General features: G+C 39.8%; 61 protein-coding genes and 12 tRNA genes (2 of these 73 running past the window's edge). 27 read left to right on the top strand and 46 right to left on the bottom strand.

Features of this window, described 5'->3' with window-relative positions; genetic code table 11:
* Nucleotides 1-547, top strand: partial view of an SDR family NAD(P)-dependent oxidoreductase gene (locus OM33_RS08985; protein WP_038641005.1) — the 3' portion only. The gene continues 179 nt to the left of window position 1, outside the view; only the last 547 of its 726 coding nucleotides appear in the window; its start codon lies beyond the left edge, outside the window; its stop codon occupies nt 545-547.
* Nucleotides 528-1,388: an amidohydrolase family protein gene (locus tag OM33_RS08980; RefSeq protein WP_038641003.1), complete on the top strand. Its 861-nt coding sequence runs from the start codon at nt 528-530 to the stop codon at nt 1,386-1,388. Before OM33_RS08985 ends, OM33_RS08980 begins: the two co-directional genes overlap by 20 nt.
* A 10-nt stretch (nt 1,389-1,398) precedes the next feature.
* Here OM33_RS08980 and OM33_RS08975 read toward each other — a convergent pair whose 3' ends face one another.
* The 19 genes from OM33_RS08975 to OM33_RS08880 all read right to left on the bottom strand — a co-directional run bounded on the left by OM33_RS08975 (nt 1,399) and on the right by OM33_RS08880 (nt 16,801).
* Nucleotides 1,399-2,355, bottom strand: coding sequence for a phosphotransferase (locus OM33_RS08975; RefSeq protein ID WP_038641001.1), 957 nt, complete (start codon nt 2,353-2,355; stop codon nt 1,399-1,401).
* 101 nt (nt 2,356-2,456) lie between these two features.
* Entirely contained in the window at nt 2,457-5,060 is a 2,604-nt protein-coding gene (locus tag OM33_RS08970; RefSeq protein WP_038640999.1) for an ExeM/NucH family extracellular endonuclease, read from the bottom strand.
* 685 nt (nt 5,061-5,745) lie between these two features.
* Nucleotides 5,746-5,835: transfer RNA gene (locus OM33_RS08960), tRNA-Ser, on the bottom strand.
* A gap of 105 nt (nt 5,836-5,940) precedes the next feature.
* Nucleotides 5,941-6,999 carry a quinolinate synthase NadA gene (nadA, locus tag OM33_RS08955; protein ID WP_038640995.1) on the bottom strand — a complete coding sequence of 353 codons (1,059 nt, stop codon included), beginning with the start codon at nt 6,997-6,999 and terminating at the stop codon, nt 5,941-5,943.
* Between the two features lie 123 nt (nt 7,000-7,122).
* A tRNA-Lys gene (locus OM33_RS08950) sits at nt 7,123-7,198 on the bottom strand.
* A 164-nt stretch (nt 7,199-7,362) separates the two neighbouring features.
* Nucleotides 7,363-7,438, bottom strand: a tRNA-Lys gene (locus tag OM33_RS08945).
* Between the two features lie 22 nt (nt 7,439-7,460).
* Nucleotides 7,461-7,536: transfer RNA gene (locus tag OM33_RS08940), tRNA-Lys, on the bottom strand.
* Between the two features lie 23 nt (nt 7,537-7,559).
* Nucleotides 7,560-7,635 (bottom strand) — tRNA-Lys (locus OM33_RS08935).
* 43 nt (nt 7,636-7,678) lie between these two features.
* Nucleotides 7,679-7,754 (bottom strand) — tRNA-Lys (locus OM33_RS08930).
* 209 nt (nt 7,755-7,963) lie between these two features.
* Nucleotides 7,964-8,725 carry a tol-pal system protein YbgF gene (gene ybgF / locus OM33_RS08925; protein ID WP_038643204.1) on the bottom strand — a complete coding sequence of 254 codons (762 nt, stop codon included), beginning with the start codon at nt 8,723-8,725 and terminating at the stop codon, nt 7,964-7,966.
* A 16-nt stretch (nt 8,726-8,741) separates the two neighbouring features.
* Complete coding sequence (gene pal / locus OM33_RS08920; protein ID WP_038640993.1) at nt 8,742-9,269, bottom strand: peptidoglycan-associated lipoprotein Pal; 528 nt, start codon at nt 9,267-9,269, stop codon at nt 8,742-8,744.
* 38 nt (nt 9,270-9,307) lie between these two features.
* Entirely contained in the window at nt 9,308-10,663 is a 1,356-nt protein-coding gene (gene tolB / locus OM33_RS08915; protein WP_038640991.1) for a Tol-Pal system beta propeller repeat protein TolB, read from the bottom strand.
* 8 nt (nt 10,664-10,671) lie between these two features.
* On the bottom strand, nt 10,672-11,559 hold the full coding sequence (gene tolA, locus OM33_RS08910; protein WP_038640989.1) for a cell envelope integrity protein TolA: 888 nt from the start codon (nt 11,557-11,559) through the stop codon (nt 10,672-10,674).
* Between the two features lie 2 nt (nt 11,560-11,561).
* The gene (gene tolR / locus OM33_RS08905; protein ID WP_038640987.1) at nt 11,562-11,987 is read right to left on the bottom strand and encodes a protein TolR; all 426 of its coding nucleotides are present in this window, start codon (nt 11,985-11,987) and stop codon (nt 11,562-11,564) included.
* Nucleotides 11,987-12,673, bottom strand: a complete 687-nt coding sequence (gene tolQ, locus OM33_RS08900; protein ID WP_038640985.1) for a protein TolQ — start codon at nt 12,671-12,673, stop codon at nt 11,987-11,989. Before tolQ ends, tolR begins: the two co-directional genes overlap by 1 nt.
* 778 nt (nt 12,674-13,451) lie before the next feature.
* Nucleotides 13,452-14,456, bottom strand: a complete 1,005-nt coding sequence (gene ruvB, locus OM33_RS08895) for a Holliday junction branch migration DNA helicase RuvB (RefSeq protein WP_038640983.1) — start codon at nt 14,454-14,456, stop codon at nt 13,452-13,454.
* A gap of 1 nt (nt 14,457) precedes the next feature.
* A complete protein-coding gene (gene ruvA, locus OM33_RS08890) occupies nt 14,458-15,075 on the bottom strand; it encodes a Holliday junction branch migration protein RuvA (protein ID WP_038640981.1) in 618 nt (205 codons plus the stop codon).
* A complete protein-coding gene (gene ruvC / locus OM33_RS08885) occupies nt 15,072-15,596 on the bottom strand; it encodes a crossover junction endodeoxyribonuclease RuvC (RefSeq protein ID WP_038640979.1) in 525 nt (174 codons plus the stop codon). The genes ruvA and ruvC overlap by 4 nt, the downstream gene beginning before the upstream one ends.
* Nucleotides 15,597-15,688: 92 nt before the next feature.
* Entirely contained in the window at nt 15,689-16,801 is a 1,113-nt protein-coding gene (locus OM33_RS08880; RefSeq protein WP_038640977.1) for a DUF418 domain-containing protein, read from the bottom strand.
* 157 nt (nt 16,802-16,958) lie between these two features.
* On the opposite strand from OM33_RS08880, the gene OM33_RS08875 reads away from it, so the two are divergent.
* Together OM33_RS08875 and OM33_RS08870 are read left to right on the top strand one after the other, a co-directional pair.
* Nucleotides 16,959-17,744, top strand: coding sequence for a type 2 periplasmic-binding domain-containing protein (locus OM33_RS08875; protein WP_038640975.1), 786 nt, complete (start codon nt 16,959-16,961; stop codon nt 17,742-17,744).
* Between the two features lie 111 nt (nt 17,745-17,855).
* The gene (locus OM33_RS08870; RefSeq protein ID WP_038640973.1) at nt 17,856-19,703 is read left to right on the top strand and encodes a methyl-accepting chemotaxis protein; all 1,848 of its coding nucleotides are present in this window, start codon (nt 17,856-17,858) and stop codon (nt 19,701-19,703) included.
* 67 nt (nt 19,704-19,770) lie between these two features.
* Here the strand turns inward: OM33_RS08870 and aspS are convergent, their stop codons facing one another.
* A complete protein-coding gene (gene aspS / locus OM33_RS08865) occupies nt 19,771-21,540 on the bottom strand; it encodes an aspartate--tRNA ligase (protein WP_038640971.1) in 1,770 nt (589 codons plus the stop codon).
* Nucleotides 21,541-21,714: 174 nt separating this feature from the next.
* Here aspS and OM33_RS08860 point away from each other — a divergent pair, with 174 nt between their 5' ends.
* Complete coding sequence (locus OM33_RS08860; protein ID WP_038640969.1) at nt 21,715-22,563, top strand: DUF72 domain-containing protein; 849 nt, start codon at nt 21,715-21,717, stop codon at nt 22,561-22,563.
* Nucleotides 22,564-22,629: 66 nt separating this feature from the next.
* Here the strand turns inward: OM33_RS08860 and OM33_RS08855 are convergent, their stop codons facing one another.
* Nucleotides 22,630-23,295 (bottom strand): M15 family metallopeptidase, encoded by a 666-nt coding sequence (locus tag OM33_RS08855; RefSeq protein WP_081991038.1) that lies wholly within the window; start codon nt 23,293-23,295, stop codon nt 22,630-22,632.
* Between OM33_RS08855 and OM33_RS08850 the strand changes: the two genes are divergently transcribed.
* Nucleotides 23,286-23,819 (top strand): M48 metallopeptidase family protein, encoded by a 534-nt coding sequence (locus OM33_RS08850; RefSeq protein WP_407681037.1) that lies wholly within the window; start codon nt 23,286-23,288, stop codon nt 23,817-23,819. The two genes, OM33_RS08855 and OM33_RS08850, sit on opposite strands and share 10 nt — an antisense overlap.
* A gap of 80 nt (nt 23,820-23,899) precedes the next feature.
* On the opposite strand, the gene OM33_RS08845 is transcribed toward OM33_RS08850, so the two are convergent.
* Entirely contained in the window at nt 23,900-24,592 is a 693-nt protein-coding gene (locus OM33_RS08845; RefSeq protein WP_038640967.1) for a DUF3334 family protein, read from the bottom strand.
* Nucleotides 24,593-24,775: 183 nt separating this feature from the next.
* Between OM33_RS08845 and cmoA the strand changes: the two genes are divergently transcribed.
* The 5 genes from cmoA (at nt 24,776) to OM33_RS08820 (ending at nt 29,051) form a co-directional block, all read left to right on the top strand.
* Nucleotides 24,776-25,498, top strand: a complete 723-nt coding sequence (cmoA, locus tag OM33_RS08840; RefSeq protein WP_038640965.1) for a carboxy-S-adenosyl-L-methionine synthase CmoA — start codon at nt 24,776-24,778, stop codon at nt 25,496-25,498.
* Between the two features lie 11 nt (nt 25,499-25,509).
* Nucleotides 25,510-26,478, top strand: a complete 969-nt coding sequence (gene cmoB / locus OM33_RS08835; RefSeq protein WP_038640963.1) for a tRNA 5-methoxyuridine(34)/uridine 5-oxyacetic acid(34) synthase CmoB — start codon at nt 25,510-25,512, stop codon at nt 26,476-26,478.
* A 191-nt stretch (nt 26,479-26,669) separates the two neighbouring features.
* Nucleotides 26,670-27,710 (top strand): phosphoribosylformylglycinamidine cyclo-ligase, encoded by a 1,041-nt coding sequence (purM, locus tag OM33_RS08830; protein ID WP_038640961.1) that lies wholly within the window; start codon nt 26,670-26,672, stop codon nt 27,708-27,710.
* Nucleotides 27,710-28,348 (top strand): phosphoribosylglycinamide formyltransferase, encoded by a 639-nt coding sequence (gene purN, locus OM33_RS08825; protein ID WP_038640959.1) that lies wholly within the window; start codon nt 27,710-27,712, stop codon nt 28,346-28,348. Before purM ends, purN begins: the two co-directional genes overlap by 1 nt.
* On the top strand, nt 28,299-29,051 hold the full coding sequence (locus OM33_RS08820) for a DUF3108 domain-containing protein (RefSeq protein WP_199922434.1): 753 nt from the start codon (nt 28,299-28,301) through the stop codon (nt 29,049-29,051). The genes purN and OM33_RS08820 overlap by 50 nt, the downstream gene beginning before the upstream one ends.
* Before the next feature lie 63 nt (nt 29,052-29,114).
* On the opposite strand, the gene OM33_RS08815 is transcribed toward OM33_RS08820, so the two are convergent.
* The 3 genes from OM33_RS08815 to OM33_RS08805 form a co-directional block, all read right to left on the bottom strand.
* Nucleotides 29,115-29,879 (bottom strand): class II glutamine amidotransferase, encoded by a 765-nt coding sequence (locus tag OM33_RS08815; protein ID WP_038640957.1) that lies wholly within the window; start codon nt 29,877-29,879, stop codon nt 29,115-29,117.
* A 75-nt stretch (nt 29,880-29,954) separates the two neighbouring features.
* Nucleotides 29,955-30,425: a DUF4124 domain-containing protein gene (locus OM33_RS22030; RefSeq protein ID WP_052140953.1), complete on the bottom strand. Its 471-nt coding sequence runs from the start codon at nt 30,423-30,425 to the stop codon at nt 29,955-29,957.
* Nucleotides 30,412-30,837, bottom strand: coding sequence for a hypothetical protein (locus OM33_RS08805; protein ID WP_038640955.1), 426 nt, complete (start codon nt 30,835-30,837; stop codon nt 30,412-30,414). The genes OM33_RS22030 and OM33_RS08805 overlap by 14 nt, the downstream gene beginning before the upstream one ends.
* 217 nt (nt 30,838-31,054) lie before the next feature.
* Here OM33_RS08805 and fadE point away from each other — a divergent pair, with 217 nt between their 5' ends.
* Nucleotides 31,055-33,505 (top strand): acyl-CoA dehydrogenase FadE, encoded by a 2,451-nt coding sequence (gene fadE / locus OM33_RS08800; RefSeq protein WP_038640954.1) that lies wholly within the window; start codon nt 31,055-31,057, stop codon nt 33,503-33,505.
* 96 nt (nt 33,506-33,601) lie between these two features.
* Nucleotides 33,602-34,762: a hypothetical protein gene (locus tag OM33_RS08795; protein ID WP_038640952.1), complete on the top strand. Its 1,161-nt coding sequence runs from the start codon at nt 33,602-33,604 to the stop codon at nt 34,760-34,762.
* 13 nt (nt 34,763-34,775) lie between these two features.
* On the opposite strand, the gene OM33_RS08790 is transcribed toward OM33_RS08795, so the two are convergent.
* Together OM33_RS08790 and OM33_RS08785 are read right to left on the bottom strand one after the other, a co-directional pair.
* Nucleotides 34,776-35,849 carry a DUF6136 family protein gene (locus OM33_RS08790; RefSeq protein WP_038640950.1) on the bottom strand — a complete coding sequence of 358 codons (1,074 nt, stop codon included), beginning with the start codon at nt 35,847-35,849 and terminating at the stop codon, nt 34,776-34,778.
* A complete protein-coding gene (locus tag OM33_RS08785) occupies nt 35,842-36,432 on the bottom strand; it encodes an ABC transporter ATP-binding protein (protein ID WP_234402689.1) in 591 nt (196 codons plus the stop codon). The genes OM33_RS08790 and OM33_RS08785 overlap by 8 nt, the downstream gene beginning before the upstream one ends.
* 119 nt (nt 36,433-36,551) lie before the next feature.
* Between OM33_RS08785 and OM33_RS22960 the strand changes: the two genes are divergently transcribed.
* Nucleotides 36,552-37,079: a prepilin-type N-terminal cleavage/methylation domain-containing protein gene (locus tag OM33_RS22960; protein WP_052140952.1), complete on the top strand. Its 528-nt coding sequence runs from the start codon at nt 36,552-36,554 to the stop codon at nt 37,077-37,079.
* Between the two features lie 34 nt (nt 37,080-37,113).
* On the opposite strand, the gene OM33_RS08775 is transcribed toward OM33_RS22960, so the two are convergent.
* The 9 genes from OM33_RS08775 to dnaQ form a co-directional block, all read right to left on the bottom strand.
* Nucleotides 37,114-37,380, bottom strand: coding sequence for a hypothetical protein (locus OM33_RS08775; RefSeq protein WP_038640939.1), 267 nt, complete (start codon nt 37,378-37,380; stop codon nt 37,114-37,116).
* A gap of 254 nt (nt 37,381-37,634) precedes the next feature.
* A tRNA-Asp gene (locus OM33_RS08770) sits at nt 37,635-37,711 on the bottom strand.
* Between the two features lie 22 nt (nt 37,712-37,733).
* Nucleotides 37,734-37,810 (bottom strand) — tRNA-Asp (locus OM33_RS08765).
* Between the two features lie 28 nt (nt 37,811-37,838).
* A tRNA-Asp gene (locus tag OM33_RS08760) sits at nt 37,839-37,915 on the bottom strand.
* 35 nt (nt 37,916-37,950) lie between these two features.
* Nucleotides 37,951-38,027: transfer RNA gene (locus OM33_RS08755), tRNA-Asp, on the bottom strand.
* Nucleotides 38,028-38,058: 31 nt separating this feature from the next.
* A tRNA-Asp gene (locus OM33_RS08750) sits at nt 38,059-38,135 on the bottom strand.
* Between the two features lie 23 nt (nt 38,136-38,158).
* Nucleotides 38,159-38,235: transfer RNA gene (locus OM33_RS08745), tRNA-Asp, on the bottom strand.
* A 123-nt stretch (nt 38,236-38,358) separates the two neighbouring features.
* Nucleotides 38,359-39,699, bottom strand: a complete 1,341-nt coding sequence (locus OM33_RS08740; protein ID WP_038640938.1) for a TIGR03503 family protein — start codon at nt 39,697-39,699, stop codon at nt 38,359-38,361.
* Complete coding sequence (dnaQ, locus tag OM33_RS08735; RefSeq protein ID WP_038640936.1) at nt 39,699-40,415, bottom strand: DNA polymerase III subunit epsilon; 717 nt, start codon at nt 40,413-40,415, stop codon at nt 39,699-39,701. Before dnaQ ends, OM33_RS08740 begins: the two co-directional genes overlap by 1 nt.
* A 62-nt stretch (nt 40,416-40,477) precedes the next feature.
* Between dnaQ and rnhA the strand changes: the two genes are divergently transcribed.
* Nucleotides 40,478-40,948 carry a ribonuclease HI gene (gene rnhA, locus OM33_RS08730; RefSeq protein WP_038640935.1) on the top strand — a complete coding sequence of 157 codons (471 nt, stop codon included), beginning with the start codon at nt 40,478-40,480 and terminating at the stop codon, nt 40,946-40,948.
* Between the two features lie 62 nt (nt 40,949-41,010).
* A complete protein-coding gene (locus OM33_RS08725; RefSeq protein ID WP_038640934.1) occupies nt 41,011-41,865 on the top strand; it encodes an MBL fold metallo-hydrolase in 855 nt (284 codons plus the stop codon).
* Here OM33_RS08725 and OM33_RS08720 read toward each other — a convergent pair.
* Complete coding sequence (locus OM33_RS08720) at nt 41,858-42,628, bottom strand: class I SAM-dependent methyltransferase (RefSeq protein ID WP_038640932.1); 771 nt, start codon at nt 42,626-42,628, stop codon at nt 41,858-41,860. The two genes, OM33_RS08725 and OM33_RS08720, sit on opposite strands and share 8 nt — an antisense overlap.
* A 60-nt stretch (nt 42,629-42,688) precedes the next feature.
* On the opposite strand from OM33_RS08720, the gene gloB reads away from it, so the two are divergent.
* Nucleotides 42,689-43,453, top strand: a complete 765-nt coding sequence (gloB, locus tag OM33_RS08715) for a hydroxyacylglutathione hydrolase (protein ID WP_038640930.1) — start codon at nt 42,689-42,691, stop codon at nt 43,451-43,453.
* 99 nt (nt 43,454-43,552) lie between these two features.
* Complete coding sequence (locus OM33_RS08710; protein ID WP_038640928.1) at nt 43,553-45,118, top strand: lytic transglycosylase; 1,566 nt, start codon at nt 43,553-43,555, stop codon at nt 45,116-45,118.
* A 70-nt stretch (nt 45,119-45,188) separates the two neighbouring features.
* Here OM33_RS08710 and queE read toward each other — a convergent pair whose 3' ends face one another.
* Nucleotides 45,189-45,854, bottom strand: coding sequence for a 7-carboxy-7-deazaguanine synthase QueE (queE, locus tag OM33_RS08705; protein ID WP_038640926.1), 666 nt, complete (start codon nt 45,852-45,854; stop codon nt 45,189-45,191).
* A gap of 98 nt (nt 45,855-45,952) precedes the next feature.
* Between queE and queC the strand changes: the two genes are divergently transcribed.
* A complete protein-coding gene (gene queC / locus OM33_RS08700; RefSeq protein ID WP_038640924.1) occupies nt 45,953-46,615 on the top strand; it encodes a 7-cyano-7-deazaguanine synthase QueC in 663 nt (220 codons plus the stop codon).
* Between the two features lie 129 nt (nt 46,616-46,744).
* Complete coding sequence (locus OM33_RS08695; RefSeq protein ID WP_038640921.1) at nt 46,745-48,166, top strand: YfcC family protein; 1,422 nt, start codon at nt 46,745-46,747, stop codon at nt 48,164-48,166.
* Nucleotides 48,167-48,240: 74 nt separating this feature from the next.
* On the opposite strand, the gene OM33_RS08690 is transcribed toward OM33_RS08695, so the two are convergent.
* Nucleotides 48,241-49,938: an amidohydrolase gene (locus OM33_RS08690; RefSeq protein ID WP_038640919.1), complete on the bottom strand. Its 1,698-nt coding sequence runs from the start codon at nt 49,936-49,938 to the stop codon at nt 48,241-48,243.
* A 127-nt stretch (nt 49,939-50,065) separates the two neighbouring features.
* Between OM33_RS08690 and OM33_RS08685 the strand changes: the two genes are divergently transcribed.
* A complete protein-coding gene (locus OM33_RS08685) occupies nt 50,066-50,737 on the top strand; it encodes a response regulator transcription factor (protein WP_038640918.1) in 672 nt (223 codons plus the stop codon).
* Nucleotides 50,724-51,881 carry a hypothetical protein gene (locus tag OM33_RS08680; RefSeq protein WP_038640916.1) on the top strand — a complete coding sequence of 386 codons (1,158 nt, stop codon included), beginning with the start codon at nt 50,724-50,726 and terminating at the stop codon, nt 51,879-51,881. The genes OM33_RS08685 and OM33_RS08680 overlap by 14 nt, the downstream gene beginning before the upstream one ends.
* A 130-nt stretch (nt 51,882-52,011) precedes the next feature.
* On the opposite strand, the gene OM33_RS08675 is transcribed toward OM33_RS08680, so the two are convergent.
* Complete coding sequence (locus tag OM33_RS08675; protein WP_038640915.1) at nt 52,012-52,281, bottom strand: hypothetical protein; 270 nt, start codon at nt 52,279-52,281, stop codon at nt 52,012-52,014.
* 114 nt (nt 52,282-52,395) lie between these two features.
* On the opposite strand from OM33_RS08675, the gene OM33_RS08670 reads away from it, so the two are divergent.
* Nucleotides 52,396-52,803 carry a helix-turn-helix domain-containing protein gene (locus tag OM33_RS08670; RefSeq protein ID WP_038640913.1) on the top strand — a complete coding sequence of 136 codons (408 nt, stop codon included), beginning with the start codon at nt 52,396-52,398 and terminating at the stop codon, nt 52,801-52,803.
* Between the two features lie 3 nt (nt 52,804-52,806).
* On the opposite strand, the gene OM33_RS08665 is transcribed toward OM33_RS08670, so the two are convergent.
* From OM33_RS08665 to OM33_RS22545, 4 genes are all read right to left on the bottom strand, one after another.
* Nucleotides 52,807-53,169 (bottom strand): hypothetical protein, encoded by a 363-nt coding sequence (locus OM33_RS08665; protein WP_038640912.1) that lies wholly within the window; start codon nt 53,167-53,169, stop codon nt 52,807-52,809.
* Nucleotides 53,153-53,746: a hypothetical protein gene (locus OM33_RS08660; RefSeq protein ID WP_038640910.1), complete on the bottom strand. Its 594-nt coding sequence runs from the start codon at nt 53,744-53,746 to the stop codon at nt 53,153-53,155. Before OM33_RS08660 ends, OM33_RS08665 begins: the two co-directional genes overlap by 17 nt.
* Before the next feature lie 91 nt (nt 53,747-53,837).
* Nucleotides 53,838-53,972 (bottom strand): hypothetical protein, encoded by a 135-nt coding sequence (locus tag OM33_RS22920; RefSeq protein WP_267884425.1) that lies wholly within the window; start codon nt 53,970-53,972, stop codon nt 53,838-53,840.
* Between the two features lie 132 nt (nt 53,973-54,104).
* Nucleotides 54,105-54,275, bottom strand: a complete 171-nt coding sequence (locus OM33_RS22545) for a hypothetical protein (protein WP_199922433.1) — start codon at nt 54,273-54,275, stop codon at nt 54,105-54,107.
* Between the two features lie 235 nt (nt 54,276-54,510).
* On the opposite strand from OM33_RS22545, the gene OM33_RS08655 reads away from it, so the two are divergent.
* On the top strand, nt 54,511-54,912 hold the full coding sequence (locus tag OM33_RS08655; RefSeq protein WP_038640908.1) for a LexA family protein: 402 nt from the start codon (nt 54,511-54,513) through the stop codon (nt 54,910-54,912).
* Nucleotide 54,913: 1 nt separating this feature from the next.
* Here the strand turns inward: OM33_RS08655 and OM33_RS08650 are convergent, their stop codons facing one another.
* Entirely contained in the window at nt 54,914-55,135 is a 222-nt protein-coding gene (locus OM33_RS08650) for a hypothetical protein (protein ID WP_038640906.1), read from the bottom strand.
* A 68-nt stretch (nt 55,136-55,203) separates the two neighbouring features.
* Between OM33_RS08650 and OM33_RS08645 the strand changes: the two genes are divergently transcribed.
* Entirely contained in the window at nt 55,204-55,575 is a 372-nt protein-coding gene (locus tag OM33_RS08645; RefSeq protein ID WP_052140951.1) for a hypothetical protein, read from the top strand.
* 1 nt (nt 55,576) lies between these two features.
* Here the strand turns inward: OM33_RS08645 and OM33_RS22540 are convergent, their stop codons facing one another.
* A complete protein-coding gene (locus OM33_RS22540) occupies nt 55,577-55,723 on the bottom strand; it encodes a hypothetical protein (protein ID WP_199922432.1) in 147 nt (48 codons plus the stop codon).
* 372 nt (nt 55,724-56,095) lie between these two features.
* Between OM33_RS22540 and OM33_RS08640 the strand changes: the two genes are divergently transcribed.
* Both OM33_RS08640 and OM33_RS08635 read left to right on the top strand, forming a co-directional pair.
* Complete coding sequence (locus OM33_RS08640) at nt 56,096-56,530, top strand: ribonuclease H-like domain-containing protein (protein WP_038640904.1); 435 nt, start codon at nt 56,096-56,098, stop codon at nt 56,528-56,530.
* A gap of 123 nt (nt 56,531-56,653) precedes the next feature.
* On the top strand, nt 56,654-56,820 hold the start of the coding sequence (locus OM33_RS08635; protein WP_038640902.1) for a hypothetical protein. Its footprint extends 235 nt past the window's final position; 167 of the gene's 402 nt are visible here — the first part of the coding sequence; it begins with the start codon at nt 56,654-56,656; its stop codon lies off the right edge, out of view.

Below are 56,820 nucleotides of genomic sequence, written 5' to 3'. Positions count from 1 at the left end.
TGGTCAGAAACACGGTCAAATTGATATCCTTGTTTCGAATGCTGGACGCCATCTTTCTGCGAATATCGAAAATACCACAGAACAAATGTTTGATGAGCTGTTTGCGCTTAACGTAAAAGGCGCATATAGCCTTATCAAACATGCATTGCCGTTTATGAAAATGCACGGTGGTGCAATTGTACTTGTCGCGTCTGATCAAGCATTAATAGGTAAGAAAAATTCCTTTGCATATAACTTGTCAAAGGCATCGCTCGCCTCAATAGCGCGCACTACGGCACTCGATTATGCTGCACACAACATCCGTGCAAACGCAGTGTGTCCTGGTACCATTGAAACACCTCTTTATCATTATGCAATAGACAACTATTGCGAAAAAAGCGGCGCCGATAAAGCTGAAATTCACGCTGAAGAAGAAGCTTTACAACCATTGAATCGCTTAGGAAAAGCAACAGAGGTTGCTGACTTCATCGGCTTTTTGGTCAGTGATAAAGCCAGCTTTATTACCGGAAGTTTACAGGTTATTGACGGTGGCTACACAGCACAATAGCACGATTTACGACCCGCACCTTCATCTATTTTATTTAGATGAAGGTGATTACTTTTGGCTCAAAAATGCCCTTCCCCCATGGCCGAAAATCGCCATGCTGCAAAAAAGCTTTTCAGAAGAAGAGCTAGACTTAAATAATGAGTTTGTTCTCTCTCAGTTTACACATATTGAAGCTGGGTTTAATAACCAACAAGCAGAAAAAGAAATCGCCTTTCTTGAGCGTAAGATTGGTAAAAAGCACAGTGCAATAGGCTATTACCAGATTGACGTTGAGCCCTCTTTATTCAAGCAACAAATAAATACGTTATTGAGTTATTCAACATTTGTGGGCATTCGCGATATTACGGAAGGAAGTGATGCCGCTCGATTACATTCTGAAAATGTAAATCAAAATTTTGCCTTTTTAGCTCATAATAAACTGATTTTTGAAGCCCAATTTGAAATAAGTGAACTACAACATACAACACGTATATATGAACTTGCTAAAGCACAGCCTAATCTAGACATTGTGCTTAATCACGCAGGACTTGTCACTCCATACAATTATTCAAATTGGTTACGAGCGTTAAAGCAGCTTTCGCAATTACCGAATGTTTATATCAAGTATTCTGGCTTTGAGATGCAAGAAATCAATCTCAGTGACACCTTCCGCAATAAGGTATTTGACGCTATATTTGCTAACTTTTCGCAAGAACGTATCTTATTTGGCAGTAATTTCCCTGTCTGTTTAATGGCATCGAGTTATCTCGCACTTTGGCAACACTATAGAGCCCTTTGTCAAAACGACTCTATTTGGCAAAAGCTTGCATGTGATAATGCAAAAGCACTCTATTCAAACTAACCATTACTTTTTATTTTACTAGTTGCACTGCTTGCTGCACTTGATACCAAGCGTAATCATGAAGTTTCCAGTGACCAGGTGACCAGCCATTTAAAAATCGGGCAAAGTCAGCCCACGCTATTGGGTAAAGTGCTAGCCACTGGTTAATCACTTCCTCAGCTAAGTTGATAGAATACCTTTCACAGTTACTTAAAAATGCAGCCTCATAATGTGCAAGTAATTCTTTTTCATAAGCGAAACACTGATCACTCGTGAACGCACTACTGATAAGTAACATCACATCTACGATACCTACTCCACGACCAACATATTGAAAATCATAACCTGCAATATCAGTAGCGGATTGCATAAAGTTAGCAAGCTTAGCATCGCCATGAATCAGGGTCTGAAACACACAATCTTGTAACTTACAATCAAGTGCTCTTGCGTGTTTTTTCAATTCAGTATGCGACATCGCTGTAAGCTCATCCGGTCGCGTTGCAAGATGCCAATAGCTGCCTTGAGGCCATAATCCTTCACAAGCGGTATTTAAATGCTGAGCATGAAAATCTGCCAACCATACCAATATTTTTTTCACCGTAACAATATCAGGTTCAACAATATCGTAATATCCCGCAGCAGCTAAATCCTCCAATAACAAATATTGTGTGTTTTCACCTTCAATAAATCCCAAGTAAGCTGGTGTCTTTGCGTTAGCTTTTTTAGCGAATTCGCGATAAAACGCCTGCTCCACGCGATATGATTGAAGCTTGCGTGCTGATGCGAAATGACTGCTCCAACCTTTAGGGTGATTGATGTGGTTAGGTTCACAAATTGATTTAACAACGACCGGCTTGTAGCAACCGTTAAACTCAATACGATGTAAACTACCAAAGCCACTCCAAACGGTTTTAAACGTGTCTACATTTGCAATCGTTCTTTTACCCAAAATATCGCAGATTTTCTTTTGTATTGGCTGGTTTAGCATGTTTAACCTAATAGAATTTTATCTTAACTAGCTTACCATATTCACTTTCAGAGCAAAAAAAAGAGCAGTCACTGACTGCTCTTAGATTAAACAAATAACCATTAGAAGTTCTGTTTTGTTGCTTTGTAGCTTAATGTAACATCATAATAGAAAAATGTTCCCTTTAAGCCAATATGCCAATCTCCTGCTTCAGGTTTTTCTATCATACAACTTTCGTTACTACCCCATATATAAGGTCGACAATCATAATTTCGTTTCGTTGGTTTCTTATCATGTCTTACGTATAAGTCTGCTTCTCCGTAACCTTCGATAGACACCTCTAAAGTATCAAAACCTTCTGGAAGCTCGATCATTTGTCTATTCCACCAGAACCAACCTGATAAGTTTTCAAACTTGCCTTCAATGATTGTTGGTTCAGGGCGTGTATCAAAATCAATTACAATTGGGTCATGATCTGATGCACGATAAGGCGTATCAGCATACAAACTGGTTAAGTGCTTTTCAGACTTGTATTCCATATTGTAATCAAGTGATACAGGTTCATCGGCATTGATATGCCAATCCTGAATTCCTACAACCTTGTCATACATACTGCTTGAAGCAAATGCATGATCTAAACTACCAATGCGACCTTGATATACATATGAATAATCACGTGTATGGCCAAAGCGTTGCTTCTTAATGTTTACAAAACCATTATTAACAAATGCGTAGATTGGATCTTCTTCGCCATAGGCATTCATATCACCAAGAATAACCATATCTTCATCGGCTACTGTGGTTGGGTTCGTAGCTAACCATTCATTCAGTTTATTTACTGCATTAACACGCGTTTGGTTCCAACAGCCTTGACCATCTTTTTGGTCTGCATCTAGCCCTTCAGCACTTCGACAGCTACCCTTTGAGCGTAAGTGAGTAATAACTACCGAGAACGTTTCTTTGGTTAGCTTATCAGTGAACGTTTGCATTACAGGTGGACGGTTACCATAGTCAAACGGTTCAGCTTCTGTAAACGCCGCTGTACCAACTTCTTCAACCTTATTACTGCGATAAATAATCGCTGACATAATTGCATCGCCACCAACTTGTTCAGTAGCCAAATTTACAAACGCATAGGTATCATTTGCTTGAGCTGCATTCAGTGATGCCACTAAATCCGCAATTGCACTCAACTCAGAAAAACCATCGTTTTCCATTTCAAGTAAACCAATTACATCTGCATCTAGCGCAAGAATCGCGTTTACTGTTTTGGCCTTTTGACGCTCAAACTCTTCTGCAGTGTCAGCGCCGCGCGGTGTAGGGAATCCAGCGCCTTGACCATCACCATTAAAGTAATTTAAGACGTTAAAGCTTGCGATACGCACATAACTGTTTTCAACACTTTCTGGTGCTTCTGTACGCAGATTTTCTTGTATAAAGTTTGGTGTTGTCGTTGGGTGAATGCGGAATTGGCTATAGCCATAGCCCATTACACCAGTCAGGCCTGTTACCTTATCACCAAGACGAAGCGTGTTGTATGCGTCAAGCTCTGGCGTTGGATATGGAATTACTTCTGGATTTTGAGCACTTGAGCCATCATCAAGAGTAATTGATTTAAGTTTGTTTTTTGCTTCAACTGCGTTTGCAGCATCGCCAGGCAATGCAACTTGCGTGCTTTGGAATAAACGCTCTGTGCCAAGCTTTAATTCGCCATAACGTGATAGACCGTAAGTGTCATTCACAACTAATTCATTTGTTACGCTTACAAGCATACCTTCATACGCTTCTAAGCCATTCTCTGCAGGAAGAGAAACCTCAACAGGTGCAAAGCTTTCAGTACCACACACTTTAAGATCATTGACATAATTAAGCTGGGTCTGACCGTATTTTTCTTCTACTTTCGCACGTAATTTAACAACATCGCCTTCAGTTACGGTTTGTTTATTGTAATAAACAAAAATACCTTCTGAAGTCATAACATCATTGTCTTGATCAAATGACTCTTCTTGTATAAAGAAACCTTTTAACTGGCTGTCACCCTGTAATGATGATGTTACAACAGCTTGTACTTCAACCGTTTCGCCATTCAGTGGACTCGCATCTCCAGTACCTTGAATAGCACTGATAAGTGTTGCATCACCACCACATTCAACAGGATCTGGCTGTTCTGTTTGCTGGTTGTGACTACCTACATTTGAAAAATCATCTTTTGGCAATGCCATCCACTCAAGTTCACCATCAAACTCAGCAAATGCATCAGTACGACCTGATTTAACTGATTCTAAACGAACCAAAGATCGATCTTGTGTACGCACATCACCACTCACCCAAGCTGAACCTGGATCAACGCCGATTTGCCCTAAGCTATCTACAACAATATCACTGTTTGTTAATGTGACCGCATCGTCACCATTAAACCAACTACCATCCGTATCAAACTGTGCTTTTGATTTTAACTCTTCTGCTGAACGCGAGTGTGCTACAACATAAGTGGTATTAGGTGCTAGTTCACCAGAGAGCGTAATTGTACGACCAATTTCCGTTTTACCATTAAAGTAAAAGTTAAGTGCGTAAGTTGATAAATCAACAGCTGTATCACCCGTGTTATAAATCTCAACGGCTTTGTTGTAGCTACCGCCTTCAACATACTCTGAAATAATCACGCTTGCATTTGCACTTGCTGTCGCTAGAGCTATCGCACTCGCCAAAAGTGTTTTTCTCAACATTTTCTTGTTCCCGATTTTGAATTACCCGACTAAGGAGCATCGTATGCTAGGCATATAAAGTGACAAATCAATTACAAATTAGCCTTTATTTACAGTGATTTACGATTTATTTAACATTTTTGAAACATTTGAAATTAGAAGGACGAATGTCCGGTGTTTTTGCTACTTTTAGGAATATATTGGCTAAAATTGATTTCATTTTGGAATTAGTTGAGCAGGTTTTTAATTACTTTCGGACATATGACCTTGTTACAGTCATGTTCGCAATCCGTAGCATTCAAAACGAAAATAACGGCGTTATTTGGTGTTGCAAAAACACGTTCACGCTCGCTTTTGGGTTTACATAACCATTACTGCACAATAAAAGAAACGAATGATGTATAAAAATAACTAACGATGCGAATAAGAAACCTGCTCTCACAATGAAAATGAGGCGTAAAATGATAAGTTCGGACATAAAAAACACCTGAGAATAAATTCAAGCGTTTTCTTTAAATCTAGAATGGTAGAGAAGGAGAGATAAACTTAAATACATCCCTGTATTTAAACGCTTCGTGGCGCCTTCGCGGTTCAAATTATTCCCGATAATCTGTCGAACCAGAATTGAGAGTCTCACTCTCCTTACAAAATGCGGGCATAAAAAAACGCCTGAGCATAAACTCAAGCGTTTTCTTTAAATCTAGAATGGCGGAGAGAGAGGGATTCGAACCCTCGATAGGGGTTAACCTATACACGAGTTCCAGTCGTGCGCCTTCAGCCACTCAGCCATCTCTCCGCATACATTACACTTGGTAATGTGGGGCGTATCTTATGCAATGCCTTGATTGTAAGCAAGTACTTTTTAGAGCCCTCTAATTGAGCGCCTAAAATTCACCCAGATTTAAGTGTTGTTCGCTGTTGTCAACTTTAATGATGCTGAAAAATCAAGCATACGGTTAAGCGAACGTAATGCGCCTTCGCGTAATTCCATATCAACAAATACTTCTTTGCCACTTGCATCAAGTAGGGCTTCTTCAATTGCTTTAAGGCCATTCATTGCCATCCAAGGGCAGTGCGCACAGCTTCGGCAAGTAGCGCCTTCACCTTGTGTTGGAGCTTCAAAGAATTCTTTTTCAGGACAAAGCTGCTGCATTTTGTAGAAAATACCGCGATCGGTTGCAACGATAAACTTCTGGTTGTCCATCTCTTGCGCTGCTTTAATAAGCTGGCTAGTTGACCCCACTGCATCAGCAAGGTCAACAATTTCTGCTGGTGACTCTGGATGCACAAGCACTGCCGCATCTGGATGCAGCGCTTTCATATCTTTCAGTGCTTTGGTTTTAAACTCATCATGTACGATACAAGCGCCATTCCACATGATCATATCTGCGCCAGTTTGCTTTTGAATATACGAACCTAAGTGCTTATCTGGGCCCCAAATGATCTTGTCGCCCTGCTCATCAAGGTGTTCGACAATTTCAAGTGCACAGCTTGAGGTAACAATCCAATCTGCGCGGGCTTTAACTGCCGTTGAAGTATTAGCATAAACGACCACTTTACGATCTGGATGTTGATCACAAAACGCAGAAAATTCATCAATCGGGCAGCCCACATCCAATGAACAAGTCGCTTCAAGGGTTGGCATAACCACCGTTTTCTCAGGCGTTAAGATTTTAGCCGTCTCACCCATAAAGCGCACACCTGCAACCACGATAGTTTTTGCTGGGTGTTTACTACCAAAACGAGCCATTTCTAACGAGTCTGCAACACAACCGCCTGTTTCTTCAGCCAGAGCTTGAATTTCAGGATCGGTATAATAATGTGCAACTAATACTGCATCTTTTTCTTTTAAAAGTGATTTAATACGTTCTTTATAAGCCAACTTTTCATCATCTGACAAAGGGGCTGGCTTGGGAGGAAATATATAATCCTCAGGCATAATTTGTTCTGCTAAGCTCATTTCTCTCGACCGTGAAATGCTATGGGAAATTGCCGCGCATTATACTGAAAATGGCAGATGAATGACAGTTTTGTGATTGATTTTTAACGCTATGAAAAAGAGATAAAAAGAGGTGTTTATGAATGGTGGGTCATGATGGACTCGAACCATCGACCAATGGATTAAAAGTCCACTGCTCTACCAACTGAGCTAATGACCCGCTCTTAGTGTAAGTGCCATTAATACGTCCTGTAGGGATATTCCGGCTCGTCGTCCTGACTCGCGTTTAACTAACTGCGAAACTTCGTTTCGGTTTAGTTTCACCCAACTGAGCTAATGACCCGCTCATAGATGCAAAAAGCATAAGAAAGAAGGTTCTTTGAATGGTGGGTCATGATGGACTCGAACCATCGACCAATGGATTAAAAGTCCACTGCTCTACCAACTGAGCTAATGACCCGCTCAAAGAGAAGGCTTAGAAGTGGTGGGTCATGATGGACTCGAACCATCGACCAATGGATTAAAAGTCCACTGCTCTACCAACTGAGCTAATGACCCGCTCTAAGCAAGTGCATTTCGAATGGTGGGTCATGATGGACTCGAACCATCGACCAATGGATTAAAAGTCCACTGCTCTACCAACTGAGCTAATGACCCGCTCAATTCCCATAGGGAAGTACTCGAAGTGCAAAAATCTGAATGGTGGGTCATGATGGACTCGAACCATCGACCAATGGATTAAAAGTCCACTGCTCTACCAACTGAGCTAATGACCCAATCAGATTTTTAACGCAGCGTTTTTGTCTTTCGTAACAAGCGGCTGCGGGCGCTTATAATACTTATTTAAAAAATGAGTGCAACCTAAAATTACGGTTTTTTTAAGTTTTATGACTCAGTTGGCTAATTTTATACCAACATTTAAAGATTAGCCTAAAAAGTGATTATCTTTTCACTTTTCGTTTACAAAAATCGAAACTAGCGAGTCCTAATTAAGGCTCGCTAATTTTTCAACCGCTAATTTCGCTGGGGTTGAATCTGGGTATTGTGCAACCAAATCATTTAAGATTTTTTTCGCACGAGTAGTTTCACCTTCTTTTATATACGCATTTGCAAGTTTCAACATTGCATCTGAACGTTTATTAGAGTCTGGAAAACCATTCACTAAGCTTTCAAAATGACCAAGCGCCCCTTTGCTATCATTCTTAATAGTGAGTAATTGGCCAAGCCAATAATGCGCGTTCGGTACGTATACTGATTCAGGGTAATTTTCTAAAAATGCCTTGAACTCAGGAATTGCGTCATCGTAGCGCTTGTCTTGCATAATTAACTGTACAGCACGATCATACGCATCGTTCTCGTTGAGGCTGCTACTCATTGTGCCTGAAGCACCATCAGAAACAACGTCATTAACAGGTGTAGTAGCTGCAAGGCTGCTTGAAACACGTGTTTCGATTTCTTGGTACAACTCACGCTGGCGTTGCAGCACTTTCTCTAGTTGATATCCCTGCTCTTCAGTGATACCTCGTAACTGACTCACTTCATCTTGCAAAGATTCTAACTGCTGTTGCAATTGTAAAAACTGCATATTTCGATTTGCAACCATACGTTCTAAGGTTTGCAGACGTGTTTCAAATGCCGTTGAAGACATACTTGAACTTGCACCAACCTCAGAAACAGGAGCGGGAGCAGCCAGTAACTGACTGCTCCCGCTAAGAAACATGGCTGCCAAAATAACTTTCGGCTTAATCATATTATCTTCTATATTAGTATACTAAAACTGCGCGACGGTTTTTCGCGAAAGCTTCTTCAGTACGCGTTTTAACCATTGGCTTTTCTTCACCGTAGCTAACCACTGAAATTTGGCTTTCTGCTACGCCTAAGCTCTGTAGGTATTTAGATACAGCTTCACCACGGCGCTCACCTAGTGCAATGTTGTACTCAGGTGTACCGCGCTCATCAGCATGACCTTCAACCAATACTTTAACGCTTGGATTTTTAACTAGGAAATCAGCATGTGCTTGAAGCAGCTCAACATAGTCGCTACGTACTGTTGATTTATCAAAGTCGAAGTAAATGATTTGCTCTTGACGAAGCGCTTCATATTTTTCAGCTAGAATTTCTTCTGGTGTTTTTTCTTTAACAACAGTTTCAACTTGTACTGTTTCTTCTTGACCTTGGTTGCTTTGATTCGCAGATGTATCTTCTTCAACTGTTGAAGAAGAGCTACAAGCAGCTAACGTCATTACAGGCACTGCAATGAGTAGGCTTTTTAGTAGTTTGTTAAGTTGCATCGAGTTGATTCCTTTTTTAAAAGTCTAACCTGTAATCTTTACAAAAATGGCGACCACGCAGGCGCCTTAACCTCGCCATCCGCGACTGGAAGGCGAGCTTTAAACCGTCCATCCATTGAAACCAATGCGAGGACCTGTTTATTATTATGTAACGTACTATAGATGATCATTGAGCCATTTGGCGCAATGCTTGGTGATTCGTCCAAACGAGTACGCGTTAGCACGCTAAAGTCACCTGATTTTAAATCTTTTTTAGCAATATGGTATCGACCTAATGTGCGATTTACCATGACTAAATTATTACCATCAGGTGTGATTGAACCCGCAAGATTCATATCACCATCAAAAGTAAGTCTTCTTTTCTTACCAGTTGCTAAATTTACGCTATAAATCTGAGCATTACCAGCCCTTTCCGACGTAAAAATAATTTCTTTACCATTTGGGTGCCAGCTCGGCTCAGTATCGATACTACGGTGTCTGGTAATACGACGTGGTTTCTTCGTTTTTAGATCTAAAACATAGATTTCTGTCGCACCGTTTTTATCTTTTGATAACACCATGGCTAGCTTGCTGCCATCAGGTGAAAACCTTGGCGCACCATTAATACCCTTGTAGGTTGTTAAACGCTCACGCTTACCGGTGTAAATATCTTGAATATAAATTTGGCTTTGACGATTTTCGAAAGTTACATAAGCCAACTTTGTACCGTCTGGTGACCAGGTTGGTGACATAAGCGGTTCTTTTGAACGTAATAATGTTTGTTCGTTATAGCCGTCATAATCCGCAATCACTAGCTGATAAGGACGGTCTTCATTTTCACGAACAATTACGTACGCAATTTTTGTTAAAAATGCGCCACGTTCACCTGTTAACGCTTCGTATACCACATCACTAATTCGGTGACCATAACGACGAAAACTATCACTGCCAATCACCGTTTGACGTGCGTCTAAAATATGATCTTCAGAACTTACTAATCGACCTTGGCTTAAAATTTTTGTATCGCCACCCGTGATTTGGCCTCTGATAACATCAATTAGTTGATAGCTTACTAAATAGCGGGCGCCCATCTGTTCTGTAATGGTCCCCACTAAAATTGCTTCAACACCTTCAGACACCCATGCACTGTAATCAACTTCGGTATCATTACTTGGTAATTGAGGCATGCTGCTAGCCGCAACAGGATTAAAACGACCACTGCGTTTTAAATCGGCTGCAATTACATTTGTGATCTCTGTTGGTGCTTCACCCGTGCCGTTGTATTTAAATGGTACAATTCCTATTGGGCGTGCAGAGTCGACACCTTCGGTAATTACAATTTCAAGAGCGGCGTTAGCAGCTGTACTTATTAAAAGTACAACTAGCAAAGCCCATTTTTGTAATGCGCTAATCATGTTACCCCTTAAATATCAGGTTGAATGGTTAAGTTAATATTTTTAAGCTTATCAAACACAGCTTTATCTTTGGATACTGGCAATGTATCTGCACGACGCACAGCGCGAATAGCCGCGTCACACACTTGTCTATCACCGTTAAGTGCTTCAACTTGTGTTACAAATCCATTAAACGCTAGTCGTAAATTAAGTCGGCATTGTTTGCCTTTCATACTGTCTTCCAACAATAAATTTTGCTGAATTTTCGCAATAATTAGCGCAGTATATTTTTCAACTTCAGATAGCACTTGAGCTTGTTTTGCACGACTTCGTGCTGCGGCCTCCGCAGCCAATTGTTCTTGCATTAGCTTTTCAGCAAGGGCTTTTTGTCTTGCAGCTTCAGCATCGGCTTTACGTTTAGCTTCCGCTTTTTTCAAACGCTCCTCTTCGGCCTTTCGCTTTTTCGCTAATTCTTCCGCTTTTTTCTTTGCTTCAGCCGCTTTTTTCTGCTCGGCTTGTTGCTTCTTTTTAGCTTCGCGAGCAGCTGCTTCTGCTTTTTTCTTTTCTTTCTCTTTGCGAATACGCTCTCTTTCTAGTTTCGCTATGCGTCTCGCTTCTTCTTCGCGTTTCTTTTTCGCATTTGCTGCACGGCGCTCTAAATCACGAATACGTTTTGCCTCAGCTGCTTTCTTATCTGCTTCTTGTTTTTTCAGTTCCTTAATGCGTTTTTCTACAGCTTTACTTTCAACCGAAACCGCTTCAACTGATTTTTGCTCAGCTTTTGTTGGTGCATTAAGAATCACTTCCATCACTTGAGGTTTGGATGGTTTGAAAAAGCCGCCGACAACAAATGCCACAATGATAGCTAAGTGCAGCGCCGCAGATTTGATAAGAGCCGAATTAAAATCGTTCTTCATAATTACTGCTCAAACGACTCCGTCATCAGGCCTACAGACGGTACGCCTGCTTTTTTAAGAAATCCCATAAGGCTCAATACTTCTTGGTAACTAACCTTACCATCCCCTTTCAACAGCACGGGTGTTTTTGGGTCTTTGTCTAAAGCCAGTTTAATTTGCGCAGCAATGTCGATTGCTTCCATTGATTTTTCAGGATCGATACCAATGCTCACATAATAATTGCCGTCAGCATCAATAGAGACAACAATTGGTGGCGTCTCTGTTGCTTCTACCAATTCCGACTCTTCCATCTTTGGTAAATCGACTTGAACGCCTTGGGTGATCACGGCTGCTGTAGCCATAAAGATAATTAGAAGCACCAGCATCACATCAATGTAGGGCACTACATTAATTTCAGCGACCGGACGACGCTTTTTTCGTTGATACATTATTTTGCGTCCACATTAGCCACAGCTTGGCGATGAAGAATATTAGAAAACTCTTCCATAAAATTACCGTAAGAAGATTCTACTTTTTCTACCGTGTGTGAAAAACGGTTATATGCAATCACAGCTGGAATCGCTGCGAATAGGCCCATTGCGGTTGCAATAAGTGCTTCAGCAATACCAGGGGCGACCATCTGTAATGTTGCTTGTTTAACTGAACCAAGTGCAATGAACGCCGTCATAATACCCCATACTGTTCCAAATAAACCAATATATGGGCTAATTGATCCGACAGTTGCTAAAAAGGATAAACTCGACTCCAATTTTTCAATTTCGCGTGACAGTGTTACACGCATTGCACGGTGAGTACCGTCTAAAATAGAACCCGGTGATGCGTGGTTATTTTTAGCTAGGCGTGCATATTCTTTGAAACCAGCTGTAAACATAGCATCTAGCCCATCTAATTCATTGCGAGCAGATAATTCTGCATACAGTTTGCTTAAATCAACACCTGACCAAAATTTATCTTCAAATTTCTTCGCATTCATTTTGGCAGCTGTAAGCGCTTTACGGCGTTGCATGATCATAGCCCATGAAAATACCGACATTAATACTAACGTCAGCATCACCAGTTGCACCACAAAACTAGCTTTTAGTATTAAGTCAAAAATTGAAATTTCGGTGGCCACTGCTCACTCCTGAAATAGTTGATAGTCAAGGGTTAGTTCGCTTGATGTAATGAAAGTTCCCTTACAGCATTAGATTTAGTTTAACCATACTAATAGCCGCATACAATGGCTATGCGTGAAGAATTACATTAACTGAACAAAAAAAGTGCAACGCAGATGTTAACCTCACAAAGATGCCCATTTATGCGATAAAAAACATAGATAAAACAGGCTTTATTCATACTTTGTGAATAAATACGCAAAATTACAAAGAAAACCCATTTGAAAACAAATAAACTTATCGTGCAATTATTAAGCTTTTATATTTTTTCCATTAAAAACATAATTATAAAGAACTAAAAAGAGAAAAAGAGTGATAATGGCAACAACAATAAACCAATTAGCATTAGTTTTTTTTATGTGAAAAAATAATTTTTCTAGTTTGAGTGTATTGTCATATCTGCGTAATATACACCCTGTAAACACGAGGACACACACCACACTGGTGTTAACCCTAGTTTCATATACACAGTGATTGCTGATTTGTCATTGTGTAGCATTGTTAAAATGCGTTCCCTGGATTACTTCCTTCAACTTGTTGTTTGCCCGCTCCCTAGCGGGCTTTTTTTTGCCTAAAATTCAAGATTTCAAACAAAAGTCCAAGAAATAATAAAAAAGGTCGCAAAGCGACCTTAAACAACAATTAGTAAACGAAGTAAGCAACAATTAAGTTTTTTAGCTTATTCCCAGAGCCCTTTGGCATATAAATACCCAATCGAGATCAAAACAAATAACGCTTCTACTCTTTTATAGGGAACCCAAAGTGCTTGTAAGCAAACTCTTGAGCTATGCGTCCGCGCGGGGTGCGCTGAATAAATCCCTGTTGTATTAAATAAGGCTCAATCACATCTTCAATGGTTTCGCGCTCTTCACCGATTGCCGCTGCAATATTATCAAGGCCAACTGGGCCACCCATAAATTTTTCAATAAGACAAAGTAAATATTTTCTATCCATATAATCAAAGCCGCTTTTGTCCACATCGACCATGTCGAGTGCACTGCCAGCAACAGCGGCAGTGACCACACCATCGGCTTTCACTTCTGCATAATCACGAACACGGCGTAATAATCGGTTAGCAATTCGCGGCGTGCCACGGGCTCGACGTGCAACTTCAATGGCACCTTCTTCATCCATTTCAAGCGATAAAAAATCTGCCGAGCGCATTACAATGTTAGATAGGTCTTCAACTGAATAAAATTCTAAGCGTTGAACTATTCCGAATCGATCACGAAGTGGTGAAGTAAGTGATCCCGCACGAGTCGTTGCGCCAACCAAAGTAAATGGGGGTAAATCTAACTTTATCGAACGCGCTGCAGGCCCTTCACCTATCATGATATCCAGTTGATAATCCTCCATTGCAGGATAGAGGATTTCTTCCACATGAGGACTTAAACGATGGATTTCATCAATAAAAAGTACATCGTTTTCTTCTAAATTGGTTAACATTGCAGCTAAATCACCTGCTTTTTCAAGCACCGGTCCAGATGTCGTTTTGATGTTGACATCAAGTTCGTTTGCTACAATATTTGCCAGCGTGGTTTTACCTAAACCAGGCGGCCCAAAAATAAGCAAATGGTCAAGCGCCTCTTCTCGCGAACGCGCCGCTTCAATAAAAATTTCCATTTGCTCTTTAACATGAGGCTGACCACGATAATCTGAAAGCAATTTAGGACGTATGGCTCTATCGATAACATCTTCATTGCCTTTCTTATCGGGTTCAATCAATCTATCCGCTTCAATCATCTTACATCATTGCCTTAAGTGCTTCTTTGATGAGCACTTCACTTGAATGCCCTTGGCCTTTAATTGCTTTTACGGCTTTTTCAGCTTGGTTCGCTTTATAACCAAGCGCCATTAAAGCAGCGATTGCATCATCCTGGGCATTGCCTTTCACTGTTGGATCTTCCTGCATTTCTAAAATGGCATCATCTGTATATGGTGTAAACAGATCCATTCCCCAGTCTTTTAAGCGATCTTTCATTTCAAGCACTAAACGCTCTGCCGTTTTTTTGCCAACGCCCGGTAATTTAACCAAGCTCGTTGCATCTTCATTGTGCACACACGCAACGAACTGCTCAGCCGACATACCCGAAAGAATTGCTAACCCTAATTTCGGTCCAACACCATTTGCTTTTAATAATTCACGAAACAACGCGCGTTCTGTTTTATTATTAAAGCCAAATAATAGCTGTGCGTCTTCTCGCACTACAAAGTGTGTATAAATAACTGCTTCTTCACCTTCTTTAGGTAATTTATAAAAGCATGTCATCGGCATATTCACTTCATAACCCACACCACTTACTTCAATTAGAATCTCTGGGGGTTGTTTTTCAACTAAGATACCGCGTAATCGCCCTATCATCGTCTTAATCGTCCTCTCACTGTTTTACTTGCTTGACCTGACAGTTTTATTAAATGTTGTTGGGAATGCCCATGACAAATGGCAATTGCCAAGGCATCAGCCGCATCTGCTTGTGGTGTGCCTGGTAATTTTAGAAAATTCTTCACCATATGCTGTACTTGTGACTTATCCGCGCCACCTGTGCCCACAACAGCTTGTTTTACTTGTCGCGCAGAATATTCAAATACATCTAACGATTGTAATGAGGCTGCAACCATAGCTGCACCACGTGCTTGACCAAGTTTAAGCGCTGAATCCGGGTTTCTCGCCATAAAGACTTGTTCTATGGCAAAGCTATCAGGTTGATATTGCTCAATTAGCTGAGTTACACCTTGGAAGATAATTTTTAGGCGTTCAGCCATAGGTTTTTCGCCCATTTTGATACAGCCGCTGCCTAAATACTCAAACTTCATACCTTGTTGTTTGATTAAGCCATACCCCGTAAAACGGGACCCGGGGTCGATGCCAAGTATAATTGCCAATGCGCACCTGCAAGGTTCTTTTTATAATTGTCATATAATGACCAATAACTGTATGGATTACCAGTGCTAAATGGTAAATTCCACTTATCTGTTCATTTAATGACTGATTGCAATGACTTGTTATAAGCTTTTCGCCAAAGCCATTCTACAGGCCCAACACTAAAAAGTTTTAAATAGATACCCGCTAAAGCCAGCTGAACTAACGAAAATGATATGCACAAATACAAATAATCAATGCGTGTTGCTTCATTGACAAAATCAATATTGCTGTATCTGAAAAAGATTGCAAACACTATGGATTGCAGCAGATAAAGAGAAAATGCCATGCGCCCTACGGGAGCAAACAAAGCTTTAAGAACTGACACTTTCTTAGCTAGTTTAATAATGATGTGGATATATAAAAGCGCACAAAATAATGCAGATAAAGTCGCTAGCGCCATATTAAGCTCTGCAAGCGCTGGCCAATTTACTCGAATGACTGCGTCAGCAGTTGAAATAACCAATGTGACCACGACCACACTCGTTAATTGAAATTGCGATAAGCCATTGGTGAAAAAGTCTGAGCGATACAAATACACACCGAATAACACAATCCCAGCAGTGACCCAAACGAAACAAACCAGGCTAAATACCAACATAATAACAGTAAAAATGATTTGTTGAATGAGTTGATTACCATATCCTGCTTGCCACTCGGCTAGTATTGCAAGATACTCTTCACTACCCCGATAGATTGGCTCACTTGGGATTAGTGAGAGTAGTATTAACACTACAAACCCAATTGCAAAATACGTTTTCGCTTTTTTTAGAATAATCGCCTGGTGATTGCCTAATTCTTTATAAACCAAAAAACCTGCTAAAGCGTAATTTATTAAAATGTCACCAGAAAAGATAAATACGCTGTGTGCAACACCAAAAATCAGTAGCCATTTCAAACGCGCATTAAGCAGGGGTAATGCATTATTTTGTCCGTGTTTATCGTACAAAATCGCAAGCCCCACACCAAATAACACACAAAACAAAGTGCGAAATCGTCCATCAATGAAAAAAGCATTAATTACTTCAATAACTAAGTCGCTCATTGGGGCTTCAATTAAGGGGCTGTATCCAATCTCAAATACTGCATGATAATAAATATTCATATATAGAATACCCAAAACCGATATTCCTCTCAAAAGATCAAGCACATCAAGACGTTGTGTCATAAAAATACATTCCGATAAATCTTAAATATTTTTGTAAGCAAACTATTTACATCACGATTGTATTTTATCGTAAATGATTAAGTGATAAGCGGCTTTAAAGGATGATAAATCAACAATTAGACTATAATTAGTTAATCGAAATTATAAATGCTGTTGTATGTCTAAAACACTAATACTATTTTGCTTCTCTATTTTTTCAGCACTTTCAAACCCGATAGAATTGAAGATTTCGACTCGCAATGAATCAAACATACGTTATTTCGAACAACTGCTAGAAAGATCTATCCATTCGATTGACCAGCAAGTAGACATTACTTACATCGGTGCACTTAACTATCAACGCCAAATAAGCTATTTCGAAGCCAATAAAGTTAATGTCATTTGGCGTATGCGCTCAAAGGAGCGCGACCAAAAATATCGTCGCATCGACGTTCCGTTAACACAAGGGAAGATCGCCCAACGATTGTTACTTGTTAATATTAACAATCAAAGCAAATTTAATAACGTAAAACATTTGCAAGATTTTATCGATTCAAAGAGCACCGGTGTATTTGGTGAAAACTGGTATGATGTTGATGTATGGCGCCACAATAAACTGCCCTACATCGAGCTCTCTGGCGATATGAGTAAAATATATCAGATGCTGCACCATGGTAATCGTGGGTTCGACTACTTTTCGCGAAGCATTATCGAGATAGAAAATGAATTACAGGCACATCCCTATTTAGCCATCGAACAAAATCTTATTTTTTCATTCGATACGGATATGTATTTTTACATTCAAAAAGACAATGATGCGCTTTATCAATTATTAACAAACGCACTTAAAAGCGCAGAAAAACAAGGCATTATAGAAGATTTACTGTTTGAGTTTTATGGTGACTTAGAAAATAAGTACGGATTGGCACAACGTACTCACATCCCTCTTTCCATACCAAATTAAAAAACAATAAAAAATTATGACACTTTTATGGCAGAAAATTAACTTCTTGCCTAGCCTTATTTACGAGATATAAATCGGAACAAATTATCTATTACTGAATAAGGAGTATTCATGTCTATCAAACGATCCTTCATTTCTTTATCTGTTCTAATTATTTTTGCAATGGCCATTATGGCCAGCTTAATTTGGTATTCCACAAATCAAATGGCCGAACTTGGTAGCAAACTTGCCCTCAGTAAGGAGCTTAGTAATAACATGTTAATGCTAAGACGACATGAAAAGGATTTTTTGTTAAGAAAAGACGAAAAATATATCGACAAATTTAATCAGCGTATTTCACTCATTAAACAAAACATCAATCAATTACGTAGCACACTGTCATCAATCCCAACCTTTGAAAACCAACTTGTCGACACCTACGCACTTATTGAACAATATGAAACTCAATTTTTAACGCTAGTATCTTTAGATAAACGCATTGGGTTGTCTAAAGATCAGGGATTGCGGCATGCATTTAACCAAGCCGAAATAAGGCTAAAAGAAGCAGTATTAAACACGGGCGATACGGCTGCAATCAGTTCAATGGTCAGACTGGTATTACTGGAAAATGATTTTCAATCATCACTCGATATTGCTGTAAAAAATCAAGCACAAGAAAAACTTAGCACAGTTAAAACCTATTTAACTAATCATACAACTGCATCAAGTGCCACTCTGACCAACTTCGAAAGTGCCGCAGCAAACCTTGCTGACGCATTAAAACAGCGCGGGTTGTCTGAGGATGAGGGGTTACGAGGTTCGCTGCGCAGCAGTATTCATCAAGTAGAGTCAACGTTAAACCAATTAACCACAGGCATCAATGGTGAGATATCAAACACCTTAACGGTAAGCAAAAAACAAGGTGCTTTTGTATCGGGTGCAATTACCGTTATCATTTCTTTGATTTTGTTGTGGCAAACATACCGCATTATCCATCGCTTACATAATGCCAATGAGAAAATGGCTGATATTAGCCATGGTAACGGTGATTTAACGCAACATATCGAACTAGATGGCAAAGATGAACTCTCAGATTTCACTGATAGTATTAATGAATTTATCGATACAACTGCGGATATTGTGCGAGAAATAAAACACAAAGGCGAAGCTGTAGAACAAGGCGCCCATCATTCTGCCGAATTGAGCTTACGCTCACAATCTGCCATTGAAGACCAAAAAAATAACACGCTAGCAGTAAAACAAGCCGTATCTGAACTTGTAAAAGCAGTTGAACTCATAGCACAAAGTAGCGTTGAAGTTGAAGCAAGTGTCGAACAAGCTGAACAAAATATGCGTGAAGGTACTGATGTTATGAGTCAAACGCATCAAAATATGGCAGTGCTAAAGTCACAAGTCGAGTCCACCAGCGGCATTATGAATGAATTAACCTTATCGAGCCGTGATATCGAAAGTGTCACCAGTGTTATAAGTGATATAACCGAACAAACTAATTTGCTCGCGCTTAATGCTGCAATTGAAGCTGCTAGAGCGGGTGAAACTGGTAGAGGTTTTGCTGTGGTTGCTGATGAAGTGCGAACCTTAGCGAAACGTACACAACAGTCAACGGTTGAAATTGGAAAAATGATAAAGACCTTGCAAGATCTCGTCATACGTTCCGAGCAAGCCATGGAAAAAAGCTTAAACCTAACCAGCGAAATGGATACCTCCCTTGATACAGCTCGATTAAGTATGGACCGCAATAAACAATCGCTCGATGCGATTCGTGATCGAGTCATTCAAATAGCAGGTGCAACGCAGGAACAAATGTACACCGTAAAAGAAGTTGAAAGTGCCACTGAAAATATTTCCGTTTCGGCAGAGCAACTTTTTATAGATTCCTGTGAAAACAGTGAAAATTGCCACGCTCTTGAAGTAGATGCGCAAAACATGAAACAGGATGTGGCGCGATTTACAGTCTAGTTTTCCTCGTTCCAAGCAAACAAAAAAGGCGCACGTTAACGTGCGCCTTTTTTATATTTGAATATCTTTACTCGTCAGCAGACTCAACCACAGATACACCTAGTTCAACCAGTGCATCAGGGTTTGCAACGCTTGGCGCATTTGTTAATAAACATGATGCCTGCGTTGTTTTCGGGAACGCAATGACATCACGGATATTTTCAGTGCCACATAACAACATTACTAAACGGTCTAAACCAAATGCTAAACCTGCATGTGGTGGTGTACCGTACTTAAGCGCATCAAGTAAGAAACCAAACTTATCTTCTTGTTCTTGTGCTTCAATGCCTAAAATACGGAATGCTGCTTGTTGCATTTCATTGTTATGAATACGAACAGAACCACCACCTACTTCGTAGCCATTAAGTACCATATCGTACGCATCAGAAATTGCCGCTGCCGGATTAGCTTCTAACTCCGCAGCTGAAATGTCTTTTGGTGCAGTGAATGGGTGGTGAACTGCGTGCAGTGTACCTTCGTCGTCTTCTTCAAACATTGGGAAATCAACAACCCAAAGTGGCGCCCACTTGTCTAAGTCTGTTATTTCTAGGTCTAAACCAATTTTCAGACGAAGTGCACCCATCGCTTCGTTTACAACGTTACGTTTATCAGCACCAAATAGAATGATGTCGCCCGTTTGCGCATTAGTACGCTCAAGTAATTGGTTAATCACGTCTTCAGTTAGGAATTTAGCAATGGGTGATTGCACACCTTCAACGCCCGCATCACGGTCGTTAACTTTCATCCACGCTAAACCTTTAGCACCGTAAATACCGATAAACTTAGTGTAATCATCAAGTTGCTTACGCGATAATGCTGCGCCACCTGGTACAGTTAGTACCGCAACGCGACCTTTTTCATCATTTGCAGGACCTGAGAATACTTTAAACTCAACGTCTTTAACTAAATCAGCAACGTCAACTAATTCCATTGGGTTACGTAAGTCAGGTTTATCAGAACCAAAACGACGCATCGCATCTGCATAAGACATCGTTGGGAAAGTACCTAAATCAACGTTTAATAGCTCTTTCCACATATCATGAATTAGCTTTTCTGTCATTGCACGCACTTCATCAGAGCTCATAAATGACGTTTCTAAATCGATTTGAGTGAATTCAGGTTGACGATCAGCACGTAAATCTTCATCACGGAAACACTTAACGATCTGATAATAACGGTCAAAACCCGACATCATTAACAACTGTTTGAACAGCTGCGGCGACTGAGGTAATGCGTAAAAACTACCATTGTGAACACGGCTTGGTACTAAATAATCACGTGCACCTTCAGGAGTTGCTTTAGTTAGTACTGGCGTTTCAATATCTAAGAAACCATTGTCGTCTAGGAAACGACGAACAAACGATGACGCTTTTGCACGTAACTTAATACGCTCACTCATTTCAACACGGCGAAGATCTAAATAACGATACTTCAAACGCATTTCTTCTGAGTTCTGCTGGTTAAAATCTAGTGGCAATGGCTCAGAGCGGTTAATAATCTCTAATCCTTTACCTAAAATTTCCACTTCACCCGTTGCCATATCTTTGTTGATTTGGCTTTCTGGGCGTGCACGCACAATACCCGTTACTTTCACGCAGAATTCATTACGTAATTGGTTTGCAGTGTCCATTAAGCCTTCAACTTCAGGATCAAATACCACTTGCACAACACCTTCACGGTCGCGTAAGTCGATAAAGATTAAGCCACCTAGGTCACGGCGTTTATTGATCCAACCACACAGTTCGACCGTTTGTTCTACGTTTGATTTATTTACTTGTCCGCAATATATAGAGCGCATATCTATCCTGTCCGTAAAAGACTTATCAAATATTCGAGCGCTAAAATGCCCTCGAAATAGTCATCACTAAAAAAATAAACGACAATTATACTTAAGCGCTTTAAAAATGCGAGTGTAGAGAGTAAATTCCGTGTTTGATATGCTATAAAAATTCACTCGCAATAAAGAAATGAAATGCTGTACTTAGGTTGCCCACAATGGTCCAGTAATCACTGGAAAGGACGTGTTTTTACAACACACTGTAAAAACAGTGACATGCTCGCGCAATACAGCCAAATTTTTAATACGGTTGAAGGCAATACCAGCTTTTATGCTGACCCAAGCCCTGCAGCTATCAATAACTGGTATAACAGTACAGACGATGATTTTCGCTTTACCTTTAAAATACCCAAACGCATCTCGCATCAAATGGCCTTAGAGGGCGTAAACGGTGAAATAAAAGCATGGCTTAATTTATTTGAACCGCTATTACCAAAAATAGGGTCAATTATGTTACAACTGCCTAAATCATGCTCACCCGAATTTGTACCACGTATTGCTTCATTTTTTGAATTGTGGCCAAAATCAATCCCGCTTTCTATAGAAGTGCGGCATTTAGGTTTTTTCCAAAAAGACGATACCGAAAAGCATTTTAACCAGTTACTTATGCGCCATAACGTCGACCGCATTATTATGGATACCCGTGCATTGTTTTCAGAGCCCGCTACGACTGATGCGATTATTGATGCGCAACAAAAGAAACCACGAGTCCCAGTGAATGTGATTGCCACAGGGCAACGGCCAATTATCCGATTTGTTGGCTGTTCTAACTTAACCGATAATTCGGCGTTTTATGCACCTTGGATAAACAAAATTAAAAAGTGGCAAAGTGAAGGTAAAACACCTTATTTATTCTTCCATACCGCAGATAACCATGATTCAGCACATTTAGCGCGACAATTTTGTTTAGAAAGTAAGTTTGATCATGCTGTTACTTTACCCTTTCCTGCTGAGAAAGAAGCGAAGCAAGCTGACTTATTTTAGTGGACTAAATGCGTTTGAATTAACCCAACGATGATTCTGCTTATATACATTGCATAATGGCTAAGATTACTTAATCGGTATATCAAAATAGCTATTTTTATGAGGCTCATCTATTAAAGTAAAATGCCACCACTCCTCTGTAAGTGGTTTAAAGCCATGCAATGCCATTACTTTTGCAAGTAACATACGGTTAGCTCTAACTTGTGAGGATAAATAAGGACTTTTTGCAGCAGAAAGTGGAGAAAAATAATCCCACGGTGTGCCCATGTCTAACGGTTCATGACCATCTTTTTCTATTAATGTAAGGTCAACTGTGCTCGCGCGCGAATGCCCTGATTTTGCAGCAATATAGCCTTTATTAAATAACTCACTTTTTGCTACTTGAGGGTAATAAAACGCTTTCATTTTCGTATCATTAAGGTCTTTGGCCCATGCCACAAAATGGTCAACCGCTTGCTGTGGACGATAACAATCAAATACTTTGATGCTTAAGCCGAATTTTAAAAAGTCAGATTGCGCTGCAATTAAAGCTTTTGCGGCCTTTTCCGTGAGTAAACATTTAGCACTTTGATAGCCATTAACTTTTGTACCAACAAAATTGTTATCCGTGAAATAACGTATTTCCGTTACAATACCGCTGTTGTATTCTGAAATATCCACCAGTTTTGGGTTAGCACGCAGTGAGCAGCAGTAACTTAACAATAAAAGATTAGTGAGAAAATATGGCTTCATCGAAAAATCCTGTTGATTTTATGAACTACTTTAACGCTTACCCAGAACAAATAAAAGCGCAAGTTGAAGCCCTGATAAACTCCGGTAAGTTGGCGCGCTATTTTGAAAAAAAATATCCTGTTGCACATCCCTTCAAATCAGAAAAAGCCTTGTATGATTATGCCAATGGATTGAAACAACAGTTTTTAAAAAATGCACCAAAGTTGGACTCTGTAAAATACGAAAAACAAAAAGATCTAGTGTTCAACGCTCTTGGAACGCATACCTTTAAACGCCATGCGCATGGCAAAAAATTAAAGGCGCAACATCATATTGCCATTGCGAATCAACTAAAATACGCACCTGAGGAAATTTTAAAAACGTTAGTAGTGCACGAACTGGCGCATTTTAAAGAAAAAGAACACAACAAAAGCTTTTACAATTTGTGCTGTCATATTCAGCCAGATTACTTTCAAGGTGAGCTAGATCTTAGGTTGTTTATGGTGTTGTGTGAGCAAGCTGAGAATTTTTATCTCACGAAATAGAATATGGGTTAAATAATATTTGCTTTTCCAAACAAAAAAGGCCTCAACAAGAGGCCTTTTTAGAATCGATTTTTAGCGATTTATAAACCAAGTTCAGCCATAAAGTCATCATCGATATCATCATTAGCAGACGACTTTACATCAGACTTCTTCGCAGCTTTCGTTGGTTTTGCTTTTTCATTGGCAATAATATCATCCGGATCAACGGCTTCCGCAATATCAAAATCATGTAATTTGATAAATTCAGTTTTATCCATTGCCAACTCTAAGTAGAAAATACTTTGATTTTCAGTTGTAAATGTTACACGTCTAGCCTGCGGTCTATCCATGGTAGTATCAACTGAAATTTGAACTTGTTTGTTGATTGCCATCATCTTGGGTTGGTTTTGGGTAATCGATGTGTGTAATTGCTCACGCACCTTATTAGTAAAATCACCCACTACCTGATTCATCAGCTCGCCAAGCACATTTGACACATCATCCGATAAATGGCTCTTGGCTATTTCGCTTTCCGGCATGCCCATATTACGCATATAATCGCCATATATTTCCATTGCAGCCTGTGCGGTAAAGTTCTTTACCACTAACCCGGTAAAGCCACCATCAAATAGAACAAAACAACCAATATCTGGTCGCATACAGGTACGTGTAATTTTCTGAACCATAGCAGAATAGGCTATTTTATTATTGGTTGCGGCCGTTAAAACTTCGGTTACTGACTTACATAACGTCGCTAAAATATCTTCGGTGCTAATTGTGTTACTTTTCTTCATTCTCGCTCTGCCTCAAACTGCAACTATATTGAGTATAGTCAGCAAACTACACCTAATTAACAAAAGAGAAAACTAAATTTTACTAAAAACATCAAAATTTTAATTAATGATTGTTTGAAGGCACTGACTAATGACGATAAAAAACGTAAAATATGCCAATTAAAAGCTTGAGAGATCACACAAGTGAGTAAAGACAATATTTACGCCAGCCAACAAGCCGTCAAGGACTTTACCTTTGACGAGCGTGTGGTTGAAGTATTTCCCGATATGATTCAACGTTCTGTACCTGGCTATGCAACGATTGTCAGTACCATGGGTAAGTTGGCGGGACAATACGCACAAAACAATTCCAATCTATATGACCTAGGTAGCTCACTTGGCGCAGTGACACTGAGTATGCGACGTAATATTGACAAGCAAAACTGTCAAATTATCGCAGTTGATAACTCAGCCGCGATGGTTGAGCGCTGTAAACTTCATCTTGAAGGCTTTCGCTCAGATGTACCGGTAACCGTTGAATTGGCCGATATCAACGAAATTGAGATCAATAATGCATCTGTGGTGGCACTCAACTTTACATTGCAGTTTATTCCGCAGCCTCAGCGTTTTGCCTTGTTAGAAAAAGTTTACCAAGGTCTAAAACCTGGTGGTGTATTACTACTGAGTGAAAAAGTGAAAGGCGAAAATACCCTAGTGGATGATTTACTGATTGATCTTCACCACGACTTTAAACGAGCAAATGGCTACTCTGAACTTGAAATAAGTCAAAAACGCAGTGCGATTGAAAACGTAATGCGCCCAGAAACGCTTAACGCTCATTTTGAACGCTTATCTGACATTGGCTTTCAACATACTCAAGTGTGGTATCAGTGTTTTAACTTCTGCTCAATGATCGCAATTAAATAATAGGGTTACAAATGAATAACTGGTTTACTGACTTTTATGCAGCGATTGCAAAATCACCATTAAGTCATTGGTTAGAAACATTACCAGCGCAACTCAGCCATTGGCAGCGCGAAGCACAGCATGGCGACTGGCCAAAATGGGAAAAAGTACTTAAAAATTTACCTGAGTCGAAGACCAAGCATATCAACATTCAAGATAAAGTTGAGTTTGGCGAAGCATCTGAATTAAGCGAAGGGCATACTAAACAACTTGAACACTTACTGAAACGCATGATGCCATGGCGTAAAGGCCCGTTCACGATTCACGGCTTACATATTGATACTGAGTGGCGCAGTGACTGGAAATGGGATCGCCTATTACCGCACATTTCAGATTTAACCAATCGTACAGTGCTCGATATCGGTTGTGGCTCGGGATATCACTTATGGCGTATGCGCGGTGCCGGTGCTGAATTTGTAGTGGGCATTGACCCATCTGACCTATTTTTAAGCCAATTCCAAGCGATTAAACACTTTAACCCAGACCCTAATGTACATCTTTTACCGTTAGGCGTAGAGCAATTACCTCAGTTAAAAGCGTTTGATACGGTATTTTCCATGGGTGTGTTGTATCACCGCCGTTCACCGATCGATTTCTTAGCACAACTAAAAGCACAGTTACGCCCAGGTGGTGAGTTAGTGCTTGAAACCTTAGTGGTTGAAGGCGATGTCAATACTGTTTTAATGCCAACCGACCGCTACGCGAAAATGCGTAATGTTTGGTACATCCCAAGTACCGCAGCACTGACTTTATGGTTGGAACGCGTAGGCTTTAAAAATGTTCGCGTGGTAGATAACGACCAAACGTCACTCGAAGAGCAACGTAAAACTGATTGGATGACCACAGAATCGCTTGCGGACTTCCTTGATCCTAACGATGTAAATAAAACCATTGAAGGCTACCCTGCCCCGCTTCGCGCAATCTTAATCGCTGAAGCCTAAATATCTTCTCACGCTAACTTACTCTTAAGCAAGTGATTATTCGTTTGCTTAAGAGCTACACCTGACACTTCTTTATACTTCTTGGACAAATGTCCTCATCCGGTTGCAATAAATGTGGTAGCTGGGCTCGAAATCAGGTAAAATGCGCGCAATTTTTTATGCAACCCACATGCAACCGTTAAGGAATTTCCGTGAGCGAACAGAAACAATCTTTAAGCTATAAAGATGCAGGCGTAGATATCGACGCTGGTAACGCATTAGTTGAACGTATCAAAGGCGTAGTTAAAAAAACACGTCGTCCAGAAGTAATGGGCGGCATTGGTGGTTTTGGCGCACTTTGTGAACTACCAACAGGCTACAAAGAACCTGTACTTGTTGCAGGTACCGACGGTGTTGGTACTAAATTACGTTTAGCAATTGACCTTAAAAAGCACGATACCGTTGGTATCGACCTAGTTGCTATGTGTGTGAACGATTTAATCGTTCAAGGTGCTGAGCCACTATTTTTCTTAGATTACTACGCAACTGGTAAACTAGACGTTGATGTTGCTGCTGACGTAGTAACCGGCATTGGTAAAGGTTGTGAGCTTTCTGGCTGTGCACTTATCGGTGGTGAAACTGCTGAAATGCCTGGCATGTACGAAGGTGACGACTATGATATGGCTGGTTTCTGTACGGGTGTTGTAGAGAAGTCAAAAATTATCGACGGCACTAAAGTAGCTGCAGGCGACCAACTAATCGCACTTGCATCAAGCGGTCCTCATTCAAACGGTTATTCATTAATCCGTAAAGTACTGGAAGTGTCTGGTGCTGATACAAATGCTGAATTTGAAGGCAAAACATTAGGCGAACACCTAATGGAACCTACTCGCATTTACGTTAAATCAATTTTAGAACTGCTAAAAGATGTTGATGTACATGCGCTATCACACATTACTGGTGGTGGTTTCTGGGAAAACATTCCGCGTGTATTACCTGAGTCTGCAAAAGCTGTGGTTAAAGGTGATAGCTGGCAATGGCCTGCAGTTTTCAACTGGTTACAAGAAAACGGTAATATTGAAACACATGAAATGTACCGCACATTTAACTGTGGTGTTGGTATGATTTTAGTTGTTCCGGCAGACAAACTTGAGCAGAGCCTTGAGATCTTAAAAGCACAAGGTGAAGATGCATGGCATATTGGTGAAATCCAAGCTGCTAGCGCAGGTGAAGAGCAAGTAGAAATTATCTAATGACTAGCAAAATTGTCGTTTTAATTTCTGGTAGCGGCTCTAACCTTCAAGCCATTATTGATGCGGTAAAAGCGGGTCAAATTAATGGTGAGATCTGTGCGGTTATTTCTAACCGCCCAGATGCTTATGGGCTTACCCGAGCTGAAAATGCCGGCATCGACACATTGGTGCTTGACCATAAAGCATTTGATAGCCGTGAAGACTATGATGCAGCGTTAATGGAAAAAATTGACGCTTTTAATCCAGATTTGGTTGTATTAGCTGGTTTTATGCGTATTCTAACTCCTGGCTTAGTGCAAAACTATTTGGGAAGAATGTTGAACATTCACCCATCTTTATTGCCTAAGTATCAGGGTCTGAATACCCACCAAAGAGCATTGGATGCAAAAGACAAAGAGCATGGAGTTAGCGTACACTTCGTTACTGAAGAGTTAGACGGCGGTCCTGTTGTTTTGCAGGCCAAAGTAACAATCGAATCAGACGATACAGCGCAAACATTAGCACAACGTGTTCATCAGCAAGAACATATTATTTATCCTTTGGTGGTTCAGTGGTTCTGTGAAAAACGACTAACAATGGAAACAGATAATGCAGTTCTTGATGGCCAAGTTCTTCCAAAGCAAGGCGCTACAATCTAAAATTATTTTGGGTGCGGTTCTAACTAGCACCCTATTCTCGCCACTCCTTTCAGCTTCAACAAACAAGCTGCAATCCTATCAAGCTGAATACGATATTCTACGTCAGGGTGAACGCCATGGCAGCGCATTTCGTCGTTTGTCAGTGACCAACGAGCAATGTGAACTTAGCTATAAAAGCGATATTAAATGGATGATTTTCAACGACAAGCGTTCTGAGCAAGCGACATTTGATTGCGCGAATGGTGATATTAAGCCGTTAACGTATGTTATGGAGCGCAAAGGGACAGGACCTGATCGTAAATATACGCTTAAATTTGACCACCAAACCAAAACGGTTTTATCCAATCGCTCTAAGTATCCACTTGAAATCAATTGGGAAAATGGCGTACAAGATTTAATTTCTTATCAAGCACAAATGCGTTTAGATTTGTTAGCAGGCAAAAAAGAGTTTGATTACCCAATTGTCGATAAAAAAGGTAAAGCGCGCCATTATCGCTTTGAGATTTTAGGTACTGAAACAATTTCCTTGCCCTATGGCAATGTTGAAACAATTAAAGCCAAACGTGTTTATAACAATGATAAACGACAAGCATTAGCATGGTTTGCCCCAAGCATGGATTACTTACTCGTTCGTATGTGGAAGGGTGAAAAAGGCGTGGAGCAGTTTGACGTGCAATTGAGAAGTTACGAAGTTAAAAAGTAACTTAGAATCTATTTAAAACTAAAAAGCAGCGACGATTCGCTGCTTTTTAGTTAGATAACACGCTTAAACTGGCACACCCAGCTTAAAAAGAACAAACTCACCTGCTTCCATTTTATGCCATGACTCATTATCCGTAAGCGGACGAGTGGCAATCACAGTAACAATATCATCTGGTGTTGTTTCTTTCTTAAAATCAACAATTAAGTCCGCATCAATGAGTCTTGCCTCACCAAAAGGTGCTTTTCGCGTGATCCAATGTAAATTGTTTGAGCATACCGCAAGTACATAGATGCCATCACTTAACAACATATTGAATACACCTTTTGCTTGTAACTGTTTCGCAAGCTTTGCAGCAAAGCGAAAAACAGGTTTCATATCGCTTGGCTTTTTAGGGTATTTTTTGCGGATCTCATCCAAAATCCAACAAAATGCCAGTTCACTATCCGTATTACCAACAGGCTTATAAAATTCAGGTTTTAAATCTTGATAATTAGAAAGCTGGCCGTTGTGTGCATAGGTAATTTCCCTGCCCCATAATTCACGGGTAAATGGGTGGGTATTTTCAAGACACACGCGACCGCGGTTACCCTGTCGAATATGGCTTATTACAGAACAGCTTTTGATTGGATAGGCTTTTACTAGTTTTGCAATTTCAGAGGTGCAACTTGGTTCTGAGTCTTTAAAGGTTCGACAGCCCTTACCTTCATAGAAAGTTATGCCCCAACCATCTTTATGTGGTCCCGTATTACCGCCACGCTCTAATAACCCAGAAAAACTAAAACAAATATCTGTTGGCACATTCGCTGACATGCCGAGCAATTCGCACATTGCACAACCTCTTAAATAATTTAGTTAATTCTAACCAGAATCTATACAGAGTTAAAGTAAGCTAAATCAAACCTGTTAGAGGTTATTAAGTACTTCTTGTTGCTTTTTCGTACGTACTTCGAGCTGTTGCTTAACGCGTTCAGCATCTGCTTTTACATTGTTAATTTGTTCGAAATAACTTTCTTTGGTGACATTATCTTTGAGTGTTTTATGCTGCGACATTTGTGACTTTGGCCATTCAACTTTTTCAGCAGGCAGAACTGTAATTTGAGCTAACTCAGCTTGTTTTGCCCCTTCAACAGGCACATCTGAATAATGTGTAACACCTTGCTCATCAACCCACATATATACATTCACTTGCCCTTCTTTCTTAATGTTTATGTCTGGCAAGTCAAAATCGTTAGGCATTAACGTTGTAAGGTCACTAATAGCATGCTCTAAATCATTAATAGATAATACTGATTTTCCATTTGGCTGTTTAATTACAAACAAGCCAACCGCAGCAATGACCAATATTGAAATGGCGTAATAACTAAATCGTTTCATCTTCGATATCTCGGTATTCAAGCATGGATTTGTTATCAAGAAATAAAAAACCAGCCCATGTAAAAAATCCTGTGATCAAAGCAATTAACAGTGTTGAGGCTTCCCTTGGTAACGATAGCACAACAAAATAGGTTGGGATTGATAATAAGCAAAATACAGAAATATGTTCCGCTTTAAATAATTTTGATACAAACCAAATTGCAGCGCCTAACATTATAGCTCCCACTAACATGGTTACTGAAAAGGATACTAACCCATTCACATGAAGATAGTTTCCTAAAGGTAAATCCACGACATTTAAAGCAATTGCAACGAGTAATAGGCTACTTGAAATACCAACAAATAAAGCAATTACGTGTTTGATCGAAATAAACGCGCATGAGTTAATTTTGGCATGAAAGGCGGATTTCATGTTAATTCCTTTTAAACACAAATAGATAAGCTCAAAGTCAAAATACTAACAATTATTTTTAGAAAGACATAGCTATTTCATGTGGTTAGCTATAATTAAATGGACACTTGAGTGCACATTTGTACGCTCAAAAAACCAATAATTTGTCTTGAATCTCTGGTACTGAAAAGCTAATCTTAAAGAGAATCTGGTCAGACCTCTTACAAGGATAACAATTATGACTGCTTTATTTGTACTCGGTTTGCTTGGTTGCTTAGCTGTTGCTAGCTACCACAGAGCAAACTGGCACACTCATTTAACCGTAGCAGCTGCGGTATTGGTAATTGGCTCATTTATGGGCGCTTTCTCAATGATCAGCTGGTTAATTTTCTTAGCAATTGCTATTCCATTATCGGTGACAAGCATCCGTCGCCAATACATTGTTGAACCAATTTTTAAAGCATTTAAGAAAGTGACGCCAAGCATGAGCGACACTGAGAAATCAGCGATTGATGCAGGTACAACTTGGTGGGAAGCAGATCTTTTCTGTGGTAACCCTAACTGGAAAAAGATGCACCAGTATCCTGTGCCACGTTTAACAGCTGAAGAACAAGCATTTCTTGATGGTCCAGTAGAAGAAGTGTGTGCAATGTTAGATGATTGGGAAGCCACTCATGAATTAACAGACTTACCGCAAGATGTATGGCAATACCTCAAAGATAATAAATTCTTTGCCATGATCATCAAGAAACAATACGGTGGTCTTGAATTCTCAGCATACGCACAATCATGTGTACTGCAAAAACTCACATCAAAATCAACATTATTGTCTTCTATTGTCGGTGTACCGAACTCATTAGGTCCAGGCGAATTGCTACAACACTATGGTACAAAAGAACAAAAAGATCATTACTTACCTGGTCTTGCAAAAGGTGATGAAATTCCATGTTTCGCATTAACATCGCCTGAAGCAGGCTCTGACGCGAGCTCAATCCCTGATTTTGGTATTGTTTGTAAAGGTGAATGGAACGGTGAAGAAGTGTTAGGTATGCGCCTAACATGGAACAAGCGCTATATAACGCTCGCACCTGTTGCAACCGTGCTTGGCCTTGCATTTAAACTCCGTGATCCAGATGGCTTACTGGGTGATAAAGAAGATTTAGGTATTACCTGTGCACTTATTCCAACAAACACACCAGGTGTTAAAATTGGTCGCCGTCATTTCCCACTAAACGTGCCGTTCCAAAATGGTCCTACGCAGGGTGAAGAAGTGTTTGTACCAATCGATTACATCATTGGTGGTGCGAAAATGGCCGGTCAAGGCTGGCGTATGCTGGTTGAATGTTTATCAGTTGGTCGTGCTATTACACTGCCTTCAAACTCGGCAGGTGGTATTAAGGCACTGGCAATTGCAAGTGGCGCTTACAGCCGAATTCGTCGCCAGTTCCGCTTACCAATCGGTAAAATGGAAGGTATTGAAGAGCCACTAGCGAAACTTGGTGGTTATGCTTACAGCTCAGATGCTGCGGTTTCGATGTCAACAGGTGCTGTTGACCTTGGTGAAAAACCATCGGTAATTTCAGCTATTTTAAAATATCACCTAACAGAGCAAATGCGTGATTCAACTAAACACGCTATGGATATTCATGGTGGTAAGGGCATTTGTTTAGGCCCAAATAACTACCTAGGCCGTGGTTATCAAGGTGCGCCAATTGCTATTACAGTAGAAGGTGCCAACATTCTTACGCGTAATATGATTATTTATGGACAAGGCGCGATTCGCTGTCACCCGTTTGTGTTATCTGAGCTTGAAGCATGTAACATTGAAGACAAAGAAGCAGCACTTGCACAATTTGATAAATCTTTAATGGGCCACATTGGTTTTACCATTTCTAACTTTGCTAGAACCCTTTGGCTTGCCCTAACCGGCGCTCGCTTTACTAAAACCCCGTACGACGATGAAACAGCATTGTTCTATCGTACAGCAACACGTTACAGTGCATCGCTTGCACTCATGTCAGATATCTGTATGGCAGTATTCGGCGGTTCACTGAAACGTAAAGAGCGTATCTCAGCACGTTTAGGCGACTTACTAAGCTACCTATACTTAGTATCTGCAACGCTTAAGCGTTACAACGATGAAGGTCGTCGTAAAGAAGACTTCGCCCTTGTTCAGTGGAGCTGTCAGGATCACTTATACCTTTGCCAACGTGCACTTGCTGATCTTATCAACAACATGCCGTTTGCACCGCTACGTGGTTTCTTGAAACTCGTGCTATTCCCATGGGGTCGCCCAATTCGTAAACCAACAGACGAATTAGAGCAAAAAGTTGCACGTTTACTACAAACACCAAGCGAAACGCGTGATCGTTTAGCACATAATATCTATGTAACTGACGAGCCTCTAAACTTAATTGGTCGCCAAGAACAAACGCTTAAAGACATTCTGGCTGTAGAGCCTATCTTCGATAAAGTATGTCGTGCTAAAGGTGATAAATTACCATTCTTTGCACTTGATAAAGTTGCGGATATGGGACTGGAACTAGGTGCCATTACTTCTGAAGAAGCCGAGCAATTAAAAGCTGCTGAGGTTGGCCGCTTACAAGTAATCAATGTGGATGACTTTGACCCTGCTGACTTACTGGCAGGTAAAGCAGCCCACTCAGTTAAAAAGGTAAAAGCTGCATAAGCGACTTCTTAACTAATTGATTCTGTTATAAACTAAGCCAGCATTTGCTGGCTTTTTTATGCCGGTTACAAAATAATAATAACGAATGGAATCAATGTGAAGAAAAGTATTTTTATATCAGTTTCGGTGATAGCTTTATTAATAGCTTATGTGTTCTCTGACACACTTTTTCATCAACCATTAAAAATAAAATCATTAGAAAATAAAAATGATGGGGTTATTGAACATCAAGTATTACATCATAATGACACAGTTAATTTAAACCATGCTGAAGAGAAATCAAACACATCACCTTCTGATATAAACAAAAGCACAGAACATAGCAACTCAAAAATCGCTACATGTGACAAAGAACCTAACTTCGATATCTACCAGTACTTTGCATCTCAGGAAACTCTAGAGAATAATATTTTTGATGACACCTACCTAAGTAATTTACTTGACCAAGATGCCGTGTCTTTAGAGAGTCAAACAACGCAAGCTCTCTTATCACTTGCGAAGAATTCTGACGACATCTCTTCTTTGTTAGAACTCTATCAAGAGAATCAAAACAATAAACTCATTGCGCATCACGTATTAATCGCATGCAAAACTCAAAAATGTGACAAAACACTTATTTCTAATGCTTTAAACACCGACAGAAATAATGGAGCTAGCTGGCTTGCTTATGCTAACTTAATCCACAGTGAAGAAATTTTCGAAAATACCAGCAGTGCTCTTATAAATGCTGCCAATGCGCCTGTTTATACTGAGTATTGGTCAGAACGATTTAATTTAGTTGAGGAAACCCTTAATCAGCTTGGGGTTAATACTGAATACTCACCAATAATCTCTCAACCTATTTCAGCCGCATTCCCACTACCCGGGTTTAGGGTTATCAGTGATATTTGTCAGAACGCAGATCCTAACGACATTAGATTACTCGATGCATGTATTAACTTGGGAAAACAGCTAGAACTAAGCCAAAGTACACTCATCTCAACCGCAATTGGAGTTGCTTTGCAAAGGCAAGCATTTGAAAAATTAGGTGATGAAAATGCGCTTAGTTTCTTAGATAAAAGCTCTAACGCCTTTAACCTAAAAATGATAGAAAGTGCAAAGGCTGCGCAGATTGTGATGCGTAATAAAGAGCATGCCCTTGCTTATTATGAACACTTAAAAAGCAGTAACGAAGTTGCAGCAAGCAGCTTTCTTATCAATCAAGCTAAGACGCTTTCGAGCCTTGACGGTTTTGATCCTTGTGCAGTTAATTGGTGATTTAGTCGGGGTTTTAGTGTAACCAATAGCTAAGCGTAATCGTTATACCGCTTATCACAAACCACACTAGTGCATAATGTGTGGGCTTTCGTTTTGCAAATAGAATTGCCAAGATTCCAGACACAGTGAAAATTAGCAAGCTTGGCAGTTCCAGCGTTATGCTCTGTAAAGGCAAAAGCCCAATTAAAAGCAAACTACTAGGTGCGAGAAATTGCCCGATTAGTAACCTTTTCGGTGCCCCCATGCTGTTAATATAATGCACATGCTGTGTAACACATTCGTTTTGATTAAGTTGTTGGCTAGACGCGATATAGACAACAAAAGGGGAAATAAAACAATGGATAAAAAAGCTTAAGTCTGGCCTTTCACTATATACCACACCTGCACTTGCCAGAAGGCCAAATAATAAAAGTAGACGCCACCAAACCTCAGCAAGATGATGCCAATGGTAATTAAACCAAAAGCCTAATGTAAGCTTGGGGCTTAGGTTAAATAAGCCTTGAATCGGGCAAAAGAAAAGCACAAAAAGACATACTAAATTTACACTAAAAAGCGTTAACAAGGTCCAGTCAAAGAGAAATGACAGCAGCAGTACAGCGATAATATATACTTTAATCCTGTCAGGCTTCGCTGTTGCTAATAACCCTGCGGACAACAAACATAAGCAAAATAATATAAAGTGTAACGCGTGCTGCCATTGTGCTAACTCTATCGATAACAACAAAGGCAAGCTTAATAAAAATAAAAGATTACCCATTAAAGCCATACTACAATCAGCAAGTTTACGTATTGTGCTACTTACTAATGTTCGTTGAAAATGGCGATGTTTAATATCTCTCGCACCTTGGCTTAATGCCGCGCTGAGCTCACTTTGCGCGATGATAAGCGCTATTGCCAACAACTCAGCGAGTGGGTCTTCAACTAGGATTTTGCCAAAGGCTAGAAAAATTAGCAGTATAAGCCCTGGTACCGCGGTATACATAAATAGCACTAAAATTGTGCCAAGTTGTTTTACTTGACTTAGCTGCTCTGATACATAGCACTTAAAGGCGTTAACGCGATAATCAAAAAATGCCAAGTTAGTCATTAACTAATGCCTGCAAGGTAAAATTTGCATTGATAAAAGGTTCGGGTTCATGACTAGTCACAATCACTTGACCTGTGAACTGTTTAATAAATTCCATCAAAATCGGATGGCTTTTATGCTCAAGAGCAGCTGTTGGTTCATCAAGTAATAGCACATCAACTTTGCGCATTAGTGCATTAATGAGCTGCAATTTCTTCAAATTACCACTTGATAAATTAACGACCTTTGTTTCAACAAAATTGCTAAAGCCAAATTTTTCAATCAAAGGAGCTACATCGCTACATTGTTGATATTGAGCGGTTAACGCAAGAACTTGTTTAGCTGTTAAAAATGCCGGAAAAACGATTTTATCACTCGAAAGTGCCACCTTACGCTGTAATTCAGAGGTCGGCAACATCTTTCCCGCAAGCATTATTTCGCCACTTTGAAATGGTTCAAGCCCCGCTAACAGTGAAAACAGAGTGGATTTGCCAAGACCATTTGGGCCTGTAATAAGCAATCGTTCTGCATCAAATTGCGCTGTGTAGTTAGAGAAAACAACTTTATCGAAATAGAGCTTGGTAACACCATTTACTTGAAACAAAATAACCCCTAACATTAAATTAATGTAATGGGTCATTTTGCGTTTTTATTGGCCTATAGTCAAAGGCTTATCATAAGGCTATGCTGTAACTATAAGGCCTTATTCGCGGAGTAAATTTGATGAAGAAAACAGGGTTTACATTGATAGAATTGATCATTGTAATTGTGATCTTAGGATTACTCGCAGTGGTTGCAGCTCCCCGCTTCCTTAATCTACAGCAAGCATCGCGCATTAGTGTTCTAGAGGCTACAGCTGCAGCAATGAAAACAACCGCAGAACAAATAAAAGCCAAAGCATTAGTTCAGAATGTTAAAGATGGAAGCGTGGCACTTGATGATCTCGGTATTAACGTACAAGTTTATAATGGCTATGTTGAAGGCTACTGGAACGGGGCATGGCGTTATATATTGAACATTGGCAAAGAGATCCCATTTACATCGGCCAGTGCTGTATGCAGTTTAAATGATCTATGTGGTGTTGGTAGGCAACGTACAGCTCCCGGTTTCCCATTAACAACAAATGGTTCTGCAGGGCTAATTTTAATTTGGCCAGAAGGGTTACGTCTTAGTGACGAATGCTATGCTTTTTATTACAACCAAGAAGATGGCACAACACCAAACACGGGGGTTGTCACTACAGGGTGTTAATAAGCCAACAAATTGTTGGCTTACAGTAAGAAAATTAGTTTTTCGGGTTGTCGAAACACTGCTTCAAGCTAAACAACATACCTTTTTTCAAACCATCGACATAAATACTGCTTCTTAATGTACCCTCAGCATTCTCGCCACGCATAATACCACCAGCGGAAAATTTAAAGAGCACTTCATTACCTTTTACCTTCTGGCATAACTCACGTTCTTTAACTTGATAACCGACAGCGAACCCTGCAGGCCACATAGCAGCCATCAACCCGACAACTATTGCTCCTGATATCACAACTTTTTTCATTAATTTATTTCCCAAAAAAATTTGTCATAGCCTAAACCCAGAAAACTGAATATCGGATTAATTAATCACAAAAAATAGTGTGCTAAGCGTTAGGGCGTGTTGATAATAAGGTTAAGAAGTAAAAGTGATAATTGAAAAAATGGAACTAGCAGAGTGAAATTACTAAGAGTATTAATAGTGAAATAGATTTTTAAGTTAGAAAAATGATAATTAAAGCGTAAAGCTAATAGTGAAAATTTATTTGGGAATATAAATGGCGGAGTGGACGGGACTCGAACCCGCGACCCCCGGCGTGACAGGCCGGTATTCTAACCAACTGAACTACCACTCCGCATCGGGGATAAATTTGCTAATGGCGGAGTGGACGGGACTCGAACCCGCGACCCCCGGCGTGACAGGCCGGTATTCTAACCAACTGAACTACCACTCCGCTGAGCAAATTTTTAAATGACATAAGATGGCGGAGTGGACGGGACTCGAACCCGCGACCCCCGGCGTGACAGGCCGGTATTCTAACCAACTGAACTACCACTCCGCAGCGTATATCATTTTAAATTGTGTTATTCCTAATGGCGGAGTGGACGGGACTCGAACCCGCGACCCCCGGCGTGACAGGCCGGTATTCTAACCAACTGAACTACCACTCCGCGAAGGAATACTGGTTACTCTTTAAATTAATGGCGGAGTGGACGGGACTCGAACCCGCGACCCCCGGCGTGACAGGCCGGTATTCTAACCAACTGAACTACCACTCCTAAAGAGTAACATTTGAAATAATTGGCGGAGTGGACGGGACTCGAACCCGCGACCCCCGGCGTGACAGGCCGGTATTCTAACCAACTGAACTACCACTCCGCATCATTTCAAACCTGTCATGATTCACTTTTGATTTGACTCTCAGTGCTCCTTGACAGCGGCGTGAATAATACGAATCACCCCTTTAAGAGTCAATAGTTTTTTTGCTTTTTTCTCGCTTTTTTACTCATCTGGCAACGAAAGGTTCAAAATTTCATCTGAACTGTCTGATTTCTGCTCAGAACCCGCTACTTTTTGTTCTTCTTGCTCTTTTTTGTTTTTCTTCAATTTATTCATTAGACCACCTAAAAGCGGTTTTTTCTGAATAAAGACACGGATCACAATAAAGCCAATTAAAATAATTAGCACATTACCCACCACAGCCCAGGTGATAATTTGCCCAACATCAAGCTCAGGTTCTGGTGGTAATTCAGGTTCGAGTTCCACATCAGGTACTAATGGCGCTTCCTGCTCTGGTACTTTCTCAATTGGCTTATCAATTTCAAATTCTTGTTTGCCTACATTAATAACAAACTCACGGCCATTAATATTACTGCCAAATAATGTCAACTCGACTTCGTAAACACCCCAATCATAATTAACCAATTTGAGTTCGCGCACCGCTTTATCTTGTGCTTCTAGATTAAATGCTTGTGTTTCACCGTTAGGATAAAAAATAGTACCTTGAAAAATGAGTGAGTCTGGCGCTACTTTTTCAGTATTAACATTGATCGCTAAATGATGGTGCTCTTCACCTTCAGAGGCTTCAGTAAATTCAAAGCTAATGGGAACTTGCTCAATGATGATCGGCTCTTTCACTAGGCTGCGACTTAATATAGGGGTACGTACTTCATATTCAGGTTGCCACTCGCCAGAAGCAAAATTAAGTGCAAATTCCCCTGTAAACACGCCATCGCCCGGCCTCTCATCATAACCTTTACCATCATCCAGCAGCTCTGCAATTGGTACAGGCTTTGCGCCAAAATTCAAATACTCTTTGTTATTAGTACTAACAAAGTCCACATTCAGTGTTACTAAGTCACGAAATAAGCCTTCTTCAATTGGTTGACCGCCATTCGTTAAACGCCCTGTTACTTTAATTGTTTCACCTTTAAATAGCAGTGGCGGAAGTGGATCAACATGTAACTCAATCTCACTTAATATCATTAGTTTACTTTCGGGCAGAATTTTACCAATCGCTTGCCATGGTCCCGGCATTGGGTTTTTGATTTTGACAATGTCATATGTTTCATCGTCAAACCACTCAATGTTCATATCACCCAATGAAGTAGTCGCGTAAATTTTACTGCCATCGGGTCTGACGAGAATGACCGCGGGAGTGCCTTTTTCGCGGAAAAAAAGAAGCGTTATTTCGTCAACTTGATAGTCAATACGAAAACGATTGTCGAAGATTTTGAGCTCATTTTGGTCGCTGTTACGTTGAATTACCTCTAATTCGTTTTGTGCTGCAAAGCAGTTCGCGATCACAAATAAATTTAAAACAACCAACAACCACTTATTCATTATGCTTCCTCAGTAAGCCAAAGGCACTGACCGCCTTTTTCGTTGACTAAATTTAAACGCTCGATATGCGCACTCTGTTCATCGTTATCGGCAAATATGACATTTAATCGAGGTCTATCTGATGAAAGTCGTCTGATCCCTTTACTATTTTCTCCACTTTGTCCTTCTTGGTTGGCCAAGTTTAAACTAACTTGACCACCGGTCATGCCTAAATAAACATCTGCAAGGATCTCGGAATCGAGCAATGCGCCGTGAAGGGTACGTTTCGAATTATCAATATCGTATCGACGGCAAAGTGCATCTAAGTTATTTTTTTGTCCCGGGTGCAAATCACGCGCCATCGCTAGCGTATCAAGTACTTCGCACACATCGTGTGTTTTTGGATAACTTTGTCTTAATAAAGCAAATTCATGATCCATAAAGCCGACGTCGAACGCCGCATTATGAATAACCAATTCGGCACCTTTAATGTAATCCAAAAATTCCGCTGCCACATCTCGAAATTTTGGTTTTCCCGCTAAGAAATCAGAGGTAATACCGTGAACAAAGATTGCTTCATCTTCAATGCCACGCTCCGGATCAATATATACATGAAAATTGTTACCAGTCAGTCTACGGTTTACTAATTCAACGCAACCGATTTCAATAATCCGGTGTCCTTGTTTTGGATCGATACCTGTGGTTTCTGTATCCAGTACTATTTGCCTGTGAGCCATATCGTCAAATCATAAATTTTGTTATGTTAATAGCTTCATTCTACATAATTTAAAGGCAAACTGTGCAAAAAAACGTAGAGATTTTTACTGATGGTTCGTGTCTTGGTAACCCAGGTCCTGGTGGTTATGGCACGCTATTGCGTTACAAAGGGCATGAAAAAGAACTCAGCCAAGGGTATAAGCTCACTACTAACAACCGAATGGAACTACTTGCCGCAATAATTGGTTTGGAATCACTGAAAGAGCCCTGTCATGTCATTCTGACAACAGATAGCCAATACGTGAAACAAGGCATTGAATCATGGCTTGCGAACTGGAAAAAACGCGGCTGGAAAACTGCGAGCAAACAAGCTGTTAAAAACAAAGATTTGTGGCAACGACTCGATGCTGCCAATGCTAAACACCAGGTTGAATGGCGTTGGGTAAAAGGCCACGCTGGCCACGCCGAAAACGAGCGTGTTGACGATTTAGCCCGTGAAGCTGCAGAAAGCAGCAATTTGCTTGACGATAATGGTTTTGAGGGACAAAACTAGATCTCTTTATTACTCTATGATATATCTTATACCCAAAATGACATATCAAGTTATCGCCAAGTATGAACGTAACAATCGAAAGTTTCTTTCACAAACAATCTTCAACTATCTGCTATGTGGTGTTTGATAATCGCAGCTTAAAAGCCATGGTTATCGATGCCGCATTAGATTTTGACATAACATCCGGTGAAGTCGGCTACCAATTTGCTGACTCACTAGTGCACTATATCGACAGTCATCATTTAGACGTAGATTGGATCTTGGAAACCCATGCCCACGCTGATCACCTTTCTGCCGCACAATATTTAAAACAAAAGCTCGGTGCTAAAGTCGCAACAGGAAAGTATATTACGCAAGTTCAACAGCATTTTACTGGCGTTTTTAACCTAACGCTGCCAACCGATGGTAGCCAGTTTTGTCATTTATTTGAGGATGGCGAAGTTTTTTACTTAGGTGATGAAGTTGTCACCGTTATGTTTACACCTGGTCATACTCCTGATAGCGTGACCTACATTGTTGATAACAATGCCTTTGTTGGCGATACCCTCTTTATGCCTGACAGCGGAACGGCACGTTGTGATTTCCCTGGCGGTGATGCAAGTCAGCTTTACCATTCCATCCAACGTATTTTTGAACTCGGCAACGATACCCACCTATATATGTGTCACGACTATCAACCAAATGGTCGTGAATTAAGCGTCGTCACCAGTGTGGAAGCGCAAAAACAGTATAATGTGCATTTAAAAAATGGGGTAAGCCAACATGACTATGTTGCACTGCGAACCGAACGTGACGCAGGACTCGCCGTACCAAAATTGATTCATCCATCAATTCAAGTAAACATTAATGCGGGTCACTTGCCCAACCAAGAAAGCAACGGTATCAGTTACCTAAAAATACCGCTGTCTTTTAACTAGATTCTCTTTTGGAACCAATTGGTGTACTGCGTGGGGTACTTCTTAACCCTACGCCCCTCACCGCAGGGTTAAATTGGGGACGAGCATGCCATTTAGGTTTTATTGGTGTTAGTGGTGCAACACGTTTTCGTGCAACAATGACATACACACTACCAATCGGCTTTAAATAATGCTGACAAAATGACTGCCATGCTTTAAAGCGAGATAAACGAGAACCTCGAGCAAGTGACGCATAAATTGCCCGCTCTTCAAATACCACTTCAAAGCCCAATAGATGTAACCAATCTTTTACACGCGCTGGCGTAAAAAAACGACCACTCCAAGGCAGTTTTTGTTTAGCAAAAGGCAACAGCCGTGCGAGGCCGCAAAAACTCAAGGGATTAAAACCACTCAGCACAAGATAACCACCAGGCATGAGCACTCGGTGAACTTCTCGCAAACAGTGATGTGGATCTGTGAGGTATTCAAGACCATGACTTAATATACAACCATCTATTGATTGTTCGGAAAACGGCAGCTCATCAATATGGGCTCTCACTCCTGCTTTACTTGAATCAGCGACATTCACTTGGTGTTTTATGACACACGCCGAGGTATCTAACTCAGCACTTAACTCACCAATTTTCAGTAAATGGTAGCCAAAAATACGATTTAGCCATGGCGTGAAGATATGCTCAATTTCTTCTTTCAAATACTCTCCATGGGGAAAGTCATACCATGAGTGTGGCTGAATCGGATTTTGTAAACTTAGCGCTGGTTTCAAAAAGTTGCCTCGTTATAATGAAATAAAGCGTACAAGGTAAACATAACAGAGCAAGTTAATATGGTACAAGTAATTCCCATCCCTGCATTTACTGATAATTATATCTGGGCCTTAATAAATAAAAGTAACAAGAGTGTTTATGTTGTGGATCCTGGCGATGCAAAAGCTGTTTTAGATTTTTGTCATCAACACGACTTATCTTTGCAAGGCATTTTAATCACCCATCACCACTGGGACCACACCAATGGTGTTGAACAACTGGTATCTGAATATACAGAACTCCCCGTTTATGGCCCGAGTAATAGCCCATTTAAAGGTATTACCCACAAACTCGACGATCACAGAAGCATAGAAATAGATCCTCTGGGTTTATCATTAAATGTGATGACTGTGCCAGGCCACACCCTTGATCATATTGCGTATTATAATGATGAAATGCTATTTTGTGGTGACACCTTATTTAACGCTGGTTGTGGTCGTTTATTTGAGGGCACACCGGCACAAATGTTAAATTCACTTAGCCGGATTGCCGCACTTGCTGACACCACACACGTGTATTGCACCCATGAATACACCCGCGCTAATCTTGATTTTGCAGCCTATATAGAGCCACATAATCAAGCATTAACCTCATACCGTGATGAACTCGCAAAGCATGACAAAATTTCTTTACCAACAACTATCGGCGAACAAAAAGCGATAAATCCGTTTTTACGCACTCATATAGCTGAGGTCAAAGCCGAAATCATTGCGAAAAAAGCATTCAATGATGTAAATGAAGTCAGTGTTTTTGCAGCGTTAAGGGAACTAAAGGACAATTATTAAATCTACTTATCGATTAATGATAAAAATAAATGAAATTGGCATTTTTTAGCCAAGATCGGTATTATTCTGCGTTCCGTTTTAACTCGGTATTTTGTATTAATGACTTATAAGCAATTAATTGCCCTTAGTGCCAGCGTGTGGCTAGTGGGTTGTCAAACGACAAAACAATCTCCAACTGAAGTAGAGCCAAACTACAAAGTGGCAAGCTCTCAAGATGTATATGATGCATTAACCGTTCTCGCCCTTGCTGAAGAAGAGCAAGAAGTCATTGAGCAAATCCCTGAATTTGATGATGTTTGGGAGCGTATTCGTTACCAACTCTCGATCCCGGTACCACAAAATCGTGCAGTTGTGGCTGAACGAAATTATTACGCAAAACACCAAAAGTACATTGATCGTATTGCCAAACGTGGTGAGCCTTACCTTTACTACATTGTTGAGGAAGTTGAAAAGCGCCAGATCCCAATTGAAATTGCATTATTGCCTATTGTAGAAAGTGCATTCGACCCATTTGGCTATTCACATCGCAGTGCGTCTGGTATTTGGCAATTTATGCCTGCAACGGGCGAACGTTTTGGCTTAAAACAAAACTGGTGGTATGACGGTCGTCGCGACATCACAGAATCCACACGTGCTGCGCTAGAATATTTAACTTACCTTCACAAAACCCTCGATGGTGATTGGTTAAATGCAATCGCTGCATATAACTCTGGTGAAGGACGTGTTCTGCGTGCAATTAAGAAGAACCGCAAAAAGCAGTTACCAACCGATTTTTGGTCACTGGATTTACCGCGTGAAACGACACAGTACGTACCAAAACTGTTAGCGCTTTCCGATTTACTCGCTCGCTCTGACGAGTTCAAAATCACTTGGAATAAAATTGCCAACAAGCCAGCTGTTGAGCTAGTCAATACAGGGGGTCAAATTGATTTAGCGAAAGCAGCTGAAATGGCTAATATTCCAGTGACTGATATGTATAAGTTAAACCCTGCATTCAATCGCTGGGCGACCGATCCAACTGGGCCTCATAAACTCTTAGTACCAGTTGAGAAAGCATACGAATTTAAAGCTAAACTCGCCAAAATGGATGCCAAAGACCGAATCCGTTGGCAGCAATACACGGTCAAATCAGGTGACAGCTTATCAAAAATTGCCAAGCAATTTGATACCAGCAGCGACAGCATCAAAACACTGAATAAATTGCCGAACAACACCATACGTATTGGCCAACAGTTATTCGTTCCACTCAGTAACGGCGAAATTGATAATAACTTATTAAGCGGCCCAATGCGCATCGCAGCGAATAATAAAGCAAACCGTAAAACGACTCATACCGTCGTGAGCGGTGATAGTTTGTGGAAAATCGGTCGTAAATATAAGGTATCAACTAAAGACTTAATGAAGTGGAATAAACTAAATAAGAATTCCACACTGCGTCTTGGGCAAAAACTAACTGTTTATCAAAGTACAAGTTCAACTATTGCAGGTAATGTGACAGAGCGCACAATCACCTACAAAGTCCGAAAGGGTGATTCTCTAGCGCGCATTGCTGGCCGCTATAAAGTATCAGTATCGGACATAATGAAATGGAATGGATTAACTAAAAATCAGTACATTCAGCCCGGTCAACGACTTAAATTAAAGGTCGATGTAAAAACAGGCTAAAGATTTAGTCGATTAAATTAAAAAAGGCCACTAATGTGGCCTTTTTTATTTTTAGCGTATGTAAACTTAATTAAGCAATGCCAATATACTTATGTACTTGTACTGACAAACGCCAATTTTTTGCCTTACATACTTCAATCGCCAAGCGAGTTGCTTTCGCTTTTTGACTTATTGGCTGCAGGTAAACTAATGCTGGTGTGTGCCCTGCTGCCTCAAACAAATCTTCTAGCTCTTCCACATGGCGCATCATTGCTACTGGATGCTTGATTTCATTTGCGCGATGGATGGCACTTTTTAATACCTCATATCCGCCACGCATATTAATTTTAGGTGATACCGTGACCCAAGTTTCACTTGGCGCTAAGATTTCAAAAGTGCCACTGGTTTCAATCTGTGTTGTGAAGCCATTTTCATGCAGCAACTCGCAAAGCGGGTTTAGGTCATACATACATGGCTCGCCACCGGTAATCACTATATGCTTGGCTTGGTATTTTTTATCACGAATTAGTGCAAGAATTTGCTCAGCATTACAATTAGCAAAGTAGTCTGAGTCTGCTTTCTTTTCTACTGTATCAGCAAGATCAACTAAATAAGTATCGTCCGTATGCCATGTTTGTTTGGTATCGCACCAAGCACATCCCACAGGACACCCCTGCAAGCGAATAAAAATAGATGGACAACCAGTAAAGCTTGCCTCACCTTGGATGGTTTCGAATACTTCGTTAATTTTGTACAACGTACGCCTCAAATTACTGCTAGATTTGTCTTCAAGGTCACGAAGGTGTAGACTATCGCGCCCGCAAAAACCGCTATTATAGCTAAAGTGAGAGAAATATGTCGCAAAAAGTTGTTGTAATTTACTCTGGTGGAATGGATTCATATACCGTTTTAAATAAAGCCATTCGCCAAGGTTTTGAAGTCTATGCACTTTCGTTTGATTACGGCCAGCGACATGTTAAAGAATTAAAGGTAGCGGCTAGTGTGTGTGCTGAACTCGGCATTTCCCATAAAGTAGTCGATATCTCTGCGATTAACCAATTAATTGGTGGGTCATCGCTGACTGATGATATCGATGTACCTGAAGGTCATTACGAAGAAGAAAGCATGAAATCAACGGTTGTGCCAAACCGTAATATGATTTTATTGTCGCTTGCTGTGGGTTATGCAGTATCACTTAAAGCAAATAAAGTGTTTTACGGAGCACACTCTGGCGATCATGCTATTTACCCAGACTGTCGTCCAGAGTTTGTTAAGAAAATGGATGATGTTTGCCGCATCGCTAACTACGAAGAAGTCGAAATTGTTAGCCCATACTTAAATAATACAAAAATTGAAATCTTAACCGATGGCCTCAGCATGGGTTTAGACTACAGCAAAACATGGACATGTTATAACGGTCGCGAAAAGGCCTGTGGTAAATGTGGCGCATGCCAAGAACGCTTAGAAGCTTTTGAGCTGAATAAAGCACACGACCCGCTTGCCTACGAAAGCAATTAACTCTTTAAATTAAAAGCACCGCTCACGGTGCTTTTTTTATATATGCCATTCTAATTTGTTTACAATCACCTCTTTTTAAGCGCTTTGATTACGCATAAACTATGGCCTTTCCCACAACTGGACTTATTTATGCCTAAGACATTGAAAGTACCTCATACGCTAGTATTGCTATTGGCGATGATGTTTGTCGCTTACCTTGCTACTTGGATTGTACCCCAAGGATTTTTTGATACCGTAGAAACAGCAAATGGCCGTCAAGCCGTTGTACCTGGCACTTATCAGGTCGCCGCTGAAAGTCATTACCTTACCCCTTGGGACTTTCTTACTGCGATTCCTCGTGCATTTGCCGCTGCACAGGATGTTATCTTTTTTGTTTTAATTGTGGGCGGTGTACTTGCAATAGCGCGTGCTACCGGCACAGTAGATGCGCTAATCGGTCGTTTATTGGAAAAACATGGCGATAAGCCACAAAAACTCATTTTTGCCGTGGTGTTTTGTTTTGCCCTTGCCTCAAGTGCGATTGGTACTGCAGGCGAATACATTCCATTTGTACTCATTTTGGTAGCACTGTGTAAAGCCATGCGCCTAGATGCGATGACAGCTGTAGGAATGATTGTTGCCGGATATGGCATTGGCTACGGTGTATCGGCATTTAACCCATTTACCGTATTAATTGCACAACAAATTGCCGAAGTACCTGTTTACTCAGGCCTTTGGTTACGTCTTGCGATTTTTGTACCTTTTGTATTAATTGGTTTTCATCACGTGTGGTCTTATACCAAACAAGTTCAGGCTGATCCGTCTCGCTCGTTAATGGCTGGTATTCCTTGTCCATTAGAAGGTAAAGAAACACATGATTATCCTAAGCTTAATCGTCGTCACCAATTGGTGTTATTAAGCTTTATTGCCACCTTAGTAATCGCTGTATGGGGCATTGCAACCAAAGGCTGGTACTTGTATGAACTTGGCGGCTTATTTGTTGCTTGGGGCCTTGTTATTACTGTATTGGGTAAACTTGATGCAAACACTGCTGCAAATAAATTTATTGAAGGCACCTCAGATTTAGTAACAACCGCAATTCTAATTGGTGTTGCACGTGGTATCGCACTTATTCTTGATGACGGTAAAATTCTTCACAGCCTAGTGTACGGTATGAGCTTACCGTTATCTTATGTCAGTGCTGAAATCTCAGCTGTTGGTATGTTGGTTATTCAAACTCTTTTAAATACCTTTATTCCATCTGGCTCAGGTCAAGCATATGTGACCATGCCACTCATGGCACCTCTTGGTGATTTAGTTGGTGTACCACGCCAAGTTGCGGTACTTGCATACCAATTTGGTGATGGTTTCTCAAATATGATTATCCCAACAAATGCCGTATTAATGGGTATCATAGGTATGGCGGGTGTACCTTATGGTCAATGGTTTAAGTTCTGTTTGCCGCTATTAGTGAAGCTAATGATTGCTGCTTCTGTAGTGCTAATTGCTGCGACTTTCTTCGGCTATGGTTTGGATGTACAACCGCAAATTGCAGCGGTTGTTAGTCAATAACAAGTTTTTTCTCTTCGTTACAGCAGTCACGCATTTAACTGACTGCTGTAACACATTAACGATTCCATACGTTGCTATTTAGCTGTAAATACCACTTCTCCCTGAACATAACTTTGTAATACCCTTGTTTGCTTTATTTGGGCGGCGTCCAAGGTGAGAATATTGCGATCTAATACAATAAAATCAGCTTCCTTTCCTGCAACTAACGAGCCGACTCTATCCTCCTGTCGCATCGCATAAGCCGCATTGATAGTATATGCCTCGATAGCCTGTTCAATGCTAATTGCCTCAGGTGCACGACTCACAGCATGTGCAATTCCAACAAAAGGGTTAAGTGTGCTCACATTCCAATCACTACTAAGCGTAAGCATCGCACCTTGCTCAACTAAACTGGCAATAGGCACTAAACGATCGCTACGTTGATGCCCGAGTAAAGGCGTCAATTCAGGCCAGTGATGGGGCTCTGTAAACTCCCCTGCAACCTGTGCATCTGCTATCACACTGAGCTCTTTAAAACGAGGTAAATCGAGCGAGTCCACAACTTCAAGATGCGTGATACGATGGCGTCCAATGCCTTTGGAGCCTGCTTCAATAGCGTTAAGGGCTTCATGAATGCCACGATCGCCAATGCCATGAATGTTGAAATCAAAACCAATAGGCTCTAACACTTCAATATATTTGGCTAACCGCGCTTGAGTGAAATAGTTAAGGCCTTTATCACCATCCAGTGCTAACCAACTGTATTCATAAGGTGCCTTTAATGCAGCCGTTGTATTGACTAGAATTCCATCCATGTAAACTTTAACCTGATCTACTTTTAGTAACGAATCTTGAGACGCTTGATACAAGGATTTTAATTGAGCTAGTTGAGATTCATCACTGGCTTCAGGGTAAGCCCAAAGCCCCAAACTCACCCGCATTTTAAGTGCATCATCGTTTGCTAACTTAAGCCAGGTATCTAATTGCCCTCTTTGCCAATAAACACGTGCATCACTGATTGACGTAACGCCATGCTGTAATAATTCAGGCTGGGTATACTCAAGAAAACCAAAATAGTTTTCTGTTGCTTCATCACCCTGGCCTTGCATTGCAAGATCCATCACTAAATTGCCAGCATTGTCATATAAAATGCCATTTAATACGCCACTTTCGTCACGACCAAATACACCGCCGATGGGGTCGCGACTTTGCTGAGTAATATTAGCAATTGAGAGCGCTTTAGAGTTCACCCACATGGAGTGAGAGGTTTGCTCCATAATAACTACAGGTCGGTCATTAACAACTTGGTCGATAACAGCGCGCGGTGATTGAGTCAGTTCAAGTAAGCCATCAATATTGTGACCATAACCAATAAGCCACTTTGCATCTGAGTGCTGTATGCTGGCATTCTCAATCACAGCTTGATATTCGTTAACATCGGCATATTCTGGCAAGGTAAAATGTGTTGCCTCTGATGCGGATTCAAGTGGATGAATATGCACATCATGCAAGCCAGGTAATACCAACTTGCCAGCCAAATCTTTAACTTCTGTATTGTCACCAATAAATTCATTTACTGATTCATTATCACCTACATAAATAATCTTACCGTTTTTAATCGCCATACTTTGTGCCAAGGGTGCTACGTTATTAACCGTATAGATAGTTGCGTTGTTTACTACTAAGTCAGCCCCTGTGCTTGCTTGATTAGGTGACTCAGATACGCCTCCACAGCCACTCAATGCTGCAGCAATTGCAATAATATTTGACGTCATAACCGTTTTTCTCTTCATAACTAGATGCCTCCGATATCAAATAGCTTACAATTAACAAGGTAACGAAAAGGTAACTGCAGTAATAATAGTCGAGTTATGATTGCCCTTTATTGAAACCTTAAAAATAGAATGAAGTGGGAAATAAATGCTAATTTTGTTTGTTGAAGACGACAGAGCATTGGCTGCAAACACGATCGATTTTCTCAATAATGAAGGTATTGAAGTCGATTTTGCCGATAGTGTGCACGCTGCCAAAGAGATTTCTTCCAAGCAAGAGTATGATGCGATTGTTTTAGATATCGGTTTACCTGATGGCACTGGGTTTGTACTCGCTACACATTTTACAGCCGCACAACCTGATACTCCTATCATCTTTTTAACCGCCGAAGCTGCGTTAGATAATAAACTTTTGGCTTTTTCGCTTGGTGCCCTCGATTACTTAACCAAACCCTTTGAGCTGGCAGAGTTAACAATTCGTCTTAAATTGCTTAAGGCTAAAAAACCGAGTATCAGGTCTAAACCTTTTGTGTTGGGTGATCTGACCATTGATTTACAGCAACGAATTGCTACCCGAAGTAAACGTGTTATCACCCTATCGCCACAACAATGGCAGTTACTTACACTGCTAATCAATCACTACCCAGCACCGGTAAGTAAAGCAATCATTTTAGAAAAGTTATGGCCCGATAATAATGTGACACCAGATATGTATAAGACGCTCGTTAGCCGCTTAAGGAACAATATAAGCCATCAACAAGAAACGCCGTTATTACATACAATTAAAGGCGTAGGAGTTGTACTTCGTGAAACCAACTGAATCCTTAACCGCTTACCTTAATCGCAATATTCTCATTCCATTTATTGTTTTTGGTTTATTATTTGCAGCCTTATCAATAGTTTTTTATTGGTTTGCATTGGACGATACTGCTGAGTTTTATCTTTTTGAGGATGCAGAACAGTTTATCAGTACCCAGCAAAAAATTAGCAGCGGAGCTCGCAAAGTCAGTGACGTACTCTTAGACTTTTCCCTTTCAAATCGCGCTCAATTAAACAATTTATCAGAGGTTAATACCGTTTATTTTTTTGAAACCGAGAAACATGATAGTTATTTTCTGATTTACCAAGCCCATGAAACAGCCAAAAAAGTCTATGTTGTGCATCAGTTTGATAAGGGAGAATCATTTGATATTAGACCATTGCTGTTATATGTATGTTTGAGTAGTTTGTTTTTATTCGCCTTTTGGTTATCCCATGTTTTATCTAAAGTGCGTAATCAACTGTCACGGTTTGTAAAGAGCATTAAAACTCGAGACATAGCTACGGAATTACGCTTTAGTGAGTTAGATAGCGTAAAAACGGTTACGCTAAGTGCACTTGAAAATGAGCAACAAGCAATAGCAAGAGAGAAAGCTTTCTCTAGTTTTCTTAGTCATGAAATCCGCCATCCTTTAACTTTACTGGGCCACCAATTGTCTCAATTTGACCATATGGATGATTTGACAGAGCAAGTACTTATAAAAGTTGCTGAACTTAAGACAACTCAGCAAACCTCGGTAAAACTTGCAAATACCATCTTAGGGCTTTGGCTAACAGGGGATAAGGAAAATCTATCGAGCACTGACTTTATAAGCTTTTTAAATCATTGGCAGAAAAAGTACAGCGATTCACTTTTAGTAGAAATTAAAGCCGACACCTTCTTTGTGTCATTAAACGAAGACGAATTAAACTTATTAATGGCACAGATTGATTCAAATTTTCGTACTTATGGCGAAGGTAACTTATCAATTACAGTATGCAAAAACAGCGTCTCTTTTAGTAATCGCATTAACACAAAACCAAATAACGAAAATAATTTTGGGGTAGGCACTTTTATAATAAATGCACTATCGGCAAAAGCGGGGTTAGCAGCACATAAGCTAACTAATGAGTGTTATTACACTTTAAAAATAACACGTATATAGTTTGGTAGATAAAATAAAGACATAAAAAAACCCAAGCATTTGCTTGGGTTTTAAATCATGGTGCGGATGGAGGGACTTGAACCCTATTAATATGATTTTTAAACCTTTTTAGACCCCTACAGCCCAGTAATTACGTTTCGAGTGAGGTCTTACTGGGTCGTAATGGTGATTCATCTTCCCCCAAATTTACCCCAAATTTAAAAGGTTCTTTCAGAGAGTCTTTATAGACCTGGAGAATCAGTTCATCCATAGCACTGAAAATAGAATTCACTGCATGATCTGGCTCTGCGCTTTGATTATGGTGCAGTTTCAATAAATTTAAATGATCACCTAGTGATTCGGCTAATTCCGTTTTGCTCTTTTCGGCCATAAAATGCTTAACCTCTGCATTGTATATCATTTCTCAACTGCAAACATTCTTAAATAGTTTGCTATATTTGTCAAACTTTATAAATAAATTGTTTTTATCACAAATAACCTGTTATATTGCAATTAGATATGAGGAACCGACCAAATGCATAATTCAAAATTAAATCAAAGCGATATAATTGACCGTATCAAAGTTCTATATAACTTTAGATTCAGTCGTGAAATGGCTAAATATTTTGATATCCCAGAAGAATCCATTTCTAGATTCAAGAATGGCTCAAAACAAATAAGCCTAGAACTTATTGATCATGTTAAAAATGAAAAGTCTGTATCACTTGAATGGCTTTTATATGGTGTTCGTCCAACAATATTTGACGAAGTTACTAAAGAGGATATCGAGCTCGGTGTTATTTCTGGCATCCTAAAAGCAGCACGTTTTAGCTTGCTACCAAAAAGCTTAGTGATGCACGATGAAGAATTACTTGAAGGTTCAGCAAAACTTATTGCTGAATGTATCGAATTAAGAGTTAATCAAAAAGAAGAAGTAGCTTAATCGCTACTTCTTTTTAAACTTAACAATATTTGTTTGCTCTAGTGCCCTTTCCTGCTTCTCTCTACTAAGCATTTCTAGAAACCAATTTCTTTCTTTTATCTGGCCAGTCATTACACCAACATCATATTGTGCTTGGCTAGACTTTAGTGCGTGATATTTTGCATCTTTAGCTGATTTGGCTTGTTCGGCAAGGATTGCTTCATTTGTTGCTTCCAATGAACGTTGAGCAAGCTGGTTTTGATTAAACATGTTTTTTACGTCTCGAATCATTAACCAGACAATCAGTAAGCCTCCTAAAGGAATTGCGGACCATACAACTTTAAAAATTGAGTCCAGTTCTAACCACCATTCAATTAGCGCTTGCATTTAACTTCCTTACTACATGCCTAAACAACATTTCTGCGTAATCAAAAAAGATTATCGCTATTATAGAAACTGTTACTAAATTAGAAATAATACTGTAGGTGTAATTATACCAAGCAAATTCATACTCGAAATCGAAAACACCTATTTTTAGCCATAAAATTAGCTGAATTAATATGTTGATCCATAGGCCAATAACAGCATAAAAGTAGATGTTATTGTAATACTTACTTGTCAGTAAATGAACACGTTGAATATAACGTAATATTACATAGTCAATAAGCGCATACGCTAGATAAATATGTTGTGAAGCATCTATTTGAGCATCTGTTTTTGCATTGAGTTGAATTAGCATCATCAAAAAGCCAGTTAATATGTATTTTGCTGAAAGCGCACGAACTACAATAAAGCGACTATATGACTCAGATTTGTTTATAGCTAACAATACAGACGTAACGAAGGCAAAAATATACGCAATTGAAATATATGAAGATATAAAAAGAGCTGACCAGTTAGAGTTATTTGAAGGTCGAACATAAACTATATCGTTAAGAATTTGCGATATTTGCTCTAAATCCATTTACTGCGCCTCAAATCAACCTTTCGCAATATTACAAAAACAGGACAAAAAAAACCACGCAAATTGCGTGGTTTATATTCAAATTAATACTTTAGTCTGTTTTCTTGTCTTTTACGATAACGCCACCGCCACCATTCATAACTTTCATTTGCGGCATCTCTTCACTTGGAAGCTCTGCAGGTTGAACAAATAAAGATGCGAAAAATAAAGATAATGCTGATAACATTTTCATTCCTTTGTTAATTTAAATAATACTCAAAGGCAAAGAGCAAAAAATGTGCCATACGTATTCTATGGCCTCAGCATTTAAAAACGGCAATCAATACAATACATCTATGCAAAAGCTTGCCGCCTATTATTAATTTCCACCGTATGACTCTTTGAAAATAATTGATATCTGCTTTTGCATATCTTGAATAATTAAGTTCAGAGTATGATTTTGCTCTGCAACCTCAGCTAGATGTTTCTCAATATAGTTCGCATGATCATTAAGCACTTCCGAACATAATTGAATTTTAGTCGTATCCATATTTTCCTCTTAATAAATAAACACTGACTGGCTACCAGTCTTTAAGTTGTGCTTGAACTTAATGATAAAAGAAGCCTTGTCAACATTAAAAAATGATTTAAAACAGATAATTAGTGAGGCTAAATAAACAAAAAAAAGCATGAACTTAATGATATTTTTGGATTTGTAAAGGAATTTTTATTTTATATTTGAAATAAGCTAAACTGTATATATATACAGCTATAGTTTGATTAGAATGAACGTTTCACCAATATATACAGCAGATGATCCACTCGATGACAATGGTATAAATTACTGTGAATTAGAAAATGGTATAGATGAGGTCATCATTCAAAATCCGAATGCGACATTTATCGGCCTTGCGACCGGTAACTCAATGCAAGGCGTTGGAATTTTTGACGGTGATCTACTAGTGGTTGATCGGAGTGTTGAAGCCAAGCACGGAGATGTCATCGTTGCCCAATACAATAATTTATTTACATGCAAGATATTAGATTTAAATAAACGACAATTAATCTCAGCTAATAAAGAATACCAACCGGCTAATATTGGCTCTTTGGATCAATTTGTTCTTGAAGGTGTTGTTGTGAGCTCAATTCGTCTTCATCGAAAAATTAACCGGTACTTAAATTATTAAATTACTTTTTACGAAACTTGATAATTGCAGCAATAACCAAAGCTGCGATCAAGAACACAGGAACAGCAGAGTAATCGGTAGTTGAACCATTTTCGAAGTCGTTACCGAGTGCAGAAGTCTTAACACCACCGCCGCTGGCTATAAGTGGATCAAATGGTAATGTGCCTATTGCTTTCTTTGGTACTAGTACGATTCCACCACTTTGCAATATCATGTTATTCATCTACAGCTTCTTTGTGTTAGATTGAATTCATTATTTCAATTTACTGAAAGCAAAACAAGATTTTAAAAATGAAAAAATTAATAGCCTTATTAACTGTTTTCTCGTGCGAACTCCTTGCAAGAGGTGGCGCATCTGCGATTCCAACTAACGCTAAAGAGTCTGACTATGTTGAGCATTATTGTCGAGGTGAAATCGAACATCGATTACCAGATAAAACTCGCATTGATTGCCTCAACGATACACACGCTATTGAATATGATTGGGGCAAGAAATGGCATGAAGCGCTCGGCCAGTCATTGTATTACTCTGCAATGACTGGAAAAAAAGCTGGTATTGTTTTAATTGTAAATCCCAAAACTAAGGAGCGTTATTTGACTAGATTAAATAAGGCAATTGAAGCTCACAACCTAAACGTAGATGTTTGGACTATAGATAAGTAAATTACTCGCACTCTTCTAGTGCTCGCTTGTATAGCTCATGTAAGTCTTTTTCAATTACTTCTTTTAAAGTCTCGACGCCCTGATTCAGTTCCGCATGTTGTTCGTAATACATATTCATCATATTGAAATGTTCAATTATTGAAATCATGTATTCTAAATTTGATTTTTCTTTCATTTAATTGCGCTCTATTAATAGACCCTACAACTATTAAACAGTCATTTTTAATACCCAACAAAAAAACCCCTTTCCTTTAAAAAGGGGTTTTAGTCCACGTATCAAGCAAACATAAAATTAAGAATTGTAAGAATGGCAGCAATTAGCATGACTAAGCGCTCAATCCACTCTATAAAAAAGGTTTTTTCTATTTTCATAAAAAGTCCTTCAAGGTTTAAAGATGTGAATACGGTAGCGCATTGCTTTTTTTTGATTTACTACCAGAGTTAAATTAATTTTTTCCAATACGGAATTCTTTTTAAAACACTGAAGGAATTACTATATGTTGAGAAAAAAGAAGACTAAATGCAAAATGCATTCAATAACATAATCAATGAAAATCTGATGAACAAATCAATAGTTTTTGATGTAGGTACAAACCTTATAGGAATCATGGATACAAACGAAACCGTTTATCGTCATTATTATGGTAGTAACAGGTTAGAAGCCATAGAGCTACTTGAAAATGCAACCGAAATAGTTTCCTTTAATGGAAAGAAGTACGATATTAAAGAAGTAAATAAAGTTTCAATAGAGTTACGTGAAATACCTTTTTCCCCAAAAGGTACCCACACCGATATTCTGAATAAATGCTGGGATTATTGTTTCGCAGGTAGTTTAGATAAATGTTTCAAAGAAATAATTGGTGCTGATGTAACTTTTCCTGACACTCACTTAGGATCAAATGAAAAAGATGTTTACCAAACTTTAATGCTGTGGAAGCATTTATATAGAAGTTAAGACGATTAAAGTTTATGCATCAGAACCACACTTGCTTGTAGGAAATCCTATTAATAGCATTGATTATTAATGCTTTATTTTATTAGTATCAATTTAGTTTGTTAATTTAACTGGAGTATTAACTTGATTCGTTTAGCTTTTATAGGTTTATTGCTTTCTTATTCGAGCAGTACATTCGCATCAGCATATAATTGCAAAATTCTTGATGGCAAAGAGCTGGATAATAGCTCAGCCAAATTAGTAGACCTAAAAGGCTTCTTTTCACCAATGCTTGGAAGAAGTTTTGTTGT

It is taken from the genome of Pseudoalteromonas piratica (assembly GCF_000788395.1).
Taxonomy (GTDB): Bacteria; Pseudomonadota; Gammaproteobacteria; order Enterobacterales; family Alteromonadaceae; genus Pseudoalteromonas; species Pseudoalteromonas piratica.
Note: the sequence above shows the minus strand (reverse complement) of the source record. Positions and strands in the feature narration are given on the sequence as shown.

Excerpts from the sequence above, each read along its gene's own strand:
- OM33_RS08975 (WP_038641001.1), bottom strand. The coding sequence starts at position 2,355 with ATGCTAAACCAGCCAATACAAAAGAAAATCTGCGATATTTTGGGTAAA.
- OM33_RS08970 (WP_038640999.1), bottom strand. The coding sequence starts at position 5,060 with ATGTTGAGAAAAACACTTTTGGCGAGTGCGATAGCTCTAGCGACAGCA.
- nadA (WP_038640995.1), bottom strand. The coding sequence starts at position 6,999 with ATGAGCTTAGCAGAACAAATTATGCCTGAGGATTATATATTTCCTCCC.
- pal (WP_038640993.1), bottom strand. The coding sequence starts at position 9,269 with ATGCAACTTAACAAACTACTAAAAAGCCTACTCATTGCAGTGCCTGTA.
- tolB (WP_038640991.1), bottom strand. The coding sequence starts at position 10,663 with ATGATTAGCGCATTACAAAAATGGGCTTTGCTAGTTGTACTTTTAATA.
- tolA (WP_038640989.1), bottom strand. The coding sequence starts at position 11,559 with ATGAAGAACGATTTTAATTCGGCTCTTATCAAATCTGCGGCGCTGCAC.
- tolR (WP_038640987.1), bottom strand. The coding sequence starts at position 11,987 with ATGTATCAACGAAAAAAGCGTCGTCCGGTCGCTGAAATTAATGTAGTG.
- ruvB (WP_038640983.1), bottom strand. The coding sequence starts at position 14,456 with ATGATTGAAGCGGATAGATTGATTGAACCCGATAAGAAAGGCAATGAA.
- ruvA (WP_038640981.1), bottom strand. The coding sequence starts at position 15,075 with ATGATAGGGCGATTACGCGGTATCTTAGTTGAAAAACAACCCCCAGAG.
- OM33_RS08880 (WP_038640977.1), bottom strand. The coding sequence starts at position 16,801 with ATGACACAACGTCTTGATGTGCTTGATCTTTTGAGAGGAATATCGGTT.
- OM33_RS08875 (WP_038640975.1), top strand. The coding sequence starts at position 16,959 with ATGTCTAAAACACTAATACTATTTTGCTTCTCTATTTTTTCAGCACTT.
- OM33_RS08870 (WP_038640973.1), top strand. The coding sequence starts at position 17,856 with ATGTCTATCAAACGATCCTTCATTTCTTTATCTGTTCTAATTATTTTT.
- aspS (WP_038640971.1), bottom strand. The coding sequence starts at position 21,540 with ATGCGCTCTATATATTGCGGACAAGTAAATAAATCAAACGTAGAACAA.
- OM33_RS08860 (WP_038640969.1), top strand. The coding sequence starts at position 21,715 with ATGCTGTACTTAGGTTGCCCACAATGGTCCAGTAATCACTGGAAAGGA.
- OM33_RS08850 (WP_407681037.1), top strand. The coding sequence starts at position 23,286 with ATGGCTTCATCGAAAAATCCTGTTGATTTTATGAACTACTTTAACGCT.
- OM33_RS08855 (WP_081991038.1), bottom strand. The coding sequence starts at position 23,295 with ATGAAGCCATATTTTCTCACTAATCTTTTATTGTTAAGTTACTGCTGC.
- OM33_RS08845 (WP_038640967.1), bottom strand. The coding sequence starts at position 24,592 with ATGAAGAAAAGTAACACAATTAGCACCGAAGATATTTTAGCGACGTTA.
- cmoB (WP_038640963.1), top strand. The coding sequence starts at position 25,510 with ATGAATAACTGGTTTACTGACTTTTATGCAGCGATTGCAAAATCACCA.
- purN (WP_038640959.1), top strand. The coding sequence starts at position 27,710 with ATGACTAGCAAAATTGTCGTTTTAATTTCTGGTAGCGGCTCTAACCTT.
- OM33_RS08820 (WP_199922434.1), top strand. The coding sequence starts at position 28,299 with ATGCAGTTCTTGATGGCCAAGTTCTTCCAAAGCAAGGCGCTACAATCT.
- OM33_RS08815 (WP_038640957.1), bottom strand. The coding sequence starts at position 29,879 with ATGTGCGAATTGCTCGGCATGTCAGCGAATGTGCCAACAGATATTTGT.
- OM33_RS22030 (WP_052140953.1), bottom strand. The coding sequence starts at position 30,425 with ATGAAACGATTTAGTTATTACGCCATTTCAATATTGGTCATTGCTGCG.
- OM33_RS08805 (WP_038640955.1), bottom strand. The coding sequence starts at position 30,837 with ATGAAATCCGCCTTTCATGCCAAAATTAACTCATGCGCGTTTATTTCG.
- fadE (WP_038640954.1), top strand. The coding sequence starts at position 31,055 with ATGACTGCTTTATTTGTACTCGGTTTGCTTGGTTGCTTAGCTGTTGCT.
- OM33_RS08790 (WP_038640950.1), bottom strand. The coding sequence starts at position 35,849 with ATGACTAACTTGGCATTTTTTGATTATCGCGTTAACGCCTTTAAGTGC.
- OM33_RS22960 (WP_052140952.1), top strand. The coding sequence starts at position 36,552 with ATGAAGAAAACAGGGTTTACATTGATAGAATTGATCATTGTAATTGTG.
- OM33_RS08775 (WP_038640939.1), bottom strand. The coding sequence starts at position 37,380 with ATGAAAAAAGTTGTGATATCAGGAGCAATAGTTGTCGGGTTGATGGCT.
- OM33_RS08740 (WP_038640938.1), bottom strand. The coding sequence starts at position 39,699 with ATGAATAAGTGGTTGTTGGTTGTTTTAAATTTATTTGTGATCGCGAAC.
- dnaQ (WP_038640936.1), bottom strand. The coding sequence starts at position 40,415 with ATGGCTCACAGGCAAATAGTACTGGATACAGAAACCACAGGTATCGAT.
- OM33_RS08725 (WP_038640934.1), top strand. The coding sequence starts at position 41,011 with ATGAACGTAACAATCGAAAGTTTCTTTCACAAACAATCTTCAACTATC.
- gloB (WP_038640930.1), top strand. The coding sequence starts at position 42,689 with ATGGTACAAGTAATTCCCATCCCTGCATTTACTGATAATTATATCTGG.
- OM33_RS08710 (WP_038640928.1), top strand. The coding sequence starts at position 43,553 with ATGACTTATAAGCAATTAATTGCCCTTAGTGCCAGCGTGTGGCTAGTG.
- queC (WP_038640924.1), top strand. The coding sequence starts at position 45,953 with ATGTCGCAAAAAGTTGTTGTAATTTACTCTGGTGGAATGGATTCATAT.
- OM33_RS08695 (WP_038640921.1), top strand. The coding sequence starts at position 46,745 with ATGCCTAAGACATTGAAAGTACCTCATACGCTAGTATTGCTATTGGCG.
- OM33_RS08690 (WP_038640919.1), bottom strand. The coding sequence starts at position 49,938 with ATGAAGAGAAAAACGGTTATGACGTCAAATATTATTGCAATTGCTGCA.
- OM33_RS08685 (WP_038640918.1), top strand. The coding sequence starts at position 50,066 with ATGCTAATTTTGTTTGTTGAAGACGACAGAGCATTGGCTGCAAACACG.
- OM33_RS08675 (WP_038640915.1), bottom strand. The coding sequence starts at position 52,281 with ATGATATACAATGCAGAGGTTAAGCATTTTATGGCCGAAAAGAGCAAA.
- OM33_RS08670 (WP_038640913.1), top strand. The coding sequence starts at position 52,396 with ATGCATAATTCAAAATTAAATCAAAGCGATATAATTGACCGTATCAAA.
- OM33_RS08665 (WP_038640912.1), bottom strand. The coding sequence starts at position 53,169 with ATGCAAGCGCTAATTGAATGGTGGTTAGAACTGGACTCAATTTTTAAA.
- OM33_RS08660 (WP_038640910.1), bottom strand. The coding sequence starts at position 53,746 with ATGGATTTAGAGCAAATATCGCAAATTCTTAACGATATAGTTTATGTT.
- OM33_RS22920 (WP_267884425.1), bottom strand. The coding sequence starts at position 53,972 with ATGTTATCAGCATTATCTTTATTTTTCGCATCTTTATTTGTTCAACCT.
- OM33_RS22545 (WP_199922433.1), bottom strand. The coding sequence starts at position 54,275 with ATGGATACGACTAAAATTCAATTATGTTCGGAAGTGCTTAATGATCAT.
- OM33_RS08655 (WP_038640908.1), top strand. The coding sequence starts at position 54,511 with ATGAACGTTTCACCAATATATACAGCAGATGATCCACTCGATGACAAT.
- OM33_RS08650 (WP_038640906.1), bottom strand. The coding sequence starts at position 55,135 with ATGAATAACATGATATTGCAAAGTGGTGGAATCGTACTAGTACCAAAG.
- OM33_RS08645 (WP_052140951.1), top strand. The coding sequence starts at position 55,204 with ATGAAAAAATTAATAGCCTTATTAACTGTTTTCTCGTGCGAACTCCTT.
- OM33_RS22540 (WP_199922432.1), bottom strand. The coding sequence starts at position 55,723 with ATGATTTCAATAATTGAACATTTCAATATGATGAATATGTATTACGAA.
- OM33_RS08640 (WP_038640904.1), top strand. The coding sequence starts at position 56,096 with ATGCAAAATGCATTCAATAACATAATCAATGAAAATCTGATGAACAAA.